General features: G+C 60.1%; 40 protein-coding genes. 22 read left to right on the top strand and 18 right to left on the bottom strand.

Going from position 1 to position 48,289, the window contains the following annotated elements:
• Positions 1-110: 110 nt before the first annotated feature.
• From AC2FPW_RS16725 to AC2FPW_RS16700, 6 genes are all read right to left on the bottom strand, one after another.
• Positions 111-1,514, bottom strand: coding sequence for an NAD(P)/FAD-dependent oxidoreductase (locus AC2FPW_RS16725; protein ID WP_496814619.1), 1,404 nt, complete (start codon positions 1,512-1,514; stop codon positions 111-113).
• A 37-nt stretch (positions 1,515-1,551) separates the two neighbouring features.
• Positions 1,552-1,938, bottom strand: coding sequence for a nuclear transport factor 2 family protein (locus AC2FPW_RS16720; protein ID WP_209507924.1), 387 nt, complete (start codon positions 1,936-1,938; stop codon positions 1,552-1,554).
• 26 nt (positions 1,939-1,964) lie between these two features.
• Positions 1,965-2,459: a universal stress protein gene (locus tag AC2FPW_RS16715; RefSeq protein WP_209507926.1), complete on the bottom strand. Its 495-nt coding sequence runs from the start codon at positions 2,457-2,459 to the stop codon at positions 1,965-1,967.
• Positions 2,460-2,476: 17 nt separating this feature from the next.
• Entirely contained in the window at positions 2,477-3,817 is a 1,341-nt protein-coding gene (locus AC2FPW_RS16710) for a TRAP transporter large permease (protein WP_267366013.1), read from the bottom strand.
• 17 nt (positions 3,818-3,834) lie between these two features.
• On the bottom strand, positions 3,835-4,371 hold the full coding sequence (locus AC2FPW_RS16705; protein ID WP_480477503.1) for a TRAP transporter small permease: 537 nt from the start codon (positions 4,369-4,371) through the stop codon (positions 3,835-3,837).
• Positions 4,372-4,438: 67 nt separating this feature from the next.
• Positions 4,439-5,455, bottom strand: coding sequence for a TRAP transporter substrate-binding protein (locus tag AC2FPW_RS16700; RefSeq protein WP_496814618.1), 1,017 nt, complete (start codon positions 5,453-5,455; stop codon positions 4,439-4,441).
• A gap of 157 nt (positions 5,456-5,612) precedes the next feature.
• On the opposite strand from AC2FPW_RS16700, the gene AC2FPW_RS16695 reads away from it, so the two are divergent.
• The 4 genes from AC2FPW_RS16695 to AC2FPW_RS16680 all read left to right on the top strand — a co-directional run bounded on the left by AC2FPW_RS16695 (position 5,613) and on the right by AC2FPW_RS16680 (position 12,254).
• Entirely contained in the window at positions 5,613-6,539 is a 927-nt protein-coding gene (locus AC2FPW_RS16695) for a LysR family transcriptional regulator (protein WP_267366015.1), read from the top strand.
• Between the two features lie 285 nt (positions 6,540-6,824).
• Positions 6,825-8,864 carry an oxidoreductase gene (locus tag AC2FPW_RS16690; RefSeq protein ID WP_496814616.1) on the top strand — a complete coding sequence of 680 codons (2,040 nt, stop codon included), beginning with the start codon at positions 6,825-6,827 and terminating at the stop codon, positions 8,862-8,864.
• 58 nt (positions 8,865-8,922) lie between these two features.
• The gene (locus AC2FPW_RS16685) at positions 8,923-10,941 is read left to right on the top strand and encodes a CocE/NonD family hydrolase (protein ID WP_496814615.1); all 2,019 of its coding nucleotides are present in this window, start codon (positions 8,923-8,925) and stop codon (positions 10,939-10,941) included.
• 170 nt (positions 10,942-11,111) lie between these two features.
• Complete coding sequence (locus AC2FPW_RS16680; protein ID WP_496814614.1) at positions 11,112-12,254, top strand: amidohydrolase; 1,143 nt, start codon at positions 11,112-11,114, stop codon at positions 12,252-12,254.
• A gap of 88 nt (positions 12,255-12,342) precedes the next feature.
• Here AC2FPW_RS16680 and ubiV read toward each other — a convergent pair whose 3' ends face one another.
• The 3 genes from ubiV to ubiT are packed head-to-tail and all read right to left on the bottom strand — an operon-like array spanning position 12,343 to position 14,787.
• The gene (gene ubiV / locus AC2FPW_RS16675) at positions 12,343-13,263 is read right to left on the bottom strand and encodes a ubiquinone anaerobic biosynthesis protein UbiV (RefSeq protein ID WP_496814612.1); all 921 of its coding nucleotides are present in this window, start codon (positions 13,261-13,263) and stop codon (positions 12,343-12,345) included.
• Positions 13,264-13,267: 4 nt separating this feature from the next.
• Positions 13,268-14,245, bottom strand: coding sequence for a ubiquinone anaerobic biosynthesis protein UbiU (gene ubiU, locus AC2FPW_RS16670; protein ID WP_496814622.1), 978 nt, complete (start codon positions 14,243-14,245; stop codon positions 13,268-13,270).
• A complete protein-coding gene (gene ubiT / locus AC2FPW_RS16665; RefSeq protein WP_496814611.1) occupies positions 14,245-14,787 on the bottom strand; it encodes a ubiquinone anaerobic biosynthesis accessory factor UbiT in 543 nt (180 codons plus the stop codon). Before ubiT ends, ubiU begins: the two co-directional genes overlap by 1 nt.
• A gap of 136 nt (positions 14,788-14,923) precedes the next feature.
• On the opposite strand from ubiT, the gene AC2FPW_RS16660 reads away from it, so the two are divergent.
• Both AC2FPW_RS16660 and AC2FPW_RS16655 read left to right on the top strand, forming a co-directional pair.
• The gene (locus AC2FPW_RS16660) at positions 14,924-16,432 is read left to right on the top strand and encodes a UbiD family decarboxylase (RefSeq protein WP_496814620.1); all 1,509 of its coding nucleotides are present in this window, start codon (positions 14,924-14,926) and stop codon (positions 16,430-16,432) included.
• On the top strand, positions 16,429-17,010 hold the full coding sequence (locus AC2FPW_RS16655) for a UbiX family flavin prenyltransferase (RefSeq protein WP_496814610.1): 582 nt from the start codon (positions 16,429-16,431) through the stop codon (positions 17,008-17,010). The genes AC2FPW_RS16660 and AC2FPW_RS16655 overlap by 4 nt, the downstream gene beginning before the upstream one ends.
• A 117-nt stretch (positions 17,011-17,127) precedes the next feature.
• On the opposite strand, the gene AC2FPW_RS16650 is transcribed toward AC2FPW_RS16655, so the two are convergent.
• The 8 genes from AC2FPW_RS16650 to AC2FPW_RS16615 form a co-directional block, all read right to left on the bottom strand.
• Positions 17,128-19,545: a GcvT family protein gene (locus tag AC2FPW_RS16650; protein WP_496814609.1), complete on the bottom strand. Its 2,418-nt coding sequence runs from the start codon at positions 19,543-19,545 to the stop codon at positions 17,128-17,130.
• A gap of 28 nt (positions 19,546-19,573) precedes the next feature.
• Positions 19,574-20,824: an aminotransferase class V-fold PLP-dependent enzyme gene (locus tag AC2FPW_RS16645; protein ID WP_496814607.1), complete on the bottom strand. Its 1,251-nt coding sequence runs from the start codon at positions 20,822-20,824 to the stop codon at positions 19,574-19,576.
• Positions 20,825-21,134: 310 nt separating this feature from the next.
• Positions 21,135-21,875, bottom strand: coding sequence for a maleate cis-trans isomerase family protein (locus AC2FPW_RS16640; protein ID WP_480898909.1), 741 nt, complete (start codon positions 21,873-21,875; stop codon positions 21,135-21,137).
• Positions 21,872-22,939: a pyridoxal phosphate-dependent aminotransferase gene (locus AC2FPW_RS16635; RefSeq protein WP_496814605.1), complete on the bottom strand. Its 1,068-nt coding sequence runs from the start codon at positions 22,937-22,939 to the stop codon at positions 21,872-21,874. The genes AC2FPW_RS16640 and AC2FPW_RS16635 overlap by 4 nt, the downstream gene beginning before the upstream one ends.
• A complete protein-coding gene (locus AC2FPW_RS16630) occupies positions 22,936-24,588 on the bottom strand; it encodes a hydantoinase B/oxoprolinase family protein (protein WP_496814603.1) in 1,653 nt (550 codons plus the stop codon). The genes AC2FPW_RS16635 and AC2FPW_RS16630 overlap by 4 nt, the downstream gene beginning before the upstream one ends.
• The gene (locus AC2FPW_RS16625) at positions 24,588-26,681 is read right to left on the bottom strand and encodes a hydantoinase/oxoprolinase family protein (protein WP_496814601.1); all 2,094 of its coding nucleotides are present in this window, start codon (positions 26,679-26,681) and stop codon (positions 24,588-24,590) included. Before AC2FPW_RS16625 ends, AC2FPW_RS16630 begins: the two co-directional genes overlap by 1 nt.
• A gap of 243 nt (positions 26,682-26,924) precedes the next feature.
• Positions 26,925-28,025 carry a Gfo/Idh/MocA family protein gene (locus tag AC2FPW_RS16620; RefSeq protein ID WP_496814600.1) on the bottom strand — a complete coding sequence of 367 codons (1,101 nt, stop codon included), beginning with the start codon at positions 28,023-28,025 and terminating at the stop codon, positions 26,925-26,927.
• 12 nt (positions 28,026-28,037) lie between these two features.
• Positions 28,038-28,748: a GntR family transcriptional regulator gene (locus AC2FPW_RS16615; protein WP_496814598.1), complete on the bottom strand. Its 711-nt coding sequence runs from the start codon at positions 28,746-28,748 to the stop codon at positions 28,038-28,040.
• Positions 28,749-28,853: 105 nt separating this feature from the next.
• Here AC2FPW_RS16615 and AC2FPW_RS16610 point away from each other — a divergent pair, with 105 nt between their 5' ends.
• Genes AC2FPW_RS16610 through AC2FPW_RS16585 form a run of 6 tightly spaced genes read left to right on the top strand, consistent with a single transcriptional unit; the run spans position 28,854 to position 34,430 of the window.
• Entirely contained in the window at positions 28,854-30,008 is a 1,155-nt protein-coding gene (locus AC2FPW_RS16610) for an LLM class flavin-dependent oxidoreductase (RefSeq protein ID WP_496814596.1), read from the top strand.
• Positions 30,008-30,898, top strand: a complete 891-nt coding sequence (locus tag AC2FPW_RS16605; protein ID WP_496814594.1) for an aldo/keto reductase — start codon at positions 30,008-30,010, stop codon at positions 30,896-30,898. Before AC2FPW_RS16610 ends, AC2FPW_RS16605 begins: the two co-directional genes overlap by 1 nt.
• Positions 30,898-31,413 carry a flavin reductase family protein gene (locus AC2FPW_RS16600; protein WP_496769878.1) on the top strand — a complete coding sequence of 172 codons (516 nt, stop codon included), beginning with the start codon at positions 30,898-30,900 and terminating at the stop codon, positions 31,411-31,413. The genes AC2FPW_RS16605 and AC2FPW_RS16600 overlap by 1 nt, the downstream gene beginning before the upstream one ends.
• A 53-nt stretch (positions 31,414-31,466) precedes the next feature.
• Positions 31,467-32,054, top strand: a complete 588-nt coding sequence (locus AC2FPW_RS16595) for a TRAP transporter small permease (RefSeq protein ID WP_496814592.1) — start codon at positions 31,467-31,469, stop codon at positions 32,052-32,054.
• Positions 32,055-33,344, top strand: a complete 1,290-nt coding sequence (locus tag AC2FPW_RS16590) for a TRAP transporter large permease (RefSeq protein WP_209599366.1) — start codon at positions 32,055-32,057, stop codon at positions 33,342-33,344.
• A 24-nt stretch (positions 33,345-33,368) separates the two neighbouring features.
• A complete protein-coding gene (locus AC2FPW_RS16585; RefSeq protein WP_496814590.1) occupies positions 33,369-34,430 on the top strand; it encodes a TRAP transporter substrate-binding protein in 1,062 nt (353 codons plus the stop codon).
• Between the two features lie 30 nt (positions 34,431-34,460).
• Here the strand turns inward: AC2FPW_RS16585 and AC2FPW_RS16580 are convergent, their stop codons facing one another.
• The gene (locus AC2FPW_RS16580; RefSeq protein WP_267365609.1) at positions 34,461-34,931 is read right to left on the bottom strand and encodes a tetratricopeptide repeat protein; all 471 of its coding nucleotides are present in this window, start codon (positions 34,929-34,931) and stop codon (positions 34,461-34,463) included.
• A gap of 33 nt (positions 34,932-34,964) precedes the next feature.
• Between AC2FPW_RS16580 and AC2FPW_RS16575 the strand changes: the two genes are divergently transcribed.
• The 10 genes from AC2FPW_RS16575 (at position 34,965) to rfbA (ending at position 48,218) form a co-directional block, all read left to right on the top strand.
• A complete protein-coding gene (locus AC2FPW_RS16575) occupies positions 34,965-36,218 on the top strand; it encodes a cytochrome-c peroxidase (protein ID WP_496814589.1) in 1,254 nt (417 codons plus the stop codon).
• 134 nt (positions 36,219-36,352) lie between these two features.
• Complete coding sequence (locus AC2FPW_RS16570) at positions 36,353-37,459, top strand: saccharopine dehydrogenase family protein (protein WP_496814587.1); 1,107 nt, start codon at positions 36,353-36,355, stop codon at positions 37,457-37,459.
• 3 nt (positions 37,460-37,462) lie between these two features.
• The gene (amaB, locus tag AC2FPW_RS16565; protein WP_496814586.1) at positions 37,463-38,974 is read left to right on the top strand and encodes an L-piperidine-6-carboxylate dehydrogenase; all 1,512 of its coding nucleotides are present in this window, start codon (positions 37,463-37,465) and stop codon (positions 38,972-38,974) included.
• A gap of 273 nt (positions 38,975-39,247) precedes the next feature.
• On the top strand, positions 39,248-40,144 hold the full coding sequence (locus AC2FPW_RS16560; protein ID WP_267365913.1) for a cyanophycinase: 897 nt from the start codon (positions 39,248-39,250) through the stop codon (positions 40,142-40,144).
• A 15-nt stretch (positions 40,145-40,159) separates the two neighbouring features.
• Positions 40,160-42,961 carry a cyanophycin synthetase gene (gene cphA / locus AC2FPW_RS16555; RefSeq protein ID WP_496814585.1) on the top strand — a complete coding sequence of 934 codons (2,802 nt, stop codon included), beginning with the start codon at positions 40,160-40,162 and terminating at the stop codon, positions 42,959-42,961.
• A 14-nt stretch (positions 42,962-42,975) separates the two neighbouring features.
• On the top strand, positions 42,976-44,721 hold the full coding sequence (locus tag AC2FPW_RS16550) for a Mur ligase family protein (RefSeq protein WP_496814584.1): 1,746 nt from the start codon (positions 42,976-42,978) through the stop codon (positions 44,719-44,721).
• A 142-nt stretch (positions 44,722-44,863) separates the two neighbouring features.
• Positions 44,864-45,421, top strand: coding sequence for a dTDP-4-dehydrorhamnose 3,5-epimerase (rfbC, locus tag AC2FPW_RS16545; protein ID WP_496814582.1), 558 nt, complete (start codon positions 44,864-44,866; stop codon positions 45,419-45,421).
• A 3-nt stretch (positions 45,422-45,424) separates the two neighbouring features.
• Positions 45,425-46,468, top strand: a complete 1,044-nt coding sequence (rfbB, locus tag AC2FPW_RS16540) for a dTDP-glucose 4,6-dehydratase (protein WP_480589203.1) — start codon at positions 45,425-45,427, stop codon at positions 46,466-46,468.
• On the top strand, positions 46,465-47,331 hold the full coding sequence (gene rfbD / locus AC2FPW_RS16535; protein ID WP_496814581.1) for a dTDP-4-dehydrorhamnose reductase: 867 nt from the start codon (positions 46,465-46,467) through the stop codon (positions 47,329-47,331). Before rfbB ends, rfbD begins: the two co-directional genes overlap by 4 nt.
• Positions 47,328-48,218 (top strand): glucose-1-phosphate thymidylyltransferase RfbA, encoded by an 891-nt coding sequence (gene rfbA, locus AC2FPW_RS16530; protein ID WP_480484785.1) that lies wholly within the window; start codon positions 47,328-47,330, stop codon positions 48,216-48,218. Before rfbD ends, rfbA begins: the two co-directional genes overlap by 4 nt.
• Positions 48,219-48,289: the final 71 nt, after the last annotated feature.

The raw sequence follows: 48,289 nt of genomic DNA, 5'->3' as shown, positions 1-48,289 counted from the left end.
CCAAACGCATGTTCAATACCATGCATCTGCAAAACCTTAACAAAGGCCTCTTCCGTCGTCATCTTCATAGGGGTGTTTCCTTATCTTCAGAACGCCAAAGCGTTGGTAAATTAGAGTATTTCGTCTCTGAGGTAATAGCCGACATAGGCTATGCGCTGGCCGAGGCGGCGGAAGGGTGTCAGGATGCCATGGCTGGGCAGCGGGGACGTGAAGATCGGCAGGGCAAAGGCCTTGTCTTTCTTGCCCGCGATCAGCTGTGCCATACGACGCCCGGCCTGAGCCGAGTACATAACGCCGTTGCCACCGTATCCCATCGCGTAGAACACGCGCTGTTGCGGGTCCGGTTGAAAGATACGCGGCATCATGTCGTGGCTGACATCGACCCAGCCCCACCATGAGTAATCGAGGTTGATATCCGTCAGCGCCGGGAACTTTCGGGCGAGGCCCTTCTTCAGAAGCTCCAGGTGTTTTTCGTTCTCGGCGTCTCGTCCTGTTACCGCGCTGCGGCTGCCGATCTGCATCCGGTTGTCGGGCAACAAACGATAGTAGTGGCGCAGGGTGCGGGTGTCCGTCAGGGGTGATTTGGTCTGAATGCCACACTCATCCAGCTCGGCCTGGGTCAGCCGCCGTGTCACCATCGAGTTCGACAAGATAGGCATCAGGCGGTGCTTTGTGCGCGTGTTCAGACCCGGCGGGGTATAGCCCGCGGTTGCCAGGGCCACCGTTTTGGCGCGGACGATGCCGCCCGGTGTGCGCAGGTGATGCACGCCGTTTTTCGTCTGCCATCCCATGACCGGACTGCCGGTGTGAATTTTCACCCCCAGACGGCGCGCCATGTTGACGTAGCCGAACGCCAGTTTACCCGCATGGATGCAGGTCCCGTCAGGTTCCCACATGGCACCTGCGGCCTCCATATCGCGCACGTGCTTTTCGTGAAGTTCTTCCCGGGAGAGGATGCGCGAACCATAGCCGAACACGTCGTTGAGCAGCTTGCTCTCTTTCTTGAGGGACGGCATGACCTTGTCGCGATGCGCGATGTAGTAGTGGCCACCCGGTTGGGGGTCGCAATCGATATCGTCGGACGCAATCAGATCGTTGAACAGCTGAAACGCTTCTGTGACCTCGGCATGCATGCGCTTGGCCACGTCCGTTCCCCACCGTTCGATCCATTGCGACCGCTTGAGCCGCCCGGATGAGATCTGGGCCTGCCCGCCGTTGCGGGTGGAGCAGCCCCAGGAGACGGTATTTGCTTCTAAAACAACGGCTTGAATGCCATGTTCCTTGGCAAGATGGATGGCGGTGGACAGGCCGGTATACCCCGATCCGATCACCACCACATCTGCATCCATATCGCTGGACACAGGTCCATCATCGGCCGGAGGTGTTCCGGCCGTTCCAATCCAATATGTGGGCGCGTGGTCGCGATTGTGACCCGGACCCGCATCAATGATCGGGTCATATTTGGGGTCATAGCTGGCCTTGGGCCAGTGACGCGGGATGCTGTTATCCACCATTCTTGTTTTTCTCCGAGGCTGCGCGCAGGGCGGCGGATCAGGCTTTGAACATTGGGCGCGTTTTGCGAAGCGCCTGTTTTACAACGATTTTACCGTCACGAACCGTGAACAGATCCGCACCTTCAGCTTCGATCCGCATACCGTTTGCATCGGTTCCCGAGAAGGTCCACTCGGACACCGCACGATCACCGTGGACAAAATGGCTGTGATGATCCCAATGGGCGTCTTTCATGCCTGCCCAGACGCCCGAAAACGCAGCGGCGATGGCTTCGGCACCTTCAACCTTGTTGCCGTATTTTTCGTCACCGGCCACGGTGTAGAACACGCAGTCGTCGGCGAAGTGGGTCATCACCCCGTCGATGTCGTGGCGGTTAAACGCGTCAAACGTATCCGCCAGGTCCTGCGCGGTCAGGGTTTTGTTCATTTTGTACTTCCTTGTCAGTGGGGTTGTTACATTTCGTCCGGGTTCGGAACGATCAGTGTCGGGATCCTCGAGCGCCGCAAAACGCGTTTTGCGACCGTGCCCAGAAAGGTGTGCGAAAAGCCGTGATCATGCGCGCCCAGCACGATCAGATCACAGCCCAGTTCGACCGAGCGGCGCAGGATCACTTCGGCCGGATGGCCATCTGTCACCTCGACCGAGGTAACCTGATCGCGAATTTTCCCGTCGTCGCCGTCGAACTGCGCCCAGAACTTGGCTTGCCGTTCGGCCAGAACCTTGCGCACCATCTCGTGACGACGCTCAATCGCGGTCTTGCGGGTCTCTTCGTTCATGATGAATATTTCCATCGTGATCTTGGCATCCTCCGACAGGGGTTCATTCACATGCAGCACGTGAATCTCCGCCCCGGTGGCCTGCGCGATGCTGGCGGCATGGCGCATGGCGTGACCCGAGTTTTCGGACAGGTCGGTGGCAAACAGGATGTTGGTGACCATCTGTTTCATGTCGTCATCCTTTCAGATCAGTAGCCAAACAGCCGTGGGAGCCACAGCGACAGTTCAGGGAAGAAGGCGATAACGAAGATCGCCACCGTGTTGGCCGCCGCAAAAGGCAGCGCGCGCAGCGAGATCTGTTCGATCGAGATGTTCGAGATACCGGATGCGATGAACAGGTTCTCACCCAGCGGCGGGGTCTGGAACCCGATGCCCAGCGTACAGACCATCACCACGCCAAAATGGATCGGGTCAATACCCACCGAATAGGCCACCGGCAGCATCACCGGAACAAGGATCAGGATGGTGGCCAGTGTTTCCATGAACATGCCGACGAACAGCAGGAAGAAGATGATCAGCGCCCAGATCACATAGAGGTTGTCGGTAAAGCTGAGCATCCCTTCTGCGATGATTGCCGGGATCTGGTTTTCCACCAGTAGACGACCAAACACCGTTGCTGTGAACAGGATCAACAGAACGCGGCCGGTCAGCCATGTGGTGGCTTCAAGCGACTGGAACAGCGACTGCCAGGTCAGTTCGCGATAGATGACAACACCCACGAACAGGGTGTAGAAGATCGCGACGATCGCAGCCTCGGTCGGGGTGAAAAAGCCGGTATAGATACCGCCCAGGATCACCAGCGGAGCCATCAGCGACCAGAACCCGCGATACATCTCGCACCCGACATTGCGGATCGACCAGCCCTCGGCGACGCCTTTGTAGCCGCGCTTTTTCGACATGAAATAGTTCAGGATCAGCAGGCTTGTGGCGATCAGGAAGGCGGGTACGAACCCGGCAATGAACAGTTTCGAGATCGAAACCGACTGGAAGGTGCCGAATTTCTCGACCGCTTCAGGCGGCGGGGCCATACCGAGCGCGGCAATGCCGAAGATCACCATCGGGATGGAGGGAGGAATGATAATCCCGAGGCCGCCAGAGGACGCAGTGATCGCCGAGGCATAGCCGCGCTCATAGCCGCGGTCGATCATTGCGGGGATCATCAGCATCCCAACAGCCGCGGTTGTTGCCGGGCCCGAGCCCGAAATGGCACCAAAGAACAGACAGGCCATGACCGTTGCGGCCGAAATACCACCGGTAAAAGGGCCGGCCAGACTTTCGGCAACGTTGATCAGGCGTTTTGAGATACCGGCAGCCTCCATCAGGGCCCCGGCAAGGATAAAGGCTGGCAGCGCCATCAGCGGGAACGAGCCCACGGATGTAAAGGCGATCTGCACGAATTTGATCGGGTTGTCGCCCAGATAGAGAAACGAGATCAGCGACGCGACACCCAGCGCCACCGTGATCGGCGCGCCAATGAGCAGCAAGAACAGAAATGATCCAAACAGGACCGTGACGATTTCGGATTCCATGGTTACCCCTCCCGGTCTCAGTGGTCTTTGGCCGCTTCGGCAGCGGCCTTGATCTCGTCCAGATCGATCTGGTCGGGATCGTGAATGTCCTCGCCTTTGACAAGGCGGCGGTAATTCACCTGAATGATGCGGAAGGTCATCAGCGCAAATGCGATGGGCAGCACCATGTAGATATACTTCATCTCGATGCCCAGTGTCTGGGATTTCCAGAACTTGTTCATCTTGTTGAAAACAAAGTCTGTCGCCAGATAGAGGAAGTAGACATTGAAGAAGAGCCAGAAGAGATCGGCAAAGGCTTCGACATATTTGATCGACCCGTCAGGCAGGAATTTGAACTGGAACGTCACGCGGTTATGCGCCCCTTTCAGGGCGGCGTAACTTGCACCGAAATAGACGAACCATACGAACATGTAGACCGAGAGTTCTTCGATCCAGCTGACCGAAAAGCCGAAGACTTCGCGCGCGATGATCTGCACGAATAAAAGGCAGACAAAGCCGGATAAGAGTATCCGGCAGATGACACTTTCTATGTTGTCCAGAAATTTCCAGAACATGTGGTTTCACTCCTCCCTGAGATGAGAAGAGCGCCGTGGCGCTCTTCCCGGTATCGCTCTGCGGCGATTATTGCTGCACCGGCTCGCGGCCGATGGCTTCAAGCACCGTGTTCAATTTATCGACGCCACCGATGGAGTCGTAGAACTGGGGCCATACGGCACCGGTCGCCAGTTCGATGAACTCGGCTTCGTCGTTTTCGGGATCGATGATCTCCATGCCTTTGGCGGTCAGCTCTTCCTTGATGGCGGCCTCGGAATCCCGCAGGAACTGTGCGGATGCCAGGGTGGCTTCCTGTCCTGCTTCAAGGAGGATTGCCTGATCTTCTGCGGACAGGTCCTGGAAGACCGCTTCTGAAACGATCAGCGGTTCAATCGAGAAGATGTAGCGCAGGTTGGTGACGTGGTCCTGAACCTCGTAGAACTTCATCGCGTTGATGGTCAGGTAAGGGTTGTCCTGCCCGTCGACCACCTTGGTTTGCAGACCGGTGAAGGTTTCCGACCAGGCCATCGGCGTCGGGTTGATGCCCCATGCCTTGTAGGTTTCGATCATGATCTCGTTCTTAGGAACGCGGATGACCAGATCCTGAAGGTCAGCAACCGATTTGACCGGCTTTTTCGAGTTGGTCAGGCGGCGGAAACCGGTATAGGTCCAGCCGATGATGCGCACGCCGGCATCACGGATGGTGTTTTCGACCAGTTCCTGACCGATTGGGCCCTGGGTCAGCTTTTCGGCATCTTCCAGGCTGAGGATCACGTAAGGCAGCGTGAAAACACCGACCGAAGGCGAGAAGGGCGTGATGTTGTTGATCGCCAGCAGCGACATATCCAGCGTTCCGATCGCCGCCTCGTTCACGGTGTCCTGTTCGGACCCCAGCTGACCGTTCAGAAACAGCGTTGCGGTATGTGCACCGCCCGACTTCTCTTCCAGCGCCTTGACGAAGGCGATGCCCAGAGCTTCCTGTGCGCTTCCTGCGCTATCGCCCACCGCGATCTTGAAGTTCTTCGCATCAGCCGTGCCCGCAACCATCAGTGCAGCAACGGAAACGGCGGCGCTGATGGTGCCAAGCTTTTTGATAAATGACATGGATGTCCTCCCATTTGTCGTGTTTCGAGGTGCGCGATGGCCTGGGGAGAAGGTGGCCAGTCCGATTCTGCCTCGGCCACAAGAGGCTATCTTGCCAACATGGTTTCGTCGTTGTTAATATTTGCGTGAAAGGTTTCACAAATGTCGAACTTTTAATATGAGACAAAACCCACTGGCCACCCGCATCGGGGACACGGACATCCGCCTTCTTCGGGTTTTCAAAACCGTTGCGGAAAGCGGAGGGTTTTCAGCGGCGGAAAATGAGCTCAACATCGGGAAATCAACAATCTCGAAACACATATCGGATCTGGAGCTGCGGCTGGACTTGAAGCTGTGCAACCGTGGCCCGGCGGGTTTTTCCCTGACTGAAGACGGCGAAAAAGTGCTGGCCGCGACAGAAGACCTGCTGATTTCGGTTTCTCAGTTCAGAACCGAAGTCAACGAGATCAAGCAGCAACTGGCAGGAAGTATCCGCGTGGCGCTGTTCGACCAATGCACCACAAACCCCGAAGCGCGCCTTGCCCGCGCCATTCACAGGTTCAACGAAGCCGCCCCTGCCATCCAGATCGAGTTGTCAATCGAACCGCCCAACGTCATTGAGACCATGGTTATCAGCGGGCAGCTGGATGTCGGGATCATCGCCCTGCACCGCCCCTCGGCAAGCCTGCATTATGCGCCACTTTATGGGGAAAACATGTTTCTGTATTGCGGGCAGGACAATCCGTTGTTCAGCCAGTCCGCTGACACGCTGAGTTTGCGGGACATTCAGGCGTACAACTATGCGGGTCTGAACGTGAACTCGCCCAACCTGATCTATGGCCAGCAACTGGGGTTTCGGCGCGCTGCCAAAGTGCAGAACGAACAGGCCCTTGCAATTCTTATTCTGTCAGGCAGCTATCTGGGCTTTCTTCCGGACCATCTGGCGCAGGAATTTGTCGAACAGGGGCTAATGAGGCAGGTGATGCCGCAGGAAATCAAATACAGAACGCGCTTTGCGGCGGTGACACGGAAACATCCGGATCCGACACGTGCGGCCAAGCTGTTTCTGGAAACCCTGCTGAGCGTCCATTCCGAGACGCCTTGAACCCGGCCTCGCCGCCTGTTTGCGCGTGGCACCCCGCAAGAGGATTTGTTCACCGTCGGCATGCGCCACCGGGTGCGCGCGGCCGCGCTTGTCGTGTCCACTAGGGCGATTGGCATGAGGAAAATGGGTCCAAAACGTCTGATTGAAAACAAATTTGACTTGGCAATTCCAGTTTGATTTCAATCGGCAAAGACCCTCACCTTTTGCCCCCAGACAACCGGAGAGCCGCATGTCATCCGACCCTGTTGCCGCCTTGCGCACCCAAACCGATCACGAGGCGCTATCATGAGCCGCGATGCCTTGCTGCAACCTTATCAGCTAAAGCACCTGACGCTGAAAAACCGGATCATGACGACCAGTCACGAACCCGCCTATCCCGAAGATGGGATGCCGACGGAACGCTATCGTGCCTATCACGAGGAGCGCGCCAAAGCGGGGGTTGCGATGACCATGACGGCGGGGTCGGCCGTTGTCAGCCGCGACAGCCCGCCTGCGTTCAACAATATCCTGGCTTACAAGGACGAGGTGGTCCGCTGGATGGCGGAGCTGACGGATGTCTGCCATGCCCATGGCTGTGCGGTGATGATCCAGCTGACCCATCTGGGGCGGCGCACGGGCTGGAACAAGGGTGACTGGCTGCCATCCCTGTCGCCGTCGCACGACCGGGAACCGGCGCACCGGGCCTTTGCCAAGAAGATGGAAGATTTCGACATCGCGCGGATTGTGACCGATTACGCCGATGCTGCCGAACGGATGCAGGCCGCCGGGCTGGATGGAATTGAATTGCAGGCCTATGGCCATCTGATCGATCAGTTCTGGTCGCCGATGACCAATCGGATGGATGCGCCTTTTGGGGGCAATTTGGACAACCGGTTGCGCTTTGGCTTCATGGTTCTGGATGCAATCCGCGACCGCGTCGGGCGCGATTTCATCATAGGGGTCCGTTATACCGCCGATGAGGTGGAAAAGGGCGGCATCACCGAAGCGGAAGGGTTGGAGATTGCCCGAAGGCTGCGCGACAGTGGTCAGGTCGATTTCCTGAACATCATTCGCGGGCGTATTCATACCGACCCGGCCATGACGGATGTGATCCCGGTTCAGGGAATGAAAAGCGCACCCCATCTGGATTTTGCCGGGCGGGTGCGGGCCGAGGTAGGGATGCCGACCTTTCACGCCGCGCGCATTCCCGATGTGGCAACGGCGCGGCATGCGGTGGCCTCGGGCCTGCTGGACATGGTCGGCATGACCCGCGCGCATATGGCCGATCCGATGATCGTTGCCAAAATCCGGGCAGGACGGGAAGAGGATATCCGGCCTTGCGTCGGTGCCACCTACTGCCTTGACCGCATTTATCAGGCGGGTGAGGCGCTGTGCATCCACAACCCGGCCACCGGGCGCGAGTTGTCGATGCCGCATGTGATCCCCGCCGCAGAAACGCGCCGCCGCGCGGTGATTGTGGGCGCAGGCCCCGGCGGGCTTGAGGCCGCGCGGGTTGCGGCCGAGCGCGGGCATGACGTCACGGTTCTTGAGGCCGCCCCCGAACCCGGCGGTCAGGTCCGGCTGACCGCGCAATCCCGACGCCGGTCCGAGATGATCGGGATCATCGACTGGCGCATGGCCCAATGCGCGGCGCGCGACGTGACATTTTGGTTCAACACCTTTGCGGACGCCGATGCTGTAACCGCGCTTGCGCCGGACATGGTGGTAATCGCAACCGGCGGGTTGCCCGAGGTGACGGTTCTGGAAACGGGTAACGATCTGGCGGTTACTGCCTGGGATATCCTGACCGGTGATGTGCGCCCCGGCGACAATGTCCTTATCTATGACGATGCGGGGGATCACCCGGCCCTGATGGCGGCTGAGGCTATCGCACAAGCGGGCGGGCGGGTAGAAATCATGACCCGCGACCGCAGTTTTGCCCCCGAAATCATGGGAATGAACCTGGTGCCCTACATGCGGGCCCTGCAAAAGACCGGAGCCGTGTTCACAGTCGCGCGGAAGCTGAAATCTTTGATGCGGTCAGGCAATCAGCTGGAGGCCGCCATTGGAACGGATTACTCGGACCTGACAGAAAAGCGCCTGTATGATCAGGTGGTTGTCAATCAGGGTGTTTTGCCGCTGGATGATCTGTACTTCGACCTGAAACCGCTGTCGCGCAACCTGGGCGCCGTGGATTATGAAGCGCTGGTTGGCGGGTCCGGCCCCGTGTTTCCGCAATCTGTCCCAGAGGCCGGGTTTGATCTGTACCGGATCGGCGATGCCGTTTCATCACGTAACACGCATGCTGCCATTTATGATGCGCTGCGCTTGGGGCTTCGGTGGTGAAATCATCGAAGCACACCACAAGCAGCCTTTCACCTGACAGTCAGTCAAAGGACCGGACATGAGCAACACAGAGGTCATCGAAACCGTTTGGATTCCCATGCCGGACGGCGCAAAACTTGCGGCACGGCTTTGGCTGCCCGGCTCGGCGCGAACAACGCCTGTTCCCTGTGTTCTGGAATACATCCCCTATCGCCGTCGGGATCGCACCCGGATGCGGGATGAAAGCATGCATCCGCATTTCGCCGCAGCAGGCTATGCGTCGATCCGGGTGGATATCCGCGGTTATGGTGACAGCGACGGGATCCCCGAAGACGAGTATTCGCATCAGGAGATTCAGGACGGGCACGACATCATCCAGTGGATTGCAGATCAGGACTGGTGCGACGGAAATGTCGGAATGTTCGGCAAAAGCTGGGGGGCGTATAACGCCTTTCAGGTGGCCGCGACCCGCCCACCAGCGCTGAAGGCGATTGCGCCGGTGATGGGAACGGATGACCGCTGGCGCGAGGATATTCACTTTTACGGCGGCTGTCTGGCCAATGACAATTTCTGGTGGGGCTCGATCATGCAGCTGTACAATGCCATGCCGCCCGACCCCGAGATTGTGGGCGCGGATCGCTGGATCGACATGTGGCGCGCACGGTTGGAGGGGGTCGAATTCTGGCCCGCCAAGTGGCTGGAACATCAGACCCATGACGACATGTGGCGGCGCGGCTCGATCTGCGAAAACTATGCGGATGTCGATGTGCCGGTGTATTTCTTTGGCGGATGGATGGACCTGTATCGCGACACGCCGTTCCGCATCGCGGAACACCTGAGCGGGCCGGTCAAGATCCTGATGGGCCCCTGGGCGCATCTGTATCCGCAAGAAGGGGTGCCGGGGCCCCGGGTCGATTTCGTCGGCGAGGTAATCCGGTTCTGGGACCATTGGCTGAAAGGGATCGACACCGGCCTGATGAACGAGCCGCCCTTGCGGTTTTTCCTGCAAGACAGTGCCGCCCCGTCCGGGACACATGTGCACCGCGAGGGGCGGTGGATCGAAGAGCCGAGCTGGCCGTCGCCAAATGTCAAGGACCAGCCCTTGTGGCTGAATGACGGAACCCTGGACGCCTCCGCCGGGTCGGGCGGGGAGATGTCGGTCTGTTCGCCACAGAATTTCGGGGCCGCAGCGGGCGACATGTGTTCCTTTGCAATACCCGGAGATATGGCAGCAGATTGCCGGATCGAGGCCGCAGGGGCGCTGCAATTCAAAGCAAAGCCCTTGGAAAAGCCCATAGATATTCTGGGCCAGCCCTCGGTTGACCTGACAGTTTCTGCCGATCGGGCGCAGGGCATTGTTGCGGCCCTGCTGGTGGATGAGGCCCCGGACGGCGCGCAGACATTGATTGCACGCGGGTTCTGCAACCTGACGCACCGGATCAGCGACACTGAACCGACGCCGATTACACCCGGCGAAGACATGCACGTGACTGTCCCGCTTTATGGAACCGGTTATCGGGTATTGGCGGGTCATCGCATCGTTCTGCAAATCGCGTCTGCCTATTGGCCGGTCCTGTGGCCAGCGCCGGAACCTGTGACGCTGACGATCCGACCCGGCACGTCGCGGCTGATCCTGCCCGTGCGAAACCAGCGAGATGACGCGCCAGCCCCACGCCCGCTGCCCGAACCTCAGGGTTCCGACGTCGCCCCGCGGAAGACGAACGTTCGCTCTGGGTCGATGGAGCGTTCGGTCCACACCGATCTGACCAATGGCGCGGTGACACACAGGTATTTCCTTGACGGGGGTGTCTTTGGGCCGGTGGGCGATATTCGCCTTGACGATATCGGCACGGTGCTGAGCGATATGTCGGAACGACGCTACACCATCCAGCCGGGTGATCCGTTGTCGGCAGTGGCCACAATGGAGCAAACCGCCGGATTCGACCGCGAGGGTTGGTCAGCCAAGATCTGGACCTGTTCCGAACAAAGGGCGACAGCGACCGAATTTCACCTGACCGCGCGCCTAAAGGCGTGGTCGGGTGACGATCTGATCTTTGAGGACGAACAGTCTTATGTCATCCCCCGCAACGGGATGTAGGCGCAGAATGGTTTACAGACTTGCCCGTCTTGAGGTGTGTGGGTTCACAGGATCGAAACTGTTCAGGGCGCTCATCCGGGGACAACTTGCATCAATCGGAACCGATCTTTGAGCGAGATTGCAAAATCCTGTAGCAAGGGCGCAAGAAAGCAGGATGAAGGAGTGTTGCCATGACGAGTTTTTCCGAAAACCTGCGCGCCCTGCGGCATGAGTTTCACCGTAACCCCGAGCTTGGCTTTCAGGAGGACTGGACCAAGGCCCGGATCGCCGATCACTTGAGAAGCCTTGGCATCGAGGTGCATGAAGGTGTCGGCGTTGTTGGTGTTCTGCGCGCGGGCCATGGCAACCGGTCCATCGGTCTGCGCGCGGATTTCGACGCGCTGCCCATTACCGAAGCCAACAGCTTTGCCTACAAGTCTCGGAACCCGGGCGTGATGCATGCCTGCGGCCATGACGGCCATACGACGATGCTGCTGGGCGCGGCCGAGCTTTTGGCCAGGGATCAGGGCTTTGACGGCACCGTTGTCTTCCTGTTCCAGCCCAACGAGGAGCACGGGCTGGGCGCGCGGGCGATGATTGACGAAGGCGTCCTGCGGGATTTTCCGATTGACGAAGTCTATGGCGCGCACAATCTGCCGGGCGAACCCGTTGGACGGGTTTCAACCCGCGCCGGTGTCATTTGTTGCAGCGAAAGCCTGTTCGAGATCACCATCACCGGTCAGGGCGGCCATGCCTCGATGCCCCATGTCGGGTGCGAGACAATCACGCCCGCAGCAGAGCTTGTTCTGGCCTTGCAAACCATCGTTTCGCGAAAGCTTGCCCCATTGTCTGGCGCGGTCGTTTCCGTGACCGAGTTCATCACCGATGGGCAGCGCAACGTCCTGCCGGGTCGAACAGTGTTGAAAGGGGACGCACGGGCGATGTCCCCCGATGACCGCGCGCGGATTGAACACCATATGCGGCAGATCGCGGCGGGCGTGGCGGAAAGCCACGGTGTCGCGGTGACGGTGGAATTCCGGACCGAATTCATCGAGGCAATCAACGATACCGACGCCGCAACCCATGTGGTTTCAGCAGCAAAAACGCTGGGTCTGGAGGTTGACGGCGACCGGACCGCCATGTCGTTTTCCGAGGATTTCGCGGAATTTGCGGCTGCGGTTCCGGGGTGTTTTCTGCTGATCGGCAATGGAACCGAGGGGTCGAATGGCCGCCCCCTGCACGCGGACGATTATGATTTCAACGATGCGCTGCTGCCATTGGGGGCAAACCTGTGGGCCGAACTGGTGCGGCAACGTCTGCCAGTGACCACCTGACTGCGCAGGACGATCCGTGGATGTTTCGGATCGCTTCCTCTGGTCGCCTCAAACATTCGCCCACGGATGCCGGACTTTTCCAGAATGATCAGCGTGCCGCTTCGGTGGACACGCGTGCCGAACCCGACCATTCAGCACCGGATGCGCCGGTCAGGAACCCATCGCTTAGCCTAATACCGGGATCGCCCGCGCGCAGGGCATGTTCCAGATCGCCCCGGTCAAGTTGACCATCCAGCCGCTGACGGTAGAGCGCGCAAAGCCTTGGGAACCCCTGAGATTGCGGTGACAGGCGCAGGGCCGAGACGCCCGCGCTTTGCAGCAACTCGATCTGATGATCCGTGCAGGCATAGCTGTCTGACAGGGTCTGCACGCCGTTCATGGCCATGAACGGCTGTCCATCCCCGGTCAGCACATCCAGCCCGTCTGGATCGTTTTCGCAGGCAAACTGGCAGTTGTCTTTGCTGCGCCCATGCAGGCGCGCGTGGTAACACCGGCCGGAGATGGCCAGCGGCAGGCGACCGTGGCCCCAAACCTCGACCGCGACACCCAAACTGGTGGCGGCCTGTGCCAGAACCCTGACCGAGGCGATTGGCAGTTCCGGCGGCAGGCATATGCGACGCGCGCCACGTGACGCCAGCCATGCCAATGTGCCTTCGTTATAGACATTGATCAGCGGTCCGACATCGAAATCGGTGTTTTCGGGCAGATGCGCCAGCGCGGTCAGATCGTTGATCTCGACCGTGACCCCCAGATCCGCCAGATCGGCGGTCAGCTTGCGTTCACGCCTGAGCGTCACCAGTGCAAGACTGGTCAGCGCAACCTGTTTGCCAGCCCCAACCAGACGGGCAATCGCATCGGGGATCCGATCCTGATAGAACGGCAGACGCTTGGAGCAAACCAGCTCACCCAGCACGATGCGGTCGACGGGGGTTTGGGCCAGATCCTCATAAAAGGATGTCCAGTTTTCGGCAGGCCAGAAAAACTGGTTGGGGCCAACGGTCAGTTCCATCGCGCTATCTCCAGGTTTTTTTGTAGGCGCCGGTTGTCATGGCCTGGCCTTCGGACAAACGGGCCAGCATCCCCTCGGGCAGAGGGCGTCCGGCCTCAAGCGCGTCGACAGCGGCGCGGAAATTCCGAACCACCTGCGCGACGTAGGATTTCGAACGCTGGCGCCCTTCGATCTTCAGCGCGGTAACACCGGCCTTCTGCAATTGCGGGATCAGCCGTTCCGCGTTCAGGCTGACGGGGTCTTCGAACAGGTGGCCCGTCTTTTCACCTGCGGAAAAGCACCCTTTGCACAATGTCGGATAGGGTGCAGGCTGGTTTCGTTCGACCCGGTGGATCAGGTAGCCACCAAGACGGGTGTTCAACGCGCCCTTGTCGTTCTGGTATTCAACATGGCTGGCGGGCGAACAGACGCCATTCATGTTCGGAGACAGCCCGGTGGCATAAGAGGACAGCGAACAGCGACCTTCGGCCATCACACAGAGCCCGCCGAACACAAAAACCTCGGTCTCGACTTCTGTTTCGGCGTTGATGACGGCGATTTCGGGAACCGACAGCACGCGCGGCAGGACCACGCGTTTGACGCCGAAGGTTTCGGCATAGAAGTTGATCACATCGGCATTGGCGGCCGCGGCCTGCACGGACAGGTGCCTGCGCAGCCGCGGATGGTTGCACGCGGCATAATCCAGCAGCCCGATATCGGCGAGGATCACGGCATCCGCGCCGCAAATTTCCGCATCGGCCACGGCGCGGTGCCAGATTGCTTCGCTGCCCGCGCGGGGAAACGTGTTGATCGCAACCAGTACCCTGGCCCCGTGGTCATGGGCAAAGGCAACGCCCGCGCGCATTTCGGCCCGGTCAAAGTTCAGACCGGGAAAGTTGCGCGCATTGGTTTCATCATTGAAGCCGCAATAGACCGTATGCGCCCCGGCCTTGACGGCTGCGCGCAAGGCGGCGGGCGTTCCTGCCGGGCAGACGATTTCCATTACCATAGTACAGCGTCTTCCGGTCGGGTCAGGTACAGGCCGGTTCGACGTTCCACCAACGCGATGAGCTGCTTGAGCGGGCGCGCAAGCGGGCCGGAGAGGGCTGCGGCCTCGTGCGCGAGGTCCAGTTCCGCGTCGTCGATTGCATTGCGCAGGGCCAGCGCCGCAGCCGTATCGCCCTCGATCACCAGATCACGTGAGAAGAACAGCGCATCGCCGTCAAACGCACCGTGAACCAGCCCAAGAAGGGCCGCCAGAGGGCCGGAAATACGCGCAACCCCTGTCCCGCCGCGCCGGGTCAGTGTCACCTTTGGGGCACCGCCATTCGGATCAAGCAGCAGGACAACAGGCAAATCCGTCGGATCAAGAACGAAAACTGATCTTCCGTATGGGCCAAGCCGTTGAAACATTTCCGGGTTTTTCTTTGCCAACTGGCGCGTGAAGACCGTCAGCGACAGTGACAAGGGGGCAAGCGGCGCTATCCGAAGCATCGCCGCCAAAGCCGCCGGGCAGCGCGGTATCGTGTTCTCAGGAACGGGCAACGAGACCTCCTGCTGTCTCAACATTGTGACCTTGGATGCCTTCCTAGGACGATCGCGATAGGGGTGACTTGACGGTTGTCAATTCGACCCCTCGCTTTCGTTGCTAGAGGGTGGACACCACCGTCGGAGCAACCCCATTCGCACCCTGCCGCAATATCCCAGCCTTCGGCATTTTCTGAAATGGTGCGAGGACACCGGACAGTTCAGGCGCATCCCTGATCCGGTTTCCGTACGCCACCAGATGACCGCTGTTCACCGCGCCGTGCTTGAGGCGGGTGGGCCGGTTCTGCAATTTGACCACCCGACAGACGTGTCCACTGATCGGTTCGATACCCCCGTCGTCGTCAACCTGTTCGGCACTTCGGAACGCGTCGCCGCCGGGCTGGGCGTTTCTTCCGATGGGCTGGATGATCTGGGCACGTTTCTGGCCGCGCTTCGGGCCCCGACGCCGCCGGGCGGGGTGCGGGATGCGCTGTCCCGGTGGCCGATGCTGAAGGCCGCATTATCCACACGACCGAAGCAAGTCAAAACCGCCGTTGTTCAGCAGGTTTGCCACAGCGGAACCGATGTTGATCTTTCTGCGCTGCCGATCCAGACACATTGGCCCCGGGACGCGGGGCCTCTGATCACCTGGCCCGTGGTCATCACCCGGCCCCGTGGCAGCGAACCCGACGCGGCACAGACCTACAATGCCGGTGTCTATCGCGTTCAGGTGCTGGACCGAAAGCGTCTGATTATGCGCTGGTTGCCACATCGCGGCGGGGCTGCCCATCACCGCAGTTGGGCGCAGCACGGCGAAAAGACGCCGGTCGCAATTGTTCTGGGTGCAAACCCCGCGACCTTGTTGTCGGCGGCTCTGCCCCTGCCCGAAATGGTGTCTGAGCTGACATTTGCCGGGGCCCTGAACCAGAACCGGCCACGTTTGGTTCCGGCCAAATCCGTCCCTCTGCTTGTACCGGCAGATGCCGAGATCGTTCTGGAAGGCTGGGTGTCGCCAAGCGAGACAGCACCCGAAGGGCCGTTCGGGGATCATACCGGGTACTACAATCCCGCCGAGCCGTTTCCGGTGATGCATGTCACGGCCGTGACCCATCGCGAGGCACCGCTGTATCTGTCGACCTTTACCGGACGCCCGCCTGACGAACCCGCCATCATTGGCGAAGTGTTCAATCGCCTTGCCTTGCCGACCATTCGCGCTCAGATCCCCGAAATACACGATCTTTGGCTGCCGCCCGCCGCCTGTTCCTATCGTATGGCAATCGTTGCCATCGACAAACGATATCCGGGGCAGGCCCGGCGCGTGATGATGGCCCTGTGGGGAATGCTGCCGCAATTCAGCTATACGAAAATGATCATCGCGGTCGATGCCGATATCGACCCCCGCAACTGGGAGGATATTGCCTGGGCGCTTGCCACACGCATGGACCCGGGCCGGGATGTGATGGTGCTGGACAGGACACCTATGGATTATCTGGATTTTGCATCGCCCGAACCCGGTCTGGCCGGAAAAGTCGGCATCGACGCCACGACGAAACTGGGCAGTGAAACGCAGCGGGAATGGGGGACGGTGATGCACACTGCGGATGGAGATCACGCCTTTGCGGAAGACCTTGTAAACCGATTGATACCGGAGCTGAAAGCATGACAAACGCCCGTGTTGTTTTGGGGGTATCCGGTGCGTCGGGCGCGGCGTTGGGCCTTGCCGTGGCCCGGTGTCTGGCGTCATCGGATATCGAGACCGATCTTGTGGTCAGCGCAGCCGGGATGCGGACCCTTGCGCAGGAATGCGGCCCGGACGCTTTGCCAAACCTGCGGCAACTGGTGACGCGGCATCACCCGAACGCCGATATCGGTGCCAGCATTGCGTCCGGGTCGGTTCCGGTATCCGGCATGATCGTTGCGCCCTGTTCCATGCGAACGCTTGCCGCGATTGCGCATGGGCTGGACGATAACCTGCTGACGCGCGCCGCCAGTGTTCAGCTCAAGGAACGCAGGCCGTTGGTTTTACTGACACGCGAAGCACCGCTGACGCTGGCCCATTTGCGCAACATGACGGCGGCGGCAGAAATGGGGGCCATCATCCTGCCCCCGGTTCCTGCGTTTTATCTGAAGCCCGACACCCTGATGGATATCGTGTCCCAGATCGCTGCACGCGCGGTGGACTGCCTGCGCATTTGTGACCCGGTGGCGCAAGAGTGGCGCCCGCAATGCGCTGGTGGGTGAGTTCGGGCGCCTCCGGCGGGAGTATTTGGAAAAAGATGAAGTCGCCTGAAGGGCCGAGACGAGACATCTTTTGGAGCGTCTTATTGGCCTTGCCTGCCTGTAGACGGGTTATGAGCGTCAGCACCGCAGTCTGGCGCCTGTAGGGTCAAACGGTGCCTCGGCCAGTACGCGCGCCTTGTGCGGTTTGCCGATGACCTGAATGACCACCTCATCGCCCGGCAGCGCGGTGTTTGGGTTGCGGAACCCCAGCGCCAGCGATTTCCCGACTGAATACCCGTACGCCCCCGATGTGACACGGCCGACAGGCACACCATCAGGTGTAAAGATCGGCTCACTGCCGGTGGCGTCGGCATCCTCGGTCACGTCCAGTTCAAAGATGGACAGGACCTCGCGCGGAGCTTTGTCCTTGATGGACAGATAGGCATCTTTGTGCAGGAAATCCTTGTCCAGCTTGATCAGACCCGTCAGCCCGACCTCTTGCGGCCAGTATTCCTGAGAGTATTCCCGCCCCCAGGATCCATAACCCTTTTCGATGCGAAGCGACCCAAGCGCCCGTCCACCCACGGGGCCGCCACCGCAATCTTTAGCGGCTTGGAGCAATGCAGAGTAAAGCGCGACCTGATCGGTTTCGGCGCAGTGCAGTTCCCAACCCAGATCGCCGGTAAAGCTGACCCGGATGGCCACGCAATCAACACCTGCGACGGTGATCTTTCGCGACCGCATGAAGCGGAACGCCTCGTTCGACAGATCGGCATTGGTCAGGCGCGCCAGCGCCTCGCGAGATTTCGGGCCGGCGATGTTGAACCCGGCAATGCGGTCCGTTGCGACTTCAAGAGTTGTGCCCTGAGGCATTTCCACCATTTGAAAGAAGCGCTGATGATAGCGTTCAGCCATGCCGGAGCCGATCATCATGTATTCGTCTTCCGCCAGCTTGGTGATGGTGAAATCACCCGCCACGCCACCGCGTACCGAGATCAGCGGCGTCAGGCAGCTGCGCCCAATTTCGGTCGGCACGCGATTGGCCACCAGTCGGTCCAGCCAGTCATGGGCACCGGGCCCCTTGATCACGTAATTGGCGAAATTCGAGATATCGATCACGCCCACGCTGTCGCGCAACATCTGAACCTCTCGGCCCACGGGCTTCCACCAGTTCTGGCGGGTAAAGCCGGTGGTCTCTTCCACCTCGGGCTCATCGGCGAACCAGAGCGGATGTTCCCAGCCGCAATTAAGGCCAAAGACGCAGCCCATCTGCTTCTGCATCTCATAGGCGGGGCGCACACGGGCCGGACGGCCTGCGCTGCGTTCCTCGTTGGGGAAATGGATCTTGAAGCGGTGGGTGTAGGCATCCTGAACACGGGCCTTAGTGAATGCCTTGTCGGCCCAGTCGCCAAACCGGGCCAGATCCCAGGCGAACATGTCATATTGCGGCTCGCCCTCGATCATCCATTGCGCCGCCAGCAAGCCCAAGCCCCCGGATTGCGAGAAACCGGGGATCAGGCCGCCGCAGAGGAAATAGTTCTTCAGCTCGGGCACCGGCCCCCACAGCATGTTGGCGTCGGGCGACCAGATCATCGGCCCGTTGATCACGCGTTTCACCCCGGCAGTGGCCGCGACCGGCACGCGTTCGGTGGCGCGGATCACGTTTTCCATGATCCGGTCCAGATCGTCGGGGAACAGATCATGGGCAAAATCCAGCGGCGTGCCGTCTTCGGCCCAGAATTTCATGTCTTTCTCATAAGCTCCGATCAGAAGGCCGTTGCCCTCCTGCCGGAAGTAATACTCGCCGTCGCGGTCGGCGATCGAGGGCAGACGGCGCCCCAGGCTGGCGACCTCGTCGATGCTTTCGGTCACGAAATACTGATGCTCGGTCGGTTGCAGCGGCAGGGTCAGACCCGCCAGCGCCGCCACCTCGCGCCCCCAGAGACCGGCGGCGTTGACAACCCACTGGGTGTGAATGTCGCCTTTGGGCGTGCGCACGATCCAGCTGCCGTCGGGTTGTTGTTCGGTTCCCGTCACCGGGCAGAACCGTTCGATGGCGGCCCCCATGGCGCGGGCCCCGGCGGCATAGGCGTGCGGCACGCCCGACGGGTCGACATTGCCGCCATCGGGTTCATACATGATGCAGCGGATGTCATCGAACTGCGCCAGCGGGTGCAGTTCCTTGGCTTCTTCACGGCTGACTTCGTAGAAGTTCAGACCATAAAACCGGGCTTTCGCCTCTTGCAGGCGCAGCTGGTGCTCACGCTCTTCGGTCTGGGCCAGATAGAGCGAGCCGGGCTGGAATACGCCGCAGCTTTGGCCGGTTTCCTGTTCCAGCTGTTTATACAGATTCATCGTATAGTGCTGGATGCGGGTGATGTTGTTGTTGTCGTGCAGCCCGTGGATATTCGCCGCTGCGTGCCAGGTCGAGCCGGAAGTCAACTCGTTCCGTTCCAGTAGGACAACGTCGGTCCAGCCAAGCTTGGCCAGATGGTACAGGATCGAACAGCCGGCAAGGCCCCCTCCGATCACGACAGCTTGTGCATGGGTTTTCATGAGTGCTTGTCCCTTGGTCCACCGCAGCTCAGGCGGCGATTTCTTTCATGACAGCCAGAAATCTGGCGACTTCTCCGATCGAGTTGTAGTGGCACATCGAGACCCGGACGCAGGCGTCATAACCCAGCGGCGTCAATATGTTGCCAGAGTAGTGGTCGGCCTTGCGCAAATGGGTGCGAATACCCTCATCGTTCAGCCGTTTGACGACATCCGCCGAGGCCACGCCCTGCACGCGCAGCGACACCAGCCCTTCGCGTGCGGGGTTGTCGGCACCGCCCAGAATGGTGACCTTCTCCATCTCGGCCAGACCGCTCAGGTTGCCGGTGCCGTGGATCATCGCGTCGGTCAGTGCCTTTTCCTGCGCGTGGATGGCTTCGCCCGCTGCCAGAAATCTGGCACGCCGGTCGGTGGCGTCGCTGACCTGACTGCCAAGCCATTCGAAGTAAGACACAACGTCGGACATGGTCGCATAGGCCCCGGTATCGCGCGTGCCCATTTCCCAGTTATCTGTCGGACCGTCCAAAAGGGCATTGTGTTCAAGCCGCGTCAGCCGGTCGGAAATCCACGCAACGCCGTAGCCATGGCGTGAAAACACCTTGTAGGGCGAGATCACGTAGCCGTCGACGTCATACGCGCTGAGATCGATCCGGCCATGGGCGGCGTGCTGGATGCCATCGACAATGATGAAACAGTCTGGCGCCACGGCGCGGATCGCCTGCGAAACAGCGGCCACATCGACGCCCATGCCCGTCACCGGTGAGGTGTGCAGGATTGTCGCCACTTTGGTGTCGGGGGTGACGGCCGCAGCATAGGCGTCGGCTGTCACGGTGCCGGTGTCGTCATTGTGGGGCACCAGCACATGGGTCTGCCCGGCAATACGGGCCCAGCGATCACAGGCCGAGCGTGTGGCGGGGTGTTCCAGTGTCGACCCCAGCACAATCCCCGGACCGGTTCCCAGACAGGCGTTCATGATCAGCCGGAACAGAAGTTCGGTGCCGCTTTCACCGACAAAGAACTGACCACCGGGTGCATTCATGAAATCCCGCATATCGGCCTTGGCCGCGTTGATCGTGGCAACCAGCGCATGAGACCCCGGATTGTCGCGCCCCTGATTGTCAGGGATTGCGGCGTGACGTGCCGAGCTGTCCAGCACGGATTTCAGTGTCAAAGCCCCGCCGGCGTTTTCGAAAAATATCCGCTCGCCCTGTTCGGGGCAGTGATCGATCTGGGCAAAACGGTCGCGGATCTGGTTCAGCAGATTTTCCGAAATTTGGCTCATGAAAAGCGGCACCTTTGTATTTTGTGAACGTATGATGTTTCAGACAAGCCTAAGATGGTTTCCCCGCGGGGCAGGCCAAATTTCCCGTGACTGTGCGGCTGGTTCAACATGTGCTTCAATCCCGAGCGGCCCTTATTCCGACTATGGCGTAGAGGGCGCGGTATCTTGTTCTTTTGCGACGTAAATACAGTCACGTCTGCGACACGGCGCGTTGGGTGGGCTGGAATACCCGCCCCATATGCCGGTGCGCACCCGCCTTTGATGCGGGCAGCCGACCGGGGCGGTTTCCATGCTTTTGCCTGACCCACGGCTATAGCAGATCAAACAACCGCCCCGGAACAGTCCCGTGCCTTGGCAGGTCAAGCGCCCGCATCAGGGCAAACATCATGGCCTGATTGGACGTCACAACAGGTTTATCAAGGGCCGCTTCGATCCGGTCGATGGCCTCGACCGCGCGCATGTCGGTGCAGCTGAGTATAACGGCCTCGGCCTTTGGGTGGTCGGCCTGCATGGCAAGGTCGAAAACCTCGTCCGGGGTCAGTTCGCCCTGCCCGTAATTGCCCAGCTCGCGGCCGATATCGGCACATTTCACCGTTGTGATCCGGTTCTGCGTCAGAAAATCCATGGCCTGCGTGTTGATCTCGCCCAGATAGGGCGAAGAAAAACCGACCCGGGACAGGTCGAGCGCATGGATCGCAGCAACAAGCGCCCCAGCGGCGGTAATACACACGGCCCCCGACGCGGCCCTGATGTCCTGTGCCAGCTGGTGGTCAAAGGACGGGCCATGGGTCAGCGTGGCCGAAGTACAGCCATAGAGCACCACATCGGGCCGAACGCCCGAGATCATCTTGAGGTCATGGCTGATATCCGAGGCCCCCAGACCCGCCATCTGATCCGATCCGGGGATCTCATCCACGTCATAGCCACCCATTCGCTGAAAATGCACCGTCGTGTCCGGGCAGCGCATCAGCATCATGTCAGCTTCGAGATTGGTGTTGGTAAAGGGCACAAGCACCCCGATTTTGGCCCGTGTCCGGGTTTCAAAGGTCATGACGTCACCTCTTTCAGAACAGTCAGGCAGCGCTCCATCACTGCCGTGTCGCAGATCGTGGCGCGCAGGCAATCCGCGAGGCCATAGCCGCCCATTCCGCGCATGAGCAAACCCGCTTTGCGCAACGCGGCATCCGCTTTTTGCGCCGTCGCGGCATCGGCAAAGCGGATCAGGACAAAATTGGTGTGGCTGCGCGGAACAGATAATCCCAGCGCCCGGCACCCATCGGCAAAGCCATCCCGGATGGCGGCGGTTCTGGCAACCGTGTCGCGCATGTGGGGCTGATCCTGCATCGCTGCCGTTGCCATGGCCTGAGAGAGGGTCGATACGTTGTTGGGGTTGAGCAGCTTTCGCAGCTCAATCGCGACCTCTGACGGGAAAAGACCCCATCCCACGCGCGCGCCCGCCAGACCGTAAGCCTTTGAGAAGGTGCGTATGACCACGGTATCCCCACGTGCAACGAGGGCAAAGATTTCAGCCGGGTCGTGATCGCGATCGGCGAATTCGGCATAGGCCTGATCGACCACCAGCAGCACGTTCCCGGGCAGGGTGTTGCGCAGGCGGATGATCTCGGCATTCGGGATCAGGGTGCCGGTCGGGTTGCCGGGGTTGCAGACAAAGACGATCCGGGTTTCAGGCGTGACAGCGGCCAGAATGTCATCGACCGAGACGGTCAGATCAACCTCGCGCGCTTTCACATAGTCTGCCCGCACCTGCGCCGTGGCTGAGGCCACATAGGCATAGCCGTAATCCGTGCCCAATACATGGTCGCCCGGCCCTGAATAGGCGCGGATCAGGCAGCCGATCAACTCCATCGATCCGGCACCGCACAGGATGTTGTCGGCTGGCACTGCATGCACCTGAGCGATGGCGGCGCGCAGGTCCGACCAGTCGGGATCGGGATAAAGCGGCATCCGGTGCAATGCCGCCTGCCCCGCCGCAATTGCGGCAGGGCTGACCGGGAAAGCGCTTTCATTCTGGGCCAGAGATACAGTGTCCGGCGCGCCCAGATCGGCCAGCGCATAGGCCGCCATGGCACGAATGTGATCAACTGCGCTGATCATGAGGCACCCCCATAGGCTTTGGCCCCTTCTTCTGTGACCAGCCCGCGCCTGAGGTCCAGCGCCAGCGCCTCGGGGTCGCGCGCGGCCGGGTCGCCAAAGCCGCCGCCGCCGGGGGTGTCGAAGATCAGGTAATCGCCGCTTTCCACGCGCAGCTCGCCCTTGCCCGGAATGTCTGCGCCGCCATCGCGGAACCGGATACGCCCCGGTGCGCCGGGCAGGCCGCCCATGCGGCCCAGAGCTGGGAATTTCAGACGTTCGACCGACAGGAAGACGAGGAAGGGGGCATCGTTGGCAGACGTCATCTCGATCCGCTGACCCAATCCGCCCCTGAACTGGCCCGCGCCGCCCGAGTCGGGCAACAATTCGCGTCGCCACATGATCACGGGTGCGACACTTTCGGTTATCTCGACCTGCGAGCCGAACACCCCCGAAGGGTAGGCTGTCGCGGACAGGCCATCCGCGTGGGGTCGCGCCCCGGTGCCGCCATTGTGAACGGGTTCGATGGCAAATTCGCGCCCGCCATTCGACGCCACTTCGGGAGCGTGGCGCATTGGCAGGTCGAACATGCACGAGGCCCCTTCGGCAGGCACCTGTTCGGGCAGCGCCTGATGCAGGCAGCCCAGAACCAGATCCGGTGTGACCTGCCCCAGCGTATGCCGCATGGCCACTGGCACCGGATGCTGGGCGTTCAGGATGCAACCCTTGGGGCCTTCCACCGTGAAAGGTTCCAACGAGCCTGCGTTGTTCGGGATATCCGGCCCGACGATGCAACGCAGGGCAAAGACCGTATAGGCGGTGGCATAGTTCAAAGGCACGTTGATGCACTTTTTCGAACACCCGGACGTGCCCGTGAAATCAACATGCATCCCGTCTTTGGTGACGGTGAGCGTCGCGTGCAGCTCCAGCTCGGCCTCATAGCCGTCCATGTGCAGCACGTTTTTGTAAACGCCTTCGGGCACCTCGGCGATGGCCTGCAACGCGCCTTTGCGCGAGGTGTCGATGATATAGGTGCCAAGCCTGTCCAGATCATCGATCCCGAACTCCTCCATCATCGCAACAAGGCGGTTCACCCCGGCCTCGCAACAGGCGATCAGGGCGTAGATGTCGCCCTCATTGGCCACAGGCTCGCGCGAGTTGGCGCGGATGATATCCATCAGCAGCGCATTGGGCGTTCCGGCCTCGACCAGTTTGCAAGGCGGGATCAGCAGGCCTTCGTCATAGATGTCCGAGCCTTCAGGTCCCATACCCAGACCGCCCAGATCCACCAGATGCGAGGTGCAGGAGGTAAAGCCCACCACCTTGCCGTCCTTGAACGCGGGCATCATCAACAGGAAGTCGTTCAGATGCCCCGAGGCCAGCCACGGGTCGTTTGTCATGTAGATGTCGCCGGGGCGCATGTCCTGCACCGCGAAACGGGCGCGCAGGTGCAGCACGGCCTCGGCCATGGTGTTGATATGGCCAGGTGTTCCGGTCACGGCCTGCGCCAGCATCCGGCCATTCACGTCGAATATCCCGGCGGAAATGTCACCGCATTCACGCACGATGGGCGAAAAAGCTGCGCGGATCAGGGTCTGGCCCTGTTCTTCGACCACAGCCAGCAGACGGTTCCACATCACTTGCAGGCGGGCGGGGGACAGATCAGCGGTCATCATGCGCCTCCTTTCTGGTCCTGTATCAGGACAAGGTTGCCGATTGCGTCCATCTGGGCCGAGAAATCGGCGGAAACGAGTGTGGTTGTTTGTGGTTCATGGATCAGCGCGGGGCCTGCCACATGGTCACCGGGGCGCATATCGGCGCGGGCGAGAAAGGCGGCCTGTTTTACCGTGCCATCCAGATCACAGGTGATGGGGCGCGTCTGCGTGACCTGAAATGCGGTTTTGCCCGGCGTTTCCGACACTGTGGGCACCGCTTTGTCCGGGGTGGCAACGCGAACGGCCCAGTTGAGGATCTCGATCTTCATCCCCGGCACGGGGCGTGAGAATTGTTTGCGGTATTCCTTTTCGAATGCGGCTGTCAGCGGGGCGATATCCCGGCGTGTGAGGGCGCGGTCCGGCAAGGTAATCTCGACCTCATGCCCTTGCCCGCTATAGCGCATAAAGGCGGTGCGCAGGGTTTCGGTGGGTGCATCCCCTGCCCCTTGGGCGACGACCTCTTTTGCTTCAGCAATCATCGTATCGAACAGGGCGTTCACCCCGTCCATGTCCATGCTGTCGAGCAGAGAATAGCGCGAGCGGACGATTTCGAAGGATACCGGGGCAAACAGGAACCCAACCGCCGAACCGACACCGGGATTGGGCGGGATCACGATACGCGACACCCCGGCGGACCGGGCGACGCGGGTGGCATGCAGCGGCCCGTTGCCACCAAAGGCAATCATGGTGCGCAGGCCAAGGTCCTTGCCGCTTTCGACCGCATGCATCCGCCCGGCGCTGGCCATGCTTTCGACAACGATGCGGCTGACCCCATCTGCCGCACCTGTTGCATCCAGCCCCAGTTTGTCCCCGATCACACGTCTCAGGGCGGCCTTTGCCCCATCGGGGTCAAGCTGGATATGCCCCTCGGCAAAGGTGTCGGGCACGATATAGCCCAGAGTGATGTCGCTGTCGGTCACGGTCGGATCGACGCCACCGCGCATGAAAGCGACCGGCCCGGGCTCCGAGCCTGCCGATTTTGGCCCGACCGTCAGACGCCCGAGACGGTCAATACCCGCGATCGAACCGCCGCCAGCACCGATTTCAATCATCTCGATCACCGGAATGCGCACCGGCATTCCCGACCCCTTGATGAACCGCGCTGCGCGGGCGATTTCGAATGAGCGCGATGTCTGGGGGCGCGCCTTGTCGATCAGGCAGAGCTTGGCAGTTGTGCCACCGACGTCAAAGGACAGGACTTGGTCCAACCCGGCACGCGCGGCGATACGGGCGGCCAGAATGGCCCCTCCGGCGGGGCCGGATTCCACCAGACGAATGGGGAAACGCGTGGCGGTGCCGATCGTGCACATACCGCCGCCTGCCGTCATCATCAGGATCGGACAGGTTACGCCCTCGGCCGTGAACCGATCTACGAACCGGGTCAGATAGTTTTCCATCAGCGGCTGAATATAGGCGTTGGCCACAGTGGTGCAGAGCCGGTCAAATTCACGCGCTTCGGGGCTGACATCGGACGAGATCGAGACGGTCAAACCGGGGCGGTGTCGCGCCAGAAGATCGCGCAAGCGCCGTTCGTGGGTCGGGTTGGAGTAAGAGTGCATCAGGCAGATGGCCACCGCCTCGGCCCCGCTGGCGTCAATCTCGGCCAGCAACCGGTCTACTTTCCCTTCATCCAGTTCAATCAGCACCTTGCCTTCTGCCGACATGCGTTCGCCTATGGTCAACGAGCGTTCGCGCGGCACCAGCATGTCCGGCTTTTCAAGGTTGATGTCGTATTGGGAATACCGACGCTCGTACCCGATATCGAGAATATCGCGGAACCCTTCGGTGCAGACCGTGGTCACGACCGCCCCGCGGCGCTCGATCAGCGCGTTGGTTGCCAGAGTTGTTCCGTGAATAAATCCGGTGACATCCTTCAGCGACCGGCCAGCCTGCGCCATGACGCGCCGCGCGCCTTCCAGTGCGCCTTCTGCCGGGTTCTGGTGGGTGGTCAGGGTTTTGGTAGAGGCTAGTATCGTCTCATCACCCGAGACGAGGACCGTGTCGGTAAAAGTGCCGCCAATATCGATGGCGAGGCGCAGAGCGGTTGTCATGAGGTATTCCGTTGTCGTCTGAAAGCAGGCAGGCAGAACGGCCCCGCAGGGCGGTTACCGGCGCGTTGTGACCAGATCACAGCCGGTCGCACGGCGATCAAGGCGGGTGGGAATACACTGACAGGTCATACAGTTTTGTCCCCTACTGCGCCCCGCTTCACTAGCTGATTTACGACAGATTGGCCCGCAAGCGACACATTTGTCGCCGCAGACCTGTCTACACTGAACTTGCCCGGGGTCAGTCTAAGGGTGCTTTAGGTGAACCGTTTCACCGGTTTGCAGGGCCTGCTGTGCCGCCAGTCCCATTCGCACCGCCCACAGACCGTCTTGCACTGTCACATCCGGTTCGGCCTTTTGCCCGCGCACCAGATCCAGAAACCCCTTGTGCTGATAATAGGTCGAGCCGTTGTGATCACCGGCAGCCAGCAAGCGGGGATCGACAGGGATATCCTGCGATATTGGCCCCTTGGGGTCCCGCGGGCTGACGATGACCTGCGGCACAGGCGGCGTTCCCAGATGATCGGGCCAGAACCGTCCCGGCCCCGGCACCAGAGCCTCGACCTTGGCGTTGGGCCCGATGGCCGAAATCTCTTCCTGATAGCGGGCGCCTTCGGCGAACATGCACAGCTCGAGCATCGCGCGCGCGCCATTGGCGAAATCAACCAGAACATAGCCGTGATCCAGTATGTCGGGCGTTTCGCCCCCGTAGGTTTCGTCCAGATGGTTCACCGCCTGCCCGCCGCTTGCGGTGATCCGTACCGGGTCGGATCGCAGGATAAGCCGCATCAGATCGAAGAAGTGGCAACATTTCTCGACAAAGGTGCCGCCGGTGTTGCGGTTGAACCGGTTCCAGTCGCCGACTTTCGGCAGAAACGGAAAGCGATGTTCCCGGATCGACAGCATCCTGACCCCGCCTGTGTCACCGATCTTGTCGATCAGGGTCGCGATGGGCGGCATATAACGGTATTCCATCGCAACCCAGATCGGGTGTGGATAATCGCGCTGAACCTTCTCTAGCCTTGCGGCGTCCTGGGGGTTGGTGAACAGGGGCTTTTCCACCAATAGCGGCAAGGGGCGCGTTTGCGCGATTTCACAGACCTGATCGACATGCAGATGGTTTGGGCTGGCGATGACAAGGCAGTCCAGGTCTTCGATATCCAACACCTCTTGCACCGATTGTACCATAACCGCACCCGGCGCAATCGCCTGCGCGGCTTTTGCCATCCCGGGATCGGGCTCGAATATCGCCGCGACACGCGTGCCGACCAGCAAGGCGATATTGTGCAGGTGTTCCTGCCCCATCATGCCACATCCGATCAGCCCGTAATTGATGGTCCGGGTCATGCACGTTTCCTTTTACTTCAGACGTTGGACATAGGTGGCCCGGTCCGGGTCGAACCAGGTCTTTGAAAATTCGACAGGTTCGGATTTGTCCGACCAGCTGAACCGTTCGATATAGCCCACCGTTTCACCGGCGGCTTTGGTGAACGCCGCGGGCGTCCAATCGGGCAACTGGCCAATCGACACGCGATCTTCAGCCCGTGATATCCAGAAGCCCAGCTGGTGCTGATAGTAGCGGTAGAGCGAGTCCGACAGCAGGCTTCGCTTGATCGTGCCGGCTGATTCGTCCAGCCAGATCTCCTCGACCGCGATGATTGTGTCATTCAGATAGCGCATCCGACGTACGCGCGATCCGGTGTCCGAGGTGCCAAAATCCGGCAGATCGGAAGGTTTCTTCAGATGATCGACCGACAGGATATCCGCACGCGGCAACCCGCCCCCTTGGGGCAGTTCCAGCCGGAACATCGCGTAGACACTGTTCTGGGTTCCGGTCTCGCGGATGTAATTTCCTGACCCCTGAATACGCTCCAACATGCCTTTTTTCTCAAGCTCGGCGAGCGATTTTCGCAGCGTGCCGACCGACACGTTCAGCTTGGCCGCCATGTCGCGTTCCGGGGGCAGACGCTCACCATCGATCAAACGACCCGCAGCGATATCGCGGATCAGCAGCTCGGCAATCTGAACATAGATAGGCAGGGCATTGGGGTTTCGGGTGTTGGGGGGCATTTCAGGCGCTTCATTCGGTCGCAGGAAAAATTGATACACTATTGATCTACATCAATGTGGTTGCTACGCAAGAGGAAAGTAAAAGATGCACGGAGCGTGAATCAAATGACCATCGTCCCCATCACATCCCCTGATCTGGATGCGGCCGAGGTTTCGTGGTTCGCAGCACTTTGTTCCGACGATTATCAGTTTCTGGGTGTGCCCGATGGTGATCTGCGCTCCAGCTGGGAGCATTGCTCGGCCATCGTGAAAGAGGCCGAGGCACAGGGGTTCCGCAACATCCTGTGCCCGTCATCATATCAGGTTGGGCAGGACACGCTGAGTTTTGTCGCCGGTTGTGCGCCGATCACGCAGAAGATCAACCTGTTGGCCGCCGTGCGCTGCGGCGAGATGCAGCCAATCATGCTGGCCCGCACGATCGCGACGCTGGATCACATGCTGAAGGGGCGGCTGACCGTCAACATCATTTCATCCGATTTTCCCGGCGAAAAGGCCGACAGCGCCTTTCGCTATCAACGCTCGCGCGAAGTGGTCGAGATCCTGAAACAGGCCTGGACGCAGGAGGAGATCAATCACGCGGGCGAGGTCTACAACTTTACAGGTCTGACAACGGACCCGGCGCGGCCCTATCAGACTGGCGGGCCGCTGCTGTATTTCGGCGGTTATTCGCCCGCGGCGCTGGAGCTGTGCGGCGAGCATTGCGATGTGTACCTGATGTGGCCGGAAACAAAGGATCAACTGACCGAGCGGATGAAAGCTGTTCATGCAGTGGCCGAAAACTATGACCGTACGCTCGACTATGGCCTGCGGGTTCACATGATCGTTCGCGATACCGAAGCCGAGGCGCAGGAATACGCAGATTACATCGTCTCGAAACTGGATGACGACTATGGCCGCGCGATCCGCGAGCGGGCGTTGGATGCGACCTCGCTGGGGGTGGCGCATCAGACCAGGAACCGTGATCTGGCGGATGAGTATGGCTATGTGGAACCTGGTCTGTGGACAGGTGTCGGCCGCGCCCGTTCGGGCTGTGGTGCGGCACTGGTGGGATCAACCGATCAGGTCATGTCAAAGATCGAAGACTACCGGAAGATGGGCATTCGCGCCTTCATCTTCTCGGGTTATCCGCACATGGATGAGGCCAAGCATTTCGGTGCTCGTGTGATGCCGCATCTGAAAACGTGCTCGCTGCCCGAAGCGTACGGGCGTGTGCCCAAGACACCCCCGGCCACGCCGCTGGGCAATGGAGTGCGCCGCTGATGCAACGTGTGAAACTATCCCCGACGCTGGAAATGAGCCGCCTTGTCTATGGCATGTGGCGGCTGGGTGACGATAGCGACACCTCGGCAGGGCATGTCGAGGCCAAGATTCAAGCCTGTCTTGATCAGGGCATCACCACCTTCGATCAGGCCGACATATATGGCGGATACGCGGCGGAAGCCGTTCTGGGCAACGCCTTGCGCGCCAATCCCGGCCTGCGCCAGAAGATGGAGATCGTCACCAAATGTGACATCGTCGCGCCCGTGGGGCGGCATTCAGATGCGAAGGTCAAATACTATGACACCTCGCGCGCGCATATCCTGAAGTCCATCGACACGTCCCTGTCGGAGATGGCCATCGACCACATCGATCTGTTGCTGATCCACCGCCCTGATCCGTTCATGGACCACCACGAAACCGGGGCAGCACTGGATGAGGCTGTCGCCAGCGGCAAGGTGGGCGCGGTTGGTGTTTCGAACTTCCGTCCGTGGGACTGGACCCTGCTGCAATCGGCGATGAAAACCCGGCTGGTCACCAACCAGATCGAGATCTCACTGGGCGAGATCGCCCCTTTCACCAACGGAGATCTGGCGTTTCACCAACAGCACGGGCACCACCTTATGGCGTGGTCGCCCCTGGGGGGTGGGCTGTTGATGGCCGGAAACCCGCCCGTTGGGGTTTTCGCTGATGAAATCGCAGAAGAGTTCGGTGTAGACCGGGCTGCTGTGGCCGTGGCCTTCCTGCTGGCTCATCCGGCGGGCATTCTGCCGGTTCTGGGCACCAACAACCTGAACCGTATCAAACGCATCTCGGACGCGCTGAAAGTCACAATTGATCGCGAAACCTGGTTCCGCCTGTACGAGGCGGCGCTGGGGCATGAGGTAGCATGATGAACGCAATCTCAAGGAATATGACCCACACCTTTGTGCCACACAAGGACGACACCCGGACCCTGCGGGATGCTTTTGGGCGGTTTGCAACCGGCGTTACCGTTGTGACATGCGACAGCGGTGACGGCCCGATCTGCATCACGGCCAACAGCTTTTCGTCGCTGTCGCTGGACCCGCCACTGATCATGTGGGCCGGTGACCGCAACTCGCGCCGGTTCCCCTATTTTCGCGCGGCACGGCATTTCACGGTGCATGTGTTATCGTCTGCGCAGGCCGAGCTGTGTTTTGGCTGCTCGAAAGATGCCCATGCCCTGCGCGACATCCGGCATGAGCGCTGTGCAAACGGCACCCCGCTGCTGTCGGATTGCCTGGCACGATTTGAATGCGAACAACATGCCTATCACGACGCGGGCGATCACGTGATCGTGGTGGGCAAAGTCCTGAAGGCCAGCATGAGCGACGGCGACGCGCTGACGTTCTACGCCGGGAAAATGGGCCAATTCGCGCAGCACTAAGCGCGATCTGACGACTGCGGGACACACCTGCGGCTGAACAAGGGAGGATCCGCATGGGCGGACTGGCATCGGTGCTTGCGCCGATAGCATTTGTGAACGAAACCGTGCTGCGTCTGGGCCGCGCGGTTGGCGTTGTTGCGATTGCATTCATGGTCATCGCAATCCTGATTCAGGTGTTCTTCCGATACGTTCTGGGCAACGCCCTGCCCTGGCCGGATGAGGCCGCGCGGTTCTGCATGTTGTGGATGACTGGGTTGATGGCACCGACGGCCTTTCGGCGCGGCGGTTTTGTAGCTATCGACATGCTGCAACGGTTTTTGCCGCGTATGCTCGGCCTGTCGCTCAATCTGTTCCTCCTGTTGATCTCGCTGGCCGTGCTTTTGGTTGCGGTCAAAATCGGCTGGTCCGAGGTCACGGGCTTTGGCGGCAGGTTTGCAACCGCCGCCCTGTACCTGCCGACAACGCTTGGGTTTGACGAGTGGTATCGCATTCCGCGCAGCTGGATGATGGCTTCGCTGCTGGTGGGCATCATTCTGCTGATCTCGGTCAATATCGAGCTTATCCTGCGTTCCGTGGTCACCCTGCTTGGCGGCGCGCATCTTTTGCCGGACATTCCCGACGCAGCGGTGGGGGCAGAATAGATGCTGATCTGGTTCCTGCCCACTTTCCTGATTTTCCTGCTGATTGGCTTGCCGGTCTTTTTCGCGCTTCTGGCGGCGCCCGGCATCCTGCTGTGGCTGAACGGACAGACGAACGACATCACCCTGCTTTATCGCAATGTCTACAACGGCATGGACAGCTTTCCGCTGATGGCCATCCCGTTCTTCATGCTGGCCGGTGAAATGATGAACCGTGGCGGCATTACCATCCGCCTTGTCGAATTCAGCCAGGCCCTGATGGGCCATCTGCGCGGCGGGCTGGCGCATGTAAATGTGCTGAGCTCGATCCTGTTCGCGGGCCTTTCGGGGTCTGCGGTGGCTGACACATCCGCCCTGGGGTCGATGCTGATCCCGGCGATGGAAAAACAGGGCTATACCCGAAAATTCGCCGCCGCCATCACAGCCGCGAGTTCGGTGATCGGGCCGATCATCCCACCCTCAGGCATTATGATTATCTATGCCTATGTCATGGGCGAAAGCGTGGCCGCCTTGTTTCTTGCAGGAATCGTGCCCGGGATCATGGTCGGTGTCGGCTTGATGGTGATGATCAAGTTCATGGCTGACAAGTACGACTTTCCCGTCGCCAGCCGGAAATACACATGGGATGAGCGGCGCAAAGCCAGCCTCAAGGCGTTCTTCCCGCTGATGACGCCGGTGATCATTCTGGGCGGAATTCTGGGGGGCATCTTTACCCCGACCGAAGCCGCCGCAGTCGCTGTGGGCTACGCCTTTATCATCGGGTTTTTCGTTCTGCGCACACTGACCCTGAGGGAAATTCCCGATGTTCTGAGCAATGCAGGTATGACGTCGGCCGTGGTGCTGCTGCTGGTTGGCGCAGCAATGGCGTTCAAGACCGTGGTCAGTCTGAGCCATGCCCCGGAACAATTGGCCTCGTTGATCCTCAGCCTGTCGGAAAATCCACTGATCCTGTTGTTCCTGATCAACCTGTTGTTGTTCATCGTTGGCATGTTTCTGGACGCAGGCCCTGCGATCATCATCCTTGGGCCCATCCTTGGCCCGATTTTCACCAGTCTCGGTGTAGACCCGATCCATTTCGCCATCATCATGAGCGTCAATCTGACCGTCGGCCTTGCCACGCCCCCCATGGGGCTGGTGCTGTTCGTGGCCGCCGCCGTGTCGCGGGAGCGGGTCGAGACGATCGCCAAGGCGATCCTGCCGTTTCTGGCGGTCGAAATCATCGTGATTTTTCTGATCACCTACATCCCCGCACTATCCATGACGATCCCGAGGATAACGGGATTTGCAAATTGACTGAGTATCACAGGGAGGAAACGCATGCTCGGAAACTTCATAAAAACAGCGGCGATTGCCACATCGCTTGTGGCTGCGTCTGTGGTCGCGGCGACGGCTGCGGACTATACGCTGCGCGCCACTGCCAATTCGAACGAAAATGACGAGGATTACGACGGTCTGATCGTTTTCAAGAACTATGTCGAGGCGGCGTCGAACGGCGCCATCGAGGTTGAGCTGTTCATCGGCACCCAGCTGTGTTCGAACGGTGCTGAATGCCTGCAGGGCGTGGCGGATGGCACCATCGATATCTATATCTCTACCTCGGGCGGGGCGTCGGGCATCTTCCCCTATGTGCAGGTTCTGGACCTGCCCTATCTGATGGCCGACGACCGGATCGCCGAGCATGTTCTGTCGGGCGATTTCACCCGCACCATGCGCGACATGGCACTTGAGGATTCCGGAGACGCGATCCGCCTGATGACCATCGGCAACACCGGTGGCTGGCGCAACTTCGCCAACACAAAACACCGCGTCGCCGAGCCTGCCGACATGGAAGGTCTGAAAATCCGCACCGTCGTTGCAGACCTGCCGCAGGAACTGGTCAAGGCACTGGGCGCGTCACCTACACCGATCCCGTGGCCGGAACTCTTCACCAGCTTCCAGACCGGCGTTGTCGAGGGGTCAAAGAACGGCATCACCGACATCATGGGCATGAAGTTCCCGGATGCCGGCCTGCAGTATGTCACGTTGGACGGGCACGCCTATATGGGTGCGCTGTGGTGGATGAACAACGCCAAGTTCCAGGCGATGCCGGAAGATATGCGCCGGGTCGTTGTCGATGGGTTCTACGCCCTGCAACAGGCCACCTTTGCCTCGCCCAAGCGCAAGTCGATCCAGGCGTATGAGGACTTCGTCGCAGGTGGCGGCGACCTGTATGTCCCGACGCCCGAACAGAAGGCGGCGTTCAAAGCTGCGGCTTCGCCTGTCTATGACTGGTTCCAGACCAATGTTGCCCGTGGTGATGAAATCTTTGCCGCGCTGACCAAAGCGGTCGCGGCGGCTGAGGAGGACGTGAACGCCTCGCGCAATGCGGACCTGAACTAAATGGAAGGGTCGGGCCTTGTGGCCCGGCCCTTATCGAAACGGGTACATCCACCCTTTGTAGTCGTTGACCAGAACATGCGCCTTCTCGATCTGCTCCGGCGACATTTTCTTGATCACTTCCTCAAGGCTGATCGCCGCATCGGGATCGCCGCCAATGGCGCTGAGCGTGTACCACATATAGGCCCGCACCAGATCGGGCGCGGGCATTCCCAGACCCAGTTCATAGTACCAGCCGACCCCCGACTGCGCCCCCGGATGCCCCTTCATCGAGGCACGCAGATACCATTCAAACGCCCTTTCATGGTCCTGCTCGACCCCAAGACCCAGCCCGTACATCACACCGATCAGTTCCTCGGCCTCGGCATTGCCCGACCGGGCGGCGGGCAGCAGTTCCGCGCGCGCGGCTTCAAACTCTCCGGCCTCCATCATATCACGGGCCTGTTCCAGCTCAGCCAGAGCCGGGGTCGCAAGAAAACAAAGGGTAAAGAGAAACTGGCGCATTGGGCGATTGTCCTCGTTTGGGCGGGGGCCGCGGTGGCGCAGGACCTGCCGCGCCCGCTGACGGATGATGACTTTATCCCATTTGATATGGAACAGGCCGCTATCGGTCATCAACTGTTTTACGATCCGATCCTGTCAGGCAATCAGAACATTTCATGCGCTCATTGCCACCACCCCGATTTCGGCACCTCTGACGGATTGTCCCTGGGGATCGGTGAAGGCGGACAGGGTCTTGGCCCGGACCGCACGCCGGGTACCGGCGCGGACAGGATCCGCAAACGCATTCCCCGAAACGCGCCGGGGTTGTGGAACCTCGGGGCCAAGGACATCCATACCGTTTTCCACGATGGCCGCCTGAGCATCTCGGACCTCTATGGCAACGGGTTCAATTCGCCTGCACAGGAATGGCTGCCCGGCGGATTGAACTCGCTTCTGGCGGCGCAGGCTTTATTCCCGCTGACCGCGCAATTCGAGATGGCCGGTAATGTCGCTGAAAATCAGGTGACCGGCGCGGTTCACGACAGGATTGACAAGGGCTGGCCGATCCTTGCCAAACGCGTGCGGACCGATCCGCGCTATGGCCCTGCCATAGTCGCGGCTTTTGACGACATCGAGACCACCGAAGACATCACGATCACCCAGATCGCCAACGCGCTGGCGGCCTTCATGGCCATTGAATGGCGCAGCACCGACAGCCCATACGACCAGTACTTGGCCGGGGACAAGGATGCGCTGTCAGACATCCAGAAAGACGGGATGAACCTGTTTTATGGCAATGCGCGGTGCGCGACCTGCCATGCGGGTCCGTTGATGTCGGATCAAGAGTTTCACGCGCTGGGATTGCCCCCTTTCGGGCCGGGCCGGACTCGGCAATGGGACCCATACGCGCGGGACGTTGGCCGGATGGCGGAAAGCAATCGTCTGGAAGACGCCTATCGCTTTCGCACGCCGATGCTGCGCAATGTCGCCCTGACTGCGCCTTATGGACATAACGGCGCTTTTGCGGATCTCGAAAGCATGATCCGTCACCATCTTGACCCACAGACCAGCCTTGCCAAATGGAAACCCGACATGGCTGCGTTGCCCAAGGTCCCCTGGTTGCAAGAGGTGGATTTCGTGGTGTGGGACGACCGGTTCGAAATGGAACGCCAGCGCAGCAGGATCGACATTACGCCAATGACGCTTTCGAATGCGGAAATCGCCGCCCTGGTCGCATTTCTGCATTCCTTGACGGGCACTGGCGTTAGCTCTCCTCCTTTCGGGGTGCCGGCCGATTTCAACCCCTGATGGCGGTCACGCCATAATGACAATTATTCCGGCATAATGTCGGATAAGTCGATCACTTCGTCAAATTGCGGCCTATGAAATGTCTGGCCAGCCTTGCACCATAATATCAGGAACAGAAATTTACGGAGACGTTGATGTCCTGGAATATTTGCGTAATCGGGGCTGGCAAGATCGGTCAGATGATCGCGACGCTGCTGAGGGCCTCGCCAAACTATACAGTGACTGTGGCCGACCATGACCTGAAAGCACTGGGTGAAATCACAAGGCTTGGGATTGGAACAAAGCAGATTGATGCCCGGGATGCGGAAAGTCTGGCAAAGGAGCTGACCGGGTTTAACGCCGTGGTTTCAGCGGCACCATTCTTTCTTACCCCAAACATTGCCAAGGCCGCCAAAGAGGCGGGCGCGCATTATTTTGACCTAACCGAAGACGTCGCGGCCACCGAGGCCGTACGCCAGTTGGCCGAAGGCAGTGAGACGGCTTTCATGCCGCAATGTGGTCTGGCACCTGGTTTTGTGGGTATCTCCGGAGCCGCGCTTGCAGCGGAGTTTGATGAGCTGGACAGCCTGCATATGCGGGTGGGCGCGCTGCCGCTTTATCCGACCAATGCGCTGAAGTACAATCTGACCTGGTCGACCGATGGGTTGATCAACGAGTACTGCAATCCCTGCGACGCCATTGTGAACGGCAAACTGGTCAAGACCGCGCCGCTGGAAGATTACGAGATTCTGGGTCATGATGGCGTGGAATACGAATGCTTCAACACCTCGGGTGGGTTGGGCACGCTGCCGGAAACGCTGGAAGGCAAGGCGCGGGCCGTGTCTTATCGCACGATCCGGTATCCCGGCCATTGTGAAATCCTGAAACTGCTGCTGCACGATCTCGGGCTGGAACGCCGCCGCGATCTGCTGAAAGAGATCTTCGAGACCGCCCTGCCCCGCACCGATCAGGACGTTGTGCTGGTCTATTGCACGACCAAGGGTATGATCAACGGCGTTCTGCGCGAGAAATCTCTGATCAACAAGAGCTTTGCCCGCACCATCAACGGACAGGTCTGGAGTGCCATTCAGGTCACCACAGCTGCGGGTATTCTGGGCGTTGTTGACCTGATGCGCACTGGCACGCTGCCTTCGAAAGGGTTCGTCCGGCAGGAACAGGTTAAACTGAACGACTTCCTGAATACAGAATTTGGCCAGCTGTATCGTGCTGGTGACGTGACCCGGCAGAACAAGGCGGCCTGAGATATGAAAGACATCGTAATGACAGCCCAAACCACGCTTGCAAATCTGGATCTGACAGATGCCGCATTGAAGGGCGGCACTCTGAAGGTGACGTCGCCGATTGACGGTAGCCTGCTGGCCGATGTGCATGAAACGCCGGCCACCGAAATGGACGCGATCATTGCCCGCGCCAAAAACGCGTTCAAGGCGTGGCGCGTTGTGCCGGCCCCGCGTCGGGGCGAGTTGATCCGCCTGCTGGGCGAAGAGCTGCGCGCGGCCAAGGACGATCTGGGCGCGCTTGTCAGCTGGGAGGCCGGCAAGATCACCTCCGAAGGTCTGGGCGAAGTGCAGGAAATGATCGACATCTGCGACTTTGCCGTTGGTCTGTCGCGTCAGCTTTATGGTCTGACCATCGCGTCGGAACGCCCAGGTCACCGGATGATGGAAACCTGGCATCCGGCGGGCCCGGTCGGGGTGATCTCGGCCTTCAATTTCCCGGTTGCGGTCTGGTCGTGGAATGCCGCTTTGGCACTGGTCTGTGGCGATCCGGTGATCTGGAAACCGTCCGAGAAGACCCCGCTGACGGCGATGGCCTGCCAGAAGATCTTTGAACGCGCGCTGGTGCGGTTTGGCGATGCCCCCGAAGGGTTGCTTCAGGTCCTGATCGGTGGCGCAGAGTTGGGCGAGGCGCTGGTGGCCAGCGAAGATGTTCCGATCATCTCGGCCACGGGGTCCACACGAATGGGCCGTGCGGTTGCGCCCATTGTTGCGGCACGCTTTGGCAAATGCATTCTGGAACTGGGCGGAAACAACGCGATGATCGTCGGCCCTTCAGCGGATCTGGAAATGGCCGTGCGCGCCATTGTCTTCTCGGCCGTTGGGACCGCCGGTCAGCGTTGCACCACGCTGCGCCGTCTGATCGTGCACAACTCGATCCGCGAGGAACTGGTGGGCCGCCTGAAAAAGGCTTATGAGGGTTTGCCCATCGGCAATCCGCTGTCTGAGGGCACGTTGATCGGGCCACTGGTGGATGAGGCATCGGGTGCCGCCATGACATCCGCACTGGACGCCGCAAGGGCCGAAGGCGGTACCGTGTTTGGCGGCGAACGTGTGACCGAAGGGCTTCCTGCGGGTGTCTATATGCAGCCCGCAATCGTCGAAATGCCCGGCCAAAGCGCGGTCGTGAAAACCGAAACTTTCGCGCCGATCCTTTATGTCATGGGCTACGACGACTTTGACGAAGCGATCCAGCTTCAAAACGATGTGCCGCAAGGGCTGTCATCCTGTGTGTTCACGCTGAACATGCGCGAGGCCGAGCAGTTTCTGACTGCGGCGGGGTCGGATTGCGGTATTGCCAACGTGAACATCGGTCCCTCGGGCGCCGAGATCGGTGGCGCATTCGGTGGCGAAAAGGAAACCGGCGGCGGACGCGAAAGCGGCTCGGACGCGTGGAAAGCCTATATGCGCCGCCAGACCAACACAGTGAACTACTCGGCAGAGCTCCCGCTGGCGCAGGGCGTCAAATTCGACATCTGAACCAGCGCGCAAACTGACGAGCAATCTGATCCCCCCGGAGCTTTGATGTTTCGGGGGGATCGCTTTTGTCGTGCAGGGTTTGGCACTGGCAGGCTGAAGCAGGCACAAAACCGGTGGTTCTTGACGAAATCCCTGCCGTGCGGCATGTGATGTCGCTGGGGGGGAACGGCATGTCCGATAAGGTCAGATGGCCCGACACGGCATGTATGAACAGGCTAAGCGACCGAGTGGCCCCGATGGCTGGCCGCTTTTATACCGGAAGGTAAGTAAGATATGTGCCCTGCACCCGTTGATGCAGAGACCCCGCGCGGGTTCATCATCCCGATCGGTGGCGGCGAAGACCGCGTCAAGGAAATGCAGATTCACCGCAAGTTCGTTGAGCTGTCTGGTGGTCCTGATGCCGATATTGTCGTGATCCCGACGGCCTCGATGCTGGAAGAGACCGGACCGGATTACAATCGCATCTTTTCCGAGCTGGGTGCAGGCAAGGTCGAATTTCTGCCCATCTCGCGGCGTGCTGATTGCGACAATCCCGATTATGCCGAGATGCTGGACCGCGCTACAGGGATATTCATGACCGGCGGCAACCAGCTGCGGCTGTCGGCGATTCTGGGTGGCACACTTGTGGCGCAGAAAATTCGGCGCCGGAATGCGGCCGGTGTGCCGGTTGCCGGCACTTCAGCCGGGGCGTCGATCATGTCCGAACACATGGTGGCCGGGGGCAGCAGCAACTCGGCTCCGGCTGAGGGCAATATCACGCTGGCTCCGGGCATGGGTTTGACCAACGCCGTCATCATCGACCAGCACTTCACACAGCGCAATCGGCTGGGACGTTTGCTAACCGCTTCATCTTTCAACCCTTTTTTGATCGGACTGGGTATCGACGAAGACACGGCAGCCTTCATCGGACCCGATAATGTCCTTGAAGTCGTGGGCAGCGGATCGGTTACCGTCGTGGACGCCAGTCATCTGACCCATTCATCGATGTGGGACGCGCGCCGCGGCGAAGCACTGAGCCTGCTTGGACTTCGGCTTGACGTTCTGGGCGAAGGGTGCCGTTATGATCTGACGGCTCGCCAGGCTTTTCCGCCGGATGAGCATTTGGCGTTCTGCACATTGCCGGACATGTCCGGTCAAGAGGCCGCCAGCGGGGGGAAAACAAAAAGCTAACCAACGGGGAGCCTCATGAAAATAATCTCGACCAATGTCTTTGTCGGCCCGAATGTCTGGGCAAGTTTTCCGGTCATTCGCCACGTCATCGATCTGGGTGTTCTGGAAGAGTGGCCCTCGGCAAAAATTGGTTCCGAGTTTATTGACGCCTTGATCAAGGCGCTTCCCGGTCTGGCGGAACACGGCTGTTCCTATCGCGAACCCGGCGGCTTCATCCGCCGCCTGCGCGAGGATGAAGGCACCTGGCTGGGACATGTGCTGGAACATTGCGCCATCGAAGTGCAGAACGTGGCCGGATCCGACGTTACCTTTGGCCGTACGCGCGGCACAGGTGAGCCGGGCCAGTACAATATGGTCTATGAATACCGCCAGCGCGACGTCGGTCTGGATGCGGGCAATCTGGCGATGCGGTTGCTGATGCATCTACTGCCGCAATCCCTGAAAGATCAGGTGGATTACGAATTCGACTCGGACTTCAACTGGGATGAAGAACTGCGCAGCTTTGTTCTGCGGGCGCAACGCAAGGAATTTGGCCCATCGACCGGATCGCTGGTCAAGGCGGCGCAGGAACGCGACATTCCTTGGATCAGGCTGAATTCCGGCTCGCTTGTGCAATTTGGACACGGCAAGTTTCAGAAACGCATTCAGGCGACAATTACGTCCGAGACCAAGCATATCTCGGTCGAGATATCCTGTGACAAGGAAGACACCCATAATCTGCTGAACGATCTTGGCCTGCCGGTTCCGCAGCAGCGCATGGTCTATTCGGCCCGCGAGGCCGTACGCGCGGCAGCCCGGATCGGGTTTCCGGTGGTGGTCAAACCGTTGGACGCCAACCATGGGCGCGGCGTTTCGATCAATCTGAATTCCGATGCCGAGGTCGAGGCGGGCTTTGCCGAGGCCAAGGAGCATTCGCGCAGCCGCGCCATTCTGGTCGAGAGCTTCATCACCGGCTTTGATCACCGGATGCTGGTCGTGAACGACAAGCTGGTTGCGGTGGCCAAACGCGTCCCCGGCCATGTAATAGGCGACGGAACCCATACGATTGCCGAACTGGTCGACATCGTGAACCAGGACCCACGCCGGGGCATCGGGCACGAAAAAGTGCTGACCAGGCTCGAGTTGGACAATCAGGCTAACCGCCTGATGGAGAATGCGGGCGTGACGGAAGACACTGTCCTGCCCGAGGGTGAGGTTTTCTATCTGCGCTCGACCGCGAACCTGTCAACCGGTGGCACCGCCATCGATCTGACCGACGTGGTGCATCCCGACAACCGCGACATGGCCGAACGCGCCATCATGGCGGTCGGGCTGGATGTGGGCGGTGTCGATTTCCTGATCGACGATATTACCAAATCCTACAAGGATATCGGTGGCGCGATTGTCGAAGTAAATGCGGCCCCCGGTTTCCGGATGCATGTGGCCCCGTCCGAAGGTCAGCCGCGCGATGTGGCGGGCAAGGTCATCGACATGCTGTTCCCTGCCAATGAACAGACCCGCATCCCGATTGCGGCCATCACCGGCACCAACGGCAAGACGACAACGTCGCGGATGCTGGGTCATATCATGAAAACCAGTGGCAAGATCGTTGGCATGACCTCGACCGACGGCGTCTATGTGGATGGCAAGCTGAGCGTCAAGGGGGACATGACCGGCCCGAAATCGGCACAGATCGTCCTGCGTGATCCGATGGTCGATTTTGCAGTGATGGAAACCGCGCGGGGCGGGCTGGTTCGCTCGGGTCTGGGCTATCAACGCTCGAACGTGGCGGCCTGTCTGAATGTCTCGGCAGATCATCTGGGTCTGGGCGGGATCAATACGGTCGAGGAGCTGGCCGTCGTCAAACGGGTGGTGGTGGAAAGCGCAACCGACACGGCCGTGCTGAATGCTGACGACATCAATTGTCTGAAGATGGCCGATTACGCCGGGGCGGATCAGATCTTCTATGTCACGACCAACCCCGGTCACAGTCTGGTCAAGGAACATATCAAGACAGGGGGCAAGGCCATCGTGCTGGAAAAAGGCATGAATGGCGACATGCTGACCATCTATGACAAAGGGCTTCACATCCCGGTTCTGTGGTCGCATCTGATCCCCGCCACGCTTGAGGGCAAGGCGATCTTCAACGTGCAAAACGCCATGGTCGCAGCGGCAATGGCCTATAGCTTTGGGGTCGATCTGGACAATATCCGGCATGGTCTGCGCACTTTCGACACCAGTTATTTCCAGGCACCGGGGCGGATGAATGTCTATGATGAACATCCCTTCAAGGTGATCCTTGATTACGGCCACAACCCGGCCGCGCTGAAGGCGATGGCCGCTTTGGCCGATCAGTTGGAGGTCAAGGGCCGCAGGCTGTGTGTTGTTGCGATGCCCGGTGATCGGCGCGATGAAGACATTGTTGATGGGGCCGCAGCGCTGGCCGGGCATTTTGACCACTTCATCTGCAAGGCCGATGACCGCCGCCGGGGTCGCGGGCATGACGAGGTGCCGCAAATGATGCGGCAGGCCCTGATCGATTGCGGGACACCGGATGAGGCAATCTCGATCATTCCGGATGAGGTTGAGGCCGTGACCACAGCGCTGGAGATGGCGGCACCGGGCGATCTGCTGGTGATCTTCGGAGATGACACCACACGCTGCTGGAAACAGATCATCTACTTCAATTCCGATGGCGAAACCTCTGAAACCGAGGCGACACCCAAAACCAGCCCCGCCGACACCACGTTCGAGGACATGTTCGACAGCGATCAGAACCTGATCCGGGACGAACGCGGCGTAAGACTGGCGCGTGAAATCAGCGAAGACGCGGATTGAGCGGAGGTACCGGAATGGACCGGATCGAAGAGCTTGAAACCGCGCTGACCATCGAAAGCGCGACCGCTGATCATATTCAGGTGGATGACGCACGGCGACTGACCGGCCCCGGCCTGTTATGGGATCACCCCGGTGCGGTGATGGATGTGTTTTTCACTGTTATCGACCCCGCGCAGGTCATTGCACTGTGGGAAAAACACGCCCGGCGCGTTCTGGATGCGCTTGGCTGGCAGGATCAGGTGCTGACCCACCGTACCTTTACCGGCGGTGTCAATCTGGCAATCTCGGCACCGATGGATCAGCTTTATTCCGCGATCTTTGCGGCTCAGACCGCCTGGCATTTCTGTGCGGCAGAGTTGCTGGAGGCCAAGCCGTGCGATTTTGATCAGATGATCCGGGACGTCAAAGGCGTCATGGCGAAGGAGGCCAATCCTGCGCTGATCGCCCTGATCGCGGCAGCCGACGCGCATGGTGTGGATATCCTGTGCGACGATGATGAGATTTCCATCGGGCATGGAACCGGCAGCCAAACATGGCCTGTCAACGCGTTGCCCGCCCCGGATGACGTGGACTGGCCCGCCTTTCACAACATCCCCGTCGCCTTCATCACCGGCACCAACGGCAAGACCACCACGACCCGGTTGCTGGAGGCGATCGCCCGCGCCTCGGGCAAGGTCGCAGGGCTGACCTCGACCGAGTTTGTGCGGGTGGGCGACGATATTCTGGATCGCGGCGACTATTCTGGCCCCGGCGGAGGGCGGATGTTGCTGCGCGACAAGCGGCTTGAAATCGGATGCCTTGAAGTGGCCCGTGGGGGTATCCTGCGCCGCGGCCTGCCGACGCGTGCCGCCATGGCCGCCACTGTCACCAACGTGGCGAACGATCATCTGGGGCAATACGGCGTCAACACGGTGCCCGAGCTGGCTCAGGCGAAATTCGCCGTGCACCGGACACTGACCAAGGGCGGCGTTCTGGCCCTGAATGCCGATGAACCTTTTGTCCGTGCCGAGGCCGAAAACACGGCAGCAAATATCTGGTGGTTTTCACTGGATGCAGGGAATGATCTGATCCGTCGGGCGCGCGACGCGGGAACAAGCTGCGCCTATGTCTCGCAGGGCAACATCGTCTTCTTTGACGGCCGGTCCGAGCATACGGTCATTGCCGTGTCCGACGTGCCCCTGACCATGGGCGGGGTCGCGAAATACAACATCCTGAACGCTCTGGCGGCTATGTGCCTTGCGCTGGCTTTGAAACTGCCGCTTGAAGCGGTTCGGCATGGGTTGGCCGGGTTCAAACCGGATGCCAAGGACAATCCGGGTCGCTGCAACGAATTCCAGCACAACGGCGCTCAGGTTTTCGTGGATTTCGCGCATAATCCGCATTCGATTTCTGCCGTGTGCGATGCGCTGTCGGCCCTGCCGGCAAAACGGCGGTTCATCATGCTCAGCCATGCCGGAGACCGCTCGGACCAGGACATTCGCGATGTCACCGCAACCGCCTTGAATTTCCAACCCAACGTGGTCGTTGCTGCTGAACTGGAAGGGTACCTACGGGGTCGCGCTTTGGGAGAGATACCGGACCTGATTGAAAAGTCGGCCCTGAAACAAGGGTATGACAAGACCCAGATCCAAAGGGCCGCATCCCCGTCCGAGGCCGCCGCGATGATCCTGAAACAGGTGGAACCGGGCGATCTAGCCCTGCTGCTGGTTCTGTCGGAACGCGACGCCGTGCTTGAGATGCTGGACCAGCAGGTGACGTAGTGGGGTGAGGGAGCAGGAAGGCAGCGAGCCGCCATCTCCGGCTGCGGTCATCTAAGCAGCAAATTGCGCAATACCCTTGCATTGAAACCCAGCCTGACAATACTCGCCCAACACAGGCAACAGGTTGTTGAGGTTAGGTGTTATGGAGATTGAGCAGACGGGGTTGTCGGGTGTGTTGGTTATTCGCCCGCAGCGGCATGGGGATTTGCGCGGGTTTTTTTCTGAGAGCTGGAACAAGGCGCGGCTGGAGGAGGCTGGGGTTGTGTTGCCGGAATTTGTGCAGGACAACCATTCGCTGTCGTCCGCGGTGGGGACATTGCGCGGCCTGCATTTTCAGGCGCCTCCGCATGCGCAGGGCAAATTGGTGCGCGCGGGCCGGGGCGCGCTTTATGATGTCGCCGTCGATATCCGCAAGGGATCACCGACCTATGGGCAATCTTTCGGCATCGAGCTCAGCTTTGAGAACGGGCGGCAGCTTTGGGTGCCGGCGGGATTTGCCCATGGTTTTGTGACGTTAGAGCCCGACACCGAAATCTGCTACAAATGTACCAGCTTTTACAATGCGGATGCCGATGGGGGTGTGCGCTGGGACAGCTGTGGTATTGATTGGCCCTTGCAGGGGAACCCGGTGCTGAGCGACAAGGACAGGATTGCGCCTGCGCTGGCCGAATTTGACAGCCCGTTTGTTTACGAAGGATAGAATATGAAACTGTTGGTGACAGGTGGTGCGGGTTTCATCGGGTCCGCGGTCGTGCGGCGTGCCATTGCGGACGGACATCAGGTCGTGAACCTTGATGCGCTGACCTATGCGGCCTGCCTCGACAATGTTGCCGAGGTTGCAGAGAACCCGAACTATGCCTTTGTTCACGCAGATATCCGCGACCCTGCGGCCCTGAAGGCGGTGTTTGCCCAACATGCGCCTGATGCGGTGATGCACCTGGCGGCGGAATCCCATGTTGACCGGTCCATCGACGGGCCGGGGGCTTTCATCGAAACCAATGTCCTGGGCACATACAACATGCTGGAGGCGGCGCGCAGCTATTGGGCCGGACAAGGAAAACCGGACACTTTCAGGTTCCACCATATCTCGACCGATGAAGTCTTTGGCAGCCTGGGACCCACTGGACAGTTCACCGAGGATACCCCCTATGATCCGCGGTCACCCTATTCCGCGTCGAAAGCCTCCAGCGATCATCTGGTCCGGGCCTGGCACGAGACCTATGGCCTGCCGGTGGTGCTGACCAACTGTTCGAACAATTACGGACCCTATCATTTCCCTGAAAAGCTGATCCCTGTTGTGATCCTGAACGCAATCGCGGGCAAGGCGCTGCCGATCTATGGCGATGGCTCGAATGTCCGCGACTGGCTGTATGTCGAGGATCACGCCGACGCGCTTTTGCTGGTGGTGCAAAAGGGGACTGTCGGCCGGTCCTATAACATCGGTGGCGAGAACGAGCGCAGCAACTTGGAACTGGTGCAGACGCTGTGCGCGATCCTGGACGACCTGCGCCCGAAACCGCAGGGGGTCTATGCGGACCAGATCACCTTTGTCACAGACCGCCCCGGGCATGATGCGCGTTACGCCATCGATCCCTCGCGGATGCGCAGCGAAATGAAGTGGCGCCCGTCCGTGACGGTAGAGGAAGGTCTGCGCAGAACGGTTGAATGGTACCTGAACAATGAAGACTGGTGGCGATCTTTACAGAACCGGTCCGGTGTTGGCGAACGGCTGGGGGTCAGCGCGTGAAACTTCTGGTCTTCGGGGCGACCGGTCAGCTGGGCCGGGAACTGATCCGGTGTGGCGGGGATATCTCGGTTGAAGCGCTTGGGCGCGACAAGGCGGATTTTACCGATCCCGAAGGGTGCGCGGCCCTGGTTCGCAACACCGATGCGGATGCGGTGATCAACGCCGCCGCATATACCACCGTCGACAAGGCCGAAGCGGAGGAAGACCTTGCCCTGCTGATCAACGGAGCCACGCCCACGGCGCTGGCCAAAGCCGCGGCCGGGCGCGGATTGCCGTTTGTTCAGGTCTCGACAGATTATGTGTTTGACGGGGCGGGCACGGCCCCGTTTCCGCCCGACCACGCGACCGGCCCGCTGGGCGCCTATGGGCGCACCAAGCTGGCGGGTGAGGCCGGTGTGATTGCGGCGGGCGGACCCCATGCAATCATACGAACCTCGTGGGTGGTGTCGTCACATGGGCATAACTTCGTCAAAACCATGCTGCGCCTCGGCAAAGAGCGTGACCACCTGACGATCGTCGCAGACCAGATTGGCGGTCCAACCCCGGCATCGGCACTGGCCGAGGCCTGTATCGGCGCGGCCCGTGCCCTTTTGACAAACCCGGATGAAAAGACCGGAATTTACCATTGCAGCGGTGGCCCTGATGTCAGCTGGGCCGATTTTGCGCGCGAGATCTTCGATCAGGCCGGTATTGACTGCAATGTCGAAGACATCCCGTCCAGCGCATACCCGACCCCCGCGAAACGCCCCCTGAACAGCCGCCTAGACTGCACGACACTGACAACGGAACTGGGCGTGCCCCGTCCGGATTGGAAGGCGGGCCTGCACAGCATACTTGAAGACCTTGGAGAGCTCGGCACATGACGACCCGGAACGGCAAGAAACGCAAAGGTATCATTCTGGCAGGCGGGTCGGGCACCCGTCTTTATCCGATCACGATGGGCGTCTCGAAACAGCTTTTGCCCATCTATGACAAGCCGATGATCTATTACCCCCTTTCGGTGCTGATGCTGGCCGGGATCCGCGACATCGCGATGATCACGACGCCGCAGGATCAGGAGCAGTTTCAGCGCCTGTTGGGTGACGGAAGCCAATGGGGCCTGTCCCTGACCTGGATTGTTCAACCTTCTCCTGACGGGTTGGCGCAAGCCTATATTCTGGCAGAAGATTTTCTGGATGGTGCCCCCTCGGCCATGGTGCTGGGCGACAACATTTTCTTTGGGCACGGCCTGCCCGAGATCCTGCAATCGGCAGACGCCAAAGAGACCGGAGGCACTGTCTTCGGCTATCGGGTCGCTGATCCCGAACGCTATGGGGTCGTGGCCTATGACGAGGCTGGCGCCGTCACCCAGATTGTCGAGAAACCCCAAGTGCCGCCATCGAACTACGCCGTGACCGGGCTGTATTTTCTGGACGGCTCTGCCCCTGAACGGGCCCGCGCCGTAAAACCGTCTGCACGCGGCGAGCTTGAGATTGTCACCTTGCTTGAAATGTACCTTGAGGCCGGGTTGCTCAGCGTCAACCGCATGGGGCGCGGTTATGCCTGGCTGGATACCGGAACCCACGCAAGCCTGCTGGACGCCGGAAACTTTGTGCGTACGCTTCAGGACAGGCAAGGCCTGCAAACCGGATCACCTGACGAAATCGCCCATACGCTGGGCTGGATCAGCGACCAGGACCTCGAAGCCCGCGCCCAAAGATTCGGCAAAAACGACTACGGCGAATACCTCAAGAACCTGCTGAACCATTAGCCGTTCAATAGCGGTATTGGCTTGGTTGAGTTTTTTGGTTTTGGTTGCGGGTTTGGTGTTGAGGTCTTATT

This window comes from Ruegeria sp. SATB027, assembly GCF_059613825.1.
This window is presented reverse-complemented; position numbering and strand designations above follow the sequence as displayed.

Excerpts from the sequence above, each read along its gene's own strand:
- AC2FPW_RS16650 (WP_496814609.1), bottom strand. The coding sequence starts at position 19,545 with ATGAAAACCCATGCACAAGCTGTCGTGATCGGAGGGGGCCTTGCCGGC.
- AC2FPW_RS16645 (WP_496814607.1), bottom strand. The coding sequence starts at position 20,824 with ATGAGCCAAATTTCGGAAAATCTGCTGAACCAGATCCGCGACCGTTTT.
- AC2FPW_RS16560 (WP_267365913.1), top strand. The coding sequence starts at position 39,248 with ATGTGCCCTGCACCCGTTGATGCAGAGACCCCGCGCGGGTTCATCATC.
- AC2FPW_RS16715 (WP_209507926.1), bottom strand. The coding sequence starts at position 2,459 with ATGAAACAGATGGTCACCAACATCCTGTTTGCCACCGACCTGTCCGAA.
- AC2FPW_RS16620 (WP_496814600.1), bottom strand. The coding sequence starts at position 28,025 with ATGACCCGGACCATCAATTACGGGCTGATCGGATGTGGCATGATGGGG.
- AC2FPW_RS16700 (WP_496814618.1), bottom strand. The coding sequence starts at position 5,455 with ATGTCATTTATCAAAAAGCTTGGCACCATCAGCGCCGCCGTTTCCGTT.
- amaB (WP_496814586.1), top strand. The coding sequence starts at position 37,463 with ATGAAAGACATCGTAATGACAGCCCAAACCACGCTTGCAAATCTGGAT.
- AC2FPW_RS16725 (WP_496814619.1), bottom strand. The coding sequence starts at position 1,514 with ATGGTGGATAACAGCATCCCGCGTCACTGGCCCAAGGCCAGCTATGAC.
- AC2FPW_RS16635 (WP_496814605.1), bottom strand. The coding sequence starts at position 22,939 with ATGATCAGCGCAGTTGATCACATTCGTGCCATGGCGGCCTATGCGCTG.
- rfbC (WP_496814582.1), top strand. The coding sequence starts at position 44,864 with ATGGAGATTGAGCAGACGGGGTTGTCGGGTGTGTTGGTTATTCGCCCG.
- AC2FPW_RS16690 (WP_496814616.1), top strand. The coding sequence starts at position 6,825 with ATGAGCCGCGATGCCTTGCTGCAACCTTATCAGCTAAAGCACCTGACG.
- AC2FPW_RS16550 (WP_496814584.1), top strand. The coding sequence starts at position 42,976 with ATGGACCGGATCGAAGAGCTTGAAACCGCGCTGACCATCGAAAGCGCG.
- AC2FPW_RS16605 (WP_496814594.1), top strand. The coding sequence starts at position 30,008 with ATGCAACGTGTGAAACTATCCCCGACGCTGGAAATGAGCCGCCTTGTC.
- rfbB (WP_480589203.1), top strand. The coding sequence starts at position 45,425 with ATGAAACTGTTGGTGACAGGTGGTGCGGGTTTCATCGGGTCCGCGGTC.
- AC2FPW_RS16610 (WP_496814596.1), top strand. The coding sequence starts at position 28,854 with ATGACCATCGTCCCCATCACATCCCCTGATCTGGATGCGGCCGAGGTT.
- AC2FPW_RS16640 (WP_480898909.1), bottom strand. The coding sequence starts at position 21,875 with ATGACCTTTGAAACCCGGACACGGGCCAAAATCGGGGTGCTTGTGCCC.
- AC2FPW_RS16625 (WP_496814601.1), bottom strand. The coding sequence starts at position 26,681 with ATGACAACCGCTCTGCGCCTCGCCATCGATATTGGCGGCACTTTTACC.
- AC2FPW_RS16590 (WP_209599366.1), top strand. The coding sequence starts at position 32,055 with ATGCTGATCTGGTTCCTGCCCACTTTCCTGATTTTCCTGCTGATTGGC.
- cphA (WP_496814585.1), top strand. The coding sequence starts at position 40,160 with ATGAAAATAATCTCGACCAATGTCTTTGTCGGCCCGAATGTCTGGGCA.
- AC2FPW_RS16600 (WP_496769878.1), top strand. The coding sequence starts at position 30,898 with ATGAACGCAATCTCAAGGAATATGACCCACACCTTTGTGCCACACAAG.
- AC2FPW_RS16615 (WP_496814598.1), bottom strand. The coding sequence starts at position 28,748 with ATGCCCCCCAACACCCGAAACCCCAATGCCCTGCCTATCTATGTTCAG.
- AC2FPW_RS16720 (WP_209507924.1), bottom strand. The coding sequence starts at position 1,938 with ATGAACAAAACCCTGACCGCGCAGGACCTGGCGGATACGTTTGACGCG.
- AC2FPW_RS16580 (WP_267365609.1), bottom strand. The coding sequence starts at position 34,931 with ATGCGCCAGTTTCTCTTTACCCTTTGTTTTCTTGCGACCCCGGCTCTG.
- AC2FPW_RS16710 (WP_267366013.1), bottom strand. The coding sequence starts at position 3,817 with ATGGAATCCGAAATCGTCACGGTCCTGTTTGGATCATTTCTGTTCTTG.
- AC2FPW_RS16585 (WP_496814590.1), top strand. The coding sequence starts at position 33,369 with ATGCTCGGAAACTTCATAAAAACAGCGGCGATTGCCACATCGCTTGTG.
- AC2FPW_RS16570 (WP_496814587.1), top strand. The coding sequence starts at position 36,353 with ATGTCCTGGAATATTTGCGTAATCGGGGCTGGCAAGATCGGTCAGATG.
- AC2FPW_RS16630 (WP_496814603.1), bottom strand. The coding sequence starts at position 24,588 with ATGACCGCTGATCTGTCCCCCGCCCGCCTGCAAGTGATGTGGAACCGT.
- AC2FPW_RS16705 (WP_480477503.1), bottom strand. The coding sequence starts at position 4,371 with ATGTTCTGGAAATTTCTGGACAACATAGAAAGTGTCATCTGCCGGATA.
- rfbA (WP_480484785.1), top strand. The coding sequence starts at position 47,328 with ATGACGACCCGGAACGGCAAGAAACGCAAAGGTATCATTCTGGCAGGC.
- ubiU (WP_496814622.1), bottom strand. The coding sequence starts at position 14,245 with ATGGAAATCGTCTGCCCGGCAGGAACGCCCGCCGCCTTGCGCGCAGCC.
- AC2FPW_RS16595 (WP_496814592.1), top strand. The coding sequence starts at position 31,467 with ATGGGCGGACTGGCATCGGTGCTTGCGCCGATAGCATTTGTGAACGAA.
- AC2FPW_RS16695 (WP_267366015.1), top strand. The coding sequence starts at position 5,613 with ATGAGACAAAACCCACTGGCCACCCGCATCGGGGACACGGACATCCGC.
- AC2FPW_RS16680 (WP_496814614.1), top strand. The coding sequence starts at position 11,112 with ATGACGAGTTTTTCCGAAAACCTGCGCGCCCTGCGGCATGAGTTTCAC.
- AC2FPW_RS16685 (WP_496814615.1), top strand. The coding sequence starts at position 8,923 with ATGAGCAACACAGAGGTCATCGAAACCGTTTGGATTCCCATGCCGGAC.
- AC2FPW_RS16655 (WP_496814610.1), top strand. The coding sequence starts at position 16,429 with ATGACAAACGCCCGTGTTGTTTTGGGGGTATCCGGTGCGTCGGGCGCG.
- ubiV (WP_496814612.1), bottom strand. The coding sequence starts at position 13,263 with ATGGAACTGACCGTTGGCCCCAACCAGTTTTTCTGGCCTGCCGAAAAC.